The organism is Hymenobacter sp. UYP22 (assembly GCF_040547285.1).
Classification (GTDB): Bacteria; Bacteroidota; Bacteroidia; order Cytophagales; family Hymenobacteraceae; genus Hymenobacter.
The window spans coordinates 57672-108087 of record NZ_JBEPPK010000019.1; the positions used below are offsets into that span (position 1 = coordinate 57672).

General features: G+C 55.6%; 45 protein-coding genes (1 of these 45 running past the window's edge). 25 read left to right on the top strand and 20 right to left on the bottom strand.

Annotated features, from left to right (window positions below; translation table 11 throughout):
- The 3 genes from ABIB60_RS21050 to nth form a co-directional block, all read left to right on the top strand.
- Window positions 1–227, top strand: the final stretch of a protein-coding gene (locus ABIB60_RS21050; RefSeq protein WP_354582341.1) for an RNA polymerase sigma factor. Its footprint begins 409 nt before the window's first position; only the last 227 of its 636 coding nucleotides appear in the window; its start codon lies off the left edge, out of view; the stop codon is at window positions 225–227.
- Window positions 166–396 (top strand): anti-sigma factor, encoded by a 231-nt coding sequence (locus ABIB60_RS21055; RefSeq protein ID WP_354582342.1) that lies wholly within the window; start codon window positions 166–168, stop codon window positions 394–396. Before ABIB60_RS21050 ends, ABIB60_RS21055 begins: the two co-directional genes overlap by 62 nt.
- Window positions 397–503: 107 nt before the next feature.
- Window positions 504–1223, top strand: a complete 720-nt coding sequence (gene nth, locus ABIB60_RS21060) for an endonuclease III (protein ID WP_354582343.1) — start codon at window positions 504–506, stop codon at window positions 1221–1223.
- 33 nt (window positions 1224–1256) lie between these two features.
- Here the strand turns inward: nth and ABIB60_RS21065 are convergent, their stop codons facing one another.
- Both ABIB60_RS21065 and gldB read right to left on the bottom strand, forming a co-directional pair.
- A complete protein-coding gene (locus tag ABIB60_RS21065; RefSeq protein ID WP_354582344.1) occupies window positions 1257–2480 on the bottom strand; it encodes a glycosyltransferase family 4 protein in 1224 nt (407 codons plus the stop codon).
- Between the two features lie 72 nt (window positions 2481–2552).
- Complete coding sequence (gene gldB / locus ABIB60_RS21070; RefSeq protein WP_354582345.1) at window positions 2553–3560, bottom strand: gliding motility lipoprotein GldB; 1008 nt, start codon at window positions 3558–3560, stop codon at window positions 2553–2555.
- Between the two features lie 109 nt (window positions 3561–3669).
- Here gldB and ABIB60_RS21075 point away from each other — a divergent pair, with 109 nt between their 5' ends.
- Both ABIB60_RS21075 and ABIB60_RS21080 read left to right on the top strand, forming a co-directional pair.
- Complete coding sequence (locus ABIB60_RS21075) at window positions 3670–4341, top strand: porin family protein (RefSeq protein WP_354582346.1); 672 nt, start codon at window positions 3670–3672, stop codon at window positions 4339–4341.
- 567 nt (window positions 4342–4908) lie between these two features.
- Window positions 4909–5631: a LytR/AlgR family response regulator transcription factor gene (locus tag ABIB60_RS21080; RefSeq protein WP_354582347.1), complete on the top strand. Its 723-nt coding sequence runs from the start codon at window positions 4909–4911 to the stop codon at window positions 5629–5631.
- Window positions 5632–5652: 21 nt separating this feature from the next.
- Here the strand turns inward: ABIB60_RS21080 and ABIB60_RS21085 are convergent, their stop codons facing one another.
- The 4 genes from ABIB60_RS21085 to ABIB60_RS21100 form a co-directional block, all read right to left on the bottom strand.
- Entirely contained in the window at window positions 5653–7977 is a 2325-nt protein-coding gene (locus ABIB60_RS21085) for an ATP-binding protein (RefSeq protein ID WP_354582348.1), read from the bottom strand.
- A 229-nt stretch (window positions 7978–8206) separates the two neighbouring features.
- Window positions 8207–9814, bottom strand: a complete 1608-nt coding sequence (locus ABIB60_RS21090) for an Rne/Rng family ribonuclease (RefSeq protein ID WP_354582349.1) — start codon at window positions 9812–9814, stop codon at window positions 8207–8209.
- A 413-nt stretch (window positions 9815–10227) separates the two neighbouring features.
- The gene (locus ABIB60_RS21095) at window positions 10228–11148 is read right to left on the bottom strand and encodes a tetratricopeptide repeat protein (protein WP_354582350.1); all 921 of its coding nucleotides are present in this window, start codon (window positions 11146–11148) and stop codon (window positions 10228–10230) included.
- Window positions 11149–11232: 84 nt separating this feature from the next.
- Window positions 11233–11535 (bottom strand): HU family DNA-binding protein, encoded by a 303-nt coding sequence (locus ABIB60_RS21100; protein ID WP_110979047.1) that lies wholly within the window; start codon window positions 11533–11535, stop codon window positions 11233–11235.
- A gap of 200 nt (window positions 11536–11735) precedes the next feature.
- On the opposite strand from ABIB60_RS21100, the gene mutY reads away from it, so the two are divergent.
- The 4 genes from mutY to recG all read left to right on the top strand — a co-directional run bounded on the left by mutY (window position 11736) and on the right by recG (window position 16249).
- The gene (gene mutY / locus ABIB60_RS21105; protein ID WP_354582351.1) at window positions 11736–12827 is read left to right on the top strand and encodes an A/G-specific adenine glycosylase; all 1092 of its coding nucleotides are present in this window, start codon (window positions 11736–11738) and stop codon (window positions 12825–12827) included.
- An 89-nt stretch (window positions 12828–12916) separates the two neighbouring features.
- Window positions 12917–13336 carry a single-stranded DNA-binding protein gene (locus tag ABIB60_RS21110; protein WP_354582352.1) on the top strand — a complete coding sequence of 140 codons (420 nt, stop codon included), beginning with the start codon at window positions 12917–12919 and terminating at the stop codon, window positions 13334–13336.
- A gap of 126 nt (window positions 13337–13462) precedes the next feature.
- On the top strand, window positions 13463–14059 hold the full coding sequence (gene gldD, locus ABIB60_RS21115; RefSeq protein ID WP_354582353.1) for a gliding motility lipoprotein GldD: 597 nt from the start codon (window positions 13463–13465) through the stop codon (window positions 14057–14059).
- Between the two features lie 90 nt (window positions 14060–14149).
- Window positions 14150–16249, top strand: a complete 2100-nt coding sequence (gene recG, locus ABIB60_RS21120; protein WP_354582354.1) for an ATP-dependent DNA helicase RecG — start codon at window positions 14150–14152, stop codon at window positions 16247–16249.
- Window positions 16250–16389: 140 nt separating this feature from the next.
- On the opposite strand, the gene ABIB60_RS21125 is transcribed toward recG, so the two are convergent.
- The gene (locus ABIB60_RS21125) at window positions 16390–16629 is read right to left on the bottom strand and encodes a hypothetical protein (RefSeq protein ID WP_354582355.1); all 240 of its coding nucleotides are present in this window, start codon (window positions 16627–16629) and stop codon (window positions 16390–16392) included.
- Between the two features lie 424 nt (window positions 16630–17053).
- Between ABIB60_RS21125 and ABIB60_RS21130 the strand changes: the two genes are divergently transcribed.
- Window positions 17054–18502 carry a TolB-like translocation protein gene (locus ABIB60_RS21130; RefSeq protein WP_354582356.1) on the top strand — a complete coding sequence of 483 codons (1449 nt, stop codon included), beginning with the start codon at window positions 17054–17056 and terminating at the stop codon, window positions 18500–18502.
- Between the two features lie 109 nt (window positions 18503–18611).
- Here the strand turns inward: ABIB60_RS21130 and ABIB60_RS21135 are convergent, their stop codons facing one another.
- The 6 genes from ABIB60_RS21135 to ABIB60_RS21160 all read right to left on the bottom strand — a co-directional run bounded on the left by ABIB60_RS21135 (window position 18612) and on the right by ABIB60_RS21160 (window position 29175).
- Window positions 18612–20036 (bottom strand): Glu/Leu/Phe/Val family dehydrogenase, encoded by a 1425-nt coding sequence (locus ABIB60_RS21135; RefSeq protein ID WP_354582357.1) that lies wholly within the window; start codon window positions 20034–20036, stop codon window positions 18612–18614.
- A gap of 365 nt (window positions 20037–20401) precedes the next feature.
- Window positions 20402–22189 carry an acyl-CoA dehydrogenase FadE gene (locus tag ABIB60_RS21140; RefSeq protein WP_354582358.1) on the bottom strand — a complete coding sequence of 596 codons (1788 nt, stop codon included), beginning with the start codon at window positions 22187–22189 and terminating at the stop codon, window positions 20402–20404.
- A 630-nt stretch (window positions 22190–22819) separates the two neighbouring features.
- A complete protein-coding gene (locus tag ABIB60_RS21145) occupies window positions 22820–23998 on the bottom strand; it encodes an acetyl-CoA C-acyltransferase (RefSeq protein WP_354582359.1) in 1179 nt (392 codons plus the stop codon).
- 156 nt (window positions 23999–24154) lie between these two features.
- Window positions 24155–26563 carry a 3-hydroxyacyl-CoA dehydrogenase/enoyl-CoA hydratase family protein gene (locus ABIB60_RS21150; protein ID WP_354582360.1) on the bottom strand — a complete coding sequence of 803 codons (2409 nt, stop codon included), beginning with the start codon at window positions 26561–26563 and terminating at the stop codon, window positions 24155–24157.
- Between the two features lie 155 nt (window positions 26564–26718).
- Complete coding sequence (locus ABIB60_RS21155; protein ID WP_354582361.1) at window positions 26719–27195, bottom strand: MarR family winged helix-turn-helix transcriptional regulator; 477 nt, start codon at window positions 27193–27195, stop codon at window positions 26719–26721.
- 183 nt (window positions 27196–27378) lie between these two features.
- Entirely contained in the window at window positions 27379–29175 is a 1797-nt protein-coding gene (locus ABIB60_RS21160; protein ID WP_354582362.1) for an AMP-dependent synthetase/ligase, read from the bottom strand.
- A 191-nt stretch (window positions 29176–29366) separates the two neighbouring features.
- On the opposite strand from ABIB60_RS21160, the gene ABIB60_RS21165 reads away from it, so the two are divergent.
- The 4 genes from ABIB60_RS21165 (at window position 29367) to ABIB60_RS21180 (ending at window position 32427) form a co-directional block, all read left to right on the top strand.
- On the top strand, window positions 29367–30551 hold the full coding sequence (locus ABIB60_RS21165) for a formimidoylglutamase (protein ID WP_354582363.1): 1185 nt from the start codon (window positions 29367–29369) through the stop codon (window positions 30549–30551).
- 47 nt (window positions 30552–30598) lie between these two features.
- A complete protein-coding gene (locus ABIB60_RS21170; RefSeq protein ID WP_354582364.1) occupies window positions 30599–30883 on the top strand; it encodes a cytochrome b5 domain-containing protein in 285 nt (94 codons plus the stop codon).
- Window positions 30884–30910: 27 nt separating this feature from the next.
- On the top strand, window positions 30911–31714 hold the full coding sequence (gene murQ, locus ABIB60_RS21175; RefSeq protein WP_354582365.1) for an N-acetylmuramic acid 6-phosphate etherase: 804 nt from the start codon (window positions 30911–30913) through the stop codon (window positions 31712–31714).
- Between the two features lie 146 nt (window positions 31715–31860).
- On the top strand, window positions 31861–32427 hold the full coding sequence (locus ABIB60_RS21180; protein WP_354582366.1) for a hypothetical protein: 567 nt from the start codon (window positions 31861–31863) through the stop codon (window positions 32425–32427).
- Between the two features lie 135 nt (window positions 32428–32562).
- Here ABIB60_RS21180 and ABIB60_RS21185 read toward each other — a convergent pair whose 3' ends face one another.
- The 3 genes from ABIB60_RS21185 to era form a co-directional block, all read right to left on the bottom strand.
- Window positions 32563–32799, bottom strand: a complete 237-nt coding sequence (locus tag ABIB60_RS21185) for a hypothetical protein (protein WP_354582367.1) — start codon at window positions 32797–32799, stop codon at window positions 32563–32565.
- 154 nt (window positions 32800–32953) lie between these two features.
- Entirely contained in the window at window positions 32954–34276 is a 1323-nt protein-coding gene (gene der, locus ABIB60_RS21190; protein ID WP_354582368.1) for a ribosome biogenesis GTPase Der, read from the bottom strand.
- Between the two features lie 167 nt (window positions 34277–34443).
- Complete coding sequence (era, locus tag ABIB60_RS21195; RefSeq protein WP_354582369.1) at window positions 34444–35343, bottom strand: GTPase Era; 900 nt, start codon at window positions 35341–35343, stop codon at window positions 34444–34446.
- Between the two features lie 230 nt (window positions 35344–35573).
- Between era and hemH the strand changes: the two genes are divergently transcribed.
- Window positions 35574–36623 (top strand): ferrochelatase, encoded by a 1050-nt coding sequence (hemH, locus tag ABIB60_RS21200; protein WP_354582370.1) that lies wholly within the window; start codon window positions 35574–35576, stop codon window positions 36621–36623.
- A 76-nt stretch (window positions 36624–36699) separates the two neighbouring features.
- On the opposite strand, the gene ABIB60_RS21205 is transcribed toward hemH, so the two are convergent.
- Both ABIB60_RS21205 and ABIB60_RS21210 read right to left on the bottom strand, forming a co-directional pair.
- The gene (locus ABIB60_RS21205) at window positions 36700–37185 is read right to left on the bottom strand and encodes a PRC-barrel domain-containing protein (protein WP_354582371.1); all 486 of its coding nucleotides are present in this window, start codon (window positions 37183–37185) and stop codon (window positions 36700–36702) included.
- A gap of 48 nt (window positions 37186–37233) precedes the next feature.
- Window positions 37234–37887: a hypothetical protein gene (locus tag ABIB60_RS21210; RefSeq protein ID WP_354582372.1), complete on the bottom strand. Its 654-nt coding sequence runs from the start codon at window positions 37885–37887 to the stop codon at window positions 37234–37236.
- Window positions 37888–38251: 364 nt separating this feature from the next.
- On the opposite strand from ABIB60_RS21210, the gene ABIB60_RS21215 reads away from it, so the two are divergent.
- Entirely contained in the window at window positions 38252–39181 is a 930-nt protein-coding gene (locus tag ABIB60_RS21215; protein WP_354582373.1) for a DUF389 domain-containing protein, read from the top strand.
- A gap of 58 nt (window positions 39182–39239) precedes the next feature.
- Here ABIB60_RS21215 and ABIB60_RS21220 read toward each other — a convergent pair whose 3' ends face one another.
- Together ABIB60_RS21220 and glmM are read right to left on the bottom strand one after the other, a co-directional pair.
- Window positions 39240–40388: a cysteine desulfurase family protein gene (locus ABIB60_RS21220; RefSeq protein ID WP_354582374.1), complete on the bottom strand. Its 1149-nt coding sequence runs from the start codon at window positions 40386–40388 to the stop codon at window positions 39240–39242.
- Window positions 40389–40562: 174 nt separating this feature from the next.
- Window positions 40563–41951, bottom strand: coding sequence for a phosphoglucosamine mutase (gene glmM / locus ABIB60_RS21225; protein ID WP_354582375.1), 1389 nt, complete (start codon window positions 41949–41951; stop codon window positions 40563–40565).
- A gap of 163 nt (window positions 41952–42114) precedes the next feature.
- Here glmM and mazG point away from each other — a divergent pair, with 163 nt between their 5' ends.
- From mazG to ABIB60_RS21270, 9 genes are all read left to right on the top strand, one after another.
- The gene (gene mazG, locus ABIB60_RS21230) at window positions 42115–42954 is read left to right on the top strand and encodes a nucleoside triphosphate pyrophosphohydrolase (RefSeq protein ID WP_354582376.1); all 840 of its coding nucleotides are present in this window, start codon (window positions 42115–42117) and stop codon (window positions 42952–42954) included.
- Window positions 42955–43235: 281 nt separating this feature from the next.
- Window positions 43236–44099, top strand: a complete 864-nt coding sequence (locus tag ABIB60_RS21235) for a MotA/TolQ/ExbB proton channel family protein (protein WP_502915148.1) — start codon at window positions 43236–43238, stop codon at window positions 44097–44099.
- A gap of 70 nt (window positions 44100–44169) precedes the next feature.
- Window positions 44170–44799: an ExbD/TolR family protein gene (locus ABIB60_RS21240; RefSeq protein WP_315998373.1), complete on the top strand. Its 630-nt coding sequence runs from the start codon at window positions 44170–44172 to the stop codon at window positions 44797–44799.
- Window positions 44800–44810: 11 nt separating this feature from the next.
- On the top strand, window positions 44811–45332 hold the full coding sequence (locus tag ABIB60_RS21245; RefSeq protein ID WP_354582378.1) for an ExbD/TolR family protein: 522 nt from the start codon (window positions 44811–44813) through the stop codon (window positions 45330–45332).
- Window positions 45329–46159, top strand: coding sequence for an energy transducer TonB (locus ABIB60_RS21250; RefSeq protein ID WP_354582379.1), 831 nt, complete (start codon window positions 45329–45331; stop codon window positions 46157–46159). The genes ABIB60_RS21245 and ABIB60_RS21250 overlap by 4 nt, the downstream gene beginning before the upstream one ends.
- A gap of 238 nt (window positions 46160–46397) precedes the next feature.
- Window positions 46398–47213, top strand: a complete 816-nt coding sequence (locus ABIB60_RS21255) for an energy transducer TonB (RefSeq protein ID WP_354582380.1) — start codon at window positions 46398–46400, stop codon at window positions 47211–47213.
- A 186-nt stretch (window positions 47214–47399) separates the two neighbouring features.
- Window positions 47400–47654 carry a hypothetical protein gene (locus tag ABIB60_RS21260; RefSeq protein ID WP_354582381.1) on the top strand — a complete coding sequence of 85 codons (255 nt, stop codon included), beginning with the start codon at window positions 47400–47402 and terminating at the stop codon, window positions 47652–47654.
- Between the two features lie 28 nt (window positions 47655–47682).
- A complete protein-coding gene (locus ABIB60_RS21265) occupies window positions 47683–48603 on the top strand; it encodes a PstS family phosphate ABC transporter substrate-binding protein (protein WP_354582382.1) in 921 nt (306 codons plus the stop codon).
- 48 nt (window positions 48604–48651) lie between these two features.
- Window positions 48652–50265: a tetratricopeptide repeat protein gene (locus ABIB60_RS21270; RefSeq protein ID WP_354582383.1), complete on the top strand. Its 1614-nt coding sequence runs from the start codon at window positions 48652–48654 to the stop codon at window positions 50263–50265.
- Window positions 50266–50416: the final 151 nt, after the last annotated feature.

Here is a 50416-nt window from a genome sequence, read left to right on the forward strand (position 1 = left end):
AGCTGCCCGCGGCGCAGAAGGAGGTCCTGATCATGCGCCATTACGGCGACATGAGCTTTCAGGAAATTGCCGATGCAACGGGGGTCAGCATCAATACCGCGCTGGGGCGTATGCGCTATGCGCTGATCAACCTGCGGAAAAAGATGGCCGCACAACCCGTTTTCTATGATCAAAACCTTTACCCACGAGACGCTGCTCCGGTACGTGTACAACGAATTGCCAGCTAAGGAGCACCAACAAGTAGAACATGCCCTCTTGCACGATGCCGAATTAGCGGCCTCCTGCGCCGATTTGCTGCTGGCTCAGCGCGCCCTCAACGACTTGCGCCGCGCCCCCACCCAGCGCACCACTGACTCCATCCTGCAGTATTCCCGCACCTTCCTGCGGAAGGAGTAAGCCCGGTTTCCAGCTGAAATTTACAGCGCCGCGAAGTTACCAAGTAGGTAACTTCGCGGCGCTGTGCTTATAGGCACTGCCACAGTTGCCGTTAGTTGCCGTTAGCCATGCGCAAGCCCGAGCGTTACCGCCATTTCATCGAGTACTTCACCACGCACTTTCCGGAGCCCGAAACAGAGCTGCACTACGCCAACCCCTACGAGCTGATTGTGGCCGTAGTGCTCAGCGCCCAGTGCACCGATAAACGTGTGAACCAGGTGATGCCTGCCTTGGTGCAGCAGTTTCCTACACCCGAGCACCTGGCCGCCGCCTCTGCCGAGGATATTTTCCCTTTTATCCGTAGCGTATCTTATCCCAACAACAAAGCCAAGCACCTGGCCGGCCTGGGCCGGATGCTGGTGCAGGATTTCGGGGGTGAGGTGCCTAGCTCTATTGAGGAGTTACAACGCTTGCCCGGCGTCGGCCGCAAAACGGCCAACGTGGTGGTGTCGGTCATTTACAACCAACCAGCCATGGCCGTGGATACCCATGTATTCCGGGTGTCGCATAGGCTAGGGCTGGTGAGCAAAACGGCTACTACCCCTCTGGCCGTGGAAAAGGAGCTGGTTCGCTACACCCCTACTGATCTAATTCCGAAAGCGCACCACTGGCTAATCCTGCACGGGCGCTACATCTGCCAGGCGCGTACGCCGAAATGTATGGTGTGCCCCCTTACCAGTTGGTGCAAATACTACGCAGAGGTAGTAAGCAAAAACTCTTTGAAGGCAGCAAAACCTGCCAAAACATCCTCAATACCAGGCAATAAGAATGCAAGTAGTACAACTTAGTATAAAAGTGGTACTCCTGAGCTCATAAGTTCCCTACCTCCTTTCGGCTGCACTCTGCAAGATTTGCTGCATACGGGCTCCTATCAGTTGCCGGTCAAATTCTTGCCGGGCTACTGTTTTTCCTTGCTCCCCGGCAGCCAGCACTTGGGCAGAGTTTGCCAACACCTGCGCCAGTAGCTGGGCCAGCGCAGGCGCATCACTGGCAGGAGAGTACCAGCCGCAGCGGTGTTGCTCAACAAAGCGCTTCGTCCAGCCCGGGTTGGTTACCACTACCGGCGTACCAACTACTAGGCTGTCGTAGAATTTGGCGGGGGAATTGGCGTCCAGCACGGGCAGGCCCAGGAAAGGCGCTACTGATATAATGGCTAACCGGAACCAGGAGAATACCGCGTGACGCGGTTGCGGAGGTACTACCCGAATGTATGGGTGACGGGCAGCTGCTTGTGCCAATTGGGCATCGAAGTAGCCGTGGCCCATAAATACCCATACTACATTAGGGCAGGTTGGGGCCAGCAGCACGGCCGCCTCCAGTAACAGCGGAATATCGTTGGCCCGCCCAAAGGTGCCGGCATACAGTACTACCCGCTTGCCCTGGAGTTGCCACTCCCGGCGCAAGGCCTCCACGGTTTCATTTGTAGCCCGGGCCGCCAACTCCAAATCGGTGCCGTTGAGGAGGGTATATACCTTTTGAGACCCGAAAGATCGGGGTGACTTTTTGCCCACGGCCTGCACATATTCCGTCATATCGGGCGAGAGAGTGACAATAGCCGTTGCCTGCTGATACAGCTGGGCCTCCATACGGAACAGTTGCTGCCGGGCCAGGCGGTTGGGCACGGCCCCCATGGCAATAGGGAAAGAGGGCCACAAGTCCTGCACTTCAAATACCCAAGGCACCCGCCGCCAGCGGGCTACCTGGGCAGCAGCCCAGGCGGCTGTGAGCGGGGTGCTGATGCCCCATATTACGTCGGGCCGGGCAATGCGTAGGCCTTGGTGCACGGCATAAGCGGCGTACTGGGCGAAGGCCAGGCCCCGCCGGGCTACGCCCATGCGGTTTTCGTAGGGTACATCGGCCGCGTGCAACTCCACCCCCTCGGGCACCCAGGCAAACTCCTGGGTAAGTCGCTGCCGCTCCCATGTGCGGGTGGTGATGAGCGTTACGCGGTGGTGCCGAGCCAGCTGCGCCAACAATGAATAGTGCCGGCTGGTAGCCGGGCAATCGGGGTTGGTGTGGTACTGGCTAAAGACGGCTATGTGCATCTGGTTACGTTAAAAATCACCGCCCGAACTTCCACCACGCTCCGAACTGCCCCGCGACCCTTCCCTCACTCTCTAGCTCACCCGGCCCCGATTTACCTTGGGGCGGTAGCGCGACTCATTGAGGATACGCTGGGTGTTTTTCTCGGCCATCAGCTGTTTCAGCGTCACGTTGGGGTGCTCCTTCATGTACTTGCGCACAATCTGCCAGCCCACCCAGGCCCCTACCCGGCCGGGGCAGGTTTTGTCGATTTCCGGGATATTAGGCCGCTCCCCAATATATTTCTGGATGGTAAAGGGAGCAGTAGTATAAAGCAGCTTTTTCTCGATGAAATGCGCCCAGATCTTGCCCTCGTTGAAATAGACTCCCGCCATTTCCTTGTCAGAATAGCCCATCAGCAGGGAGTCGGCGGTGCAGGGCAGTACTTTTTCGGCGAAGTATAGCGCCTTACCAAACTGCACCATTTCGCCGAGCATGGTTTGGTTGGTGAGTTGTTTCTGGTTGTATTTGCTGCTAATGGCCAGGGCCACCGTGGGTACCAGGTGCTCGGGCGTATAGCGCCGCAAAATATAGCCCGGCACATTAGGCCTGTACGCGGCTTCGGGTCCCACGAAGAAGTCGGTGCTCAGCACCATCAGGCTGTCGTTTACAAACACATCCTGGCTGAGTCCGCTCACGAATGTTTTAACGGGCGGCACCCGAAAATCGGGAAAATTGTACCGGATATACTGAAACATAGGCTTCAGTTGTTTTTCCAGCGCCGGTGTAGTGAAGGTACTATCGGCCTGAGCGCCGAGTTTTTGCAGGCCCTTATTGGTAGCAAGGCGCGCCAGCGTGGTAGCCAGCACCGGAGGCGGATACTGCCCGCTTTGCAAAAAATGCCGGGCAAACAAACCGTGATGCCGCACAAACTGCCCCGCATCGGCCGGGGATTTAATCTGGAAAAAGGGCTTTTCCAGGCGCTCCAGCTGCACCGGCGCGGTCACCTTGGCCACGTCGGGGTTCATTTCGCAGCTTTCCTGGCCTTGGCTGCAGGCCAGCAGGGTGATGGAGGCTACCACCAAGGCTGCCAGGGTACGCAAACGGACAGGAATATGCATCACGCTTCTATCTTTGGGGCGAAATTAGCCAAAACCAAACGGCCAGCGGCCGTAGCTTCGTGTTTCTCATCACCGTAATTCTGCAGCTGTTATGAAAAAAGCCCTGCTTGCCCTCGTTTTCAGCGCTGCTACCATTGGGGCGGTATCGGCGCAGGTTGAAATCGGTCTGAAGGTTTCGCCCTCTGTTACCCACCTGCGCACCGATTCGCCCAGTGCGTACGGTTTCGAAAACCAGCAGTCCAAGGTGGGCATTGGGGGTGGTATTATCGTCGATTATTTTTTTGGCCAGAACTACGCCTTTGGCACCGGCCTGGAGCTGACGGGTAAAGGCGGCACCATCAGCTACTTCGACCCAGCCCGCAATGCCCGCATCGAGCAGAAAATCGGTCTGCAGTACTTGCAGGTGCCACTTACGGTAAAGCTGTTCACCAACGATATTGCCACCGATACCAAGCTGTATTTCCAGCTGGGCGGCACCCTGAATGCTGCCATTGCCGGCCGCATCAACGGCGAAAAACGCTACGTTGACCCCGCTACTACCCAGGAAACCAAGGCGGCCAAGCACGTAATCATTCCGGATGCGGGCCTGCGTGGGGCTTTTGGGGTAGAGTACCAGTTGGGCCAGAGCACGAAGGTACTGGTAGGGCTGAGCTACAACCGGGGCCTGTTCAACATCGACAATTACTTCGAGGATGAGCGCGGCTTCAAAGACGTTGAATTGAAGAACAGCGAGTTTGCGCTGGATTTGGGGCTCAAATTCTAGTAACCCTACTTTGCAAACGGCCTACTGGCTCGCATCACCTTCTGGTGGCGCGGGCCAGTGGGCCGTTTCTTTATTCGCGGTTGTTAGTAAGCTGGGCAACCGTGCCAGTAGCCTGACATCATCTGCGGAAGGTGGCTGTGGCTTAAGCAGGTGCGGCGCCGTAGCGCGGGCCAGAAATAAAAGGCAGCCACCTTCCGCAGTATCATAAGACACCCCATGAGAAGCAGGGTAACAAGCTTGTTCACAGAAGTGAATATCAAGCGCAGTGCTTAACCCCACTCCATGCTTCCACTGGTAGCACTTGGGGGTAGGTAAGCGCCACTGAATTCTTTCTCAATTAGGGATTGTGGTACCGGCACAGATGTAGTGGATATCCCAATCCAGTTGGAATAGCTATTTCGTACAACCAACTGGCTGCCTAATTGGGCGAGTCCTAGATGGGGTTCAACGGGCTTTGAGATTAGAGAAGCGGGTACTTTGCCCGCTCGCTCCTACCTTGCAAGGCCTGAGCTTCCGTGTTTCCCACTTTGAAACGAGTTGCCGTATCCTACGTTAACTTTTTCCGCTATGCCTGCTGCATTAACCTGCGTTATCGTGGATGATAACGAAATCAACCGCCTGACGCTGGAGCACATGGTGGAACTCACGCCAGACCTTACCCTGGTTGCCTCTCTGGCTGGCAGCTTGGAGGCGCTGCAATACTTCCGCCAAGGAGGCCAGGCCGATTTGCTGCTATTGGATATTGAAATGCCCCACCTGACTGGTTTGGAGCTGGCCCGGTTACTGCCGCAGCCGGCCCCAACGGTTATCATGGTCACTACGCACCGGGATTTTGCCGTGGATGCTTTTGAGCTGCAAGTCCTCGACTACCTGGTGAAACCAGTCGATTTACCTCGGTTTACGCAGGCCATTACCAAAGTTATAAACCGCCGTCAGCTGCAACTGGCAGCTACCTCCCCGGCCCCAACGGAGGTGCAGAGCTCTGAGCTTTTTATCAAAGTAGGCACAAAGATGCTTCGCCTCAATTTTGACGAGGTTTTGTTTATTGAGGCCTTGTCTACCTATTCTATCCTGGTTACTAGCACGCAGAAGCACATTGTGTATCTGACCCTGAAGGCCCTGGCCGACCGGTTACCCTTCGCGCATTTTGTGCGGGCCCATCGTAGCTACATCGTCAATACCCAGCGCATTGATGCTATTGAGGATAACATGCTGCAGCTAGGCAAGTACGAAGTACCCATCGGCAAATCCTACCAGGAGGAGTTCTACCGCCAGATACGCGGTTTGTAGAGCCCAGCCCTAGAAAGAAGCTTACTCCTGGGGTAATTCGCGCGGCAGCTCTTCCAAGGTTCGTTTCACCTGGGCAATTAGCCGGGCCACTGCTTCATGCGCGGGCACCTGCTCCGTGCCGGCTACCAAAGCCGGCTGCTCCAGCTGTTGCAGGGCCCCAGCCACCTCCCGCACTCCCAGCGACTCAATTCCGGGCTTAATGTGATGAATAATAGCTGCTACCTGCTGCCAGTCGCCAGTGGTAGCAGCAGCTTCCAGCTGCGTCAGGCTGTCGGGCACGTTGCTCAGAAAGGAGCGTATTATTTTCAGCACAAAGGCTTCCCGTCCGTGCGATAAGGCCCGCAGCTTGGTTAAGTCGTAGCTACTGGGAACGGGAGCAGCCGCCGGAATGAGTTTTTCCAGGGCGCTGTACAGCTCCGCTTCCTCAAAAGGTTTGGTCAGACAGTCGTTCATGCCGGCGGCCAGGTATTTAGCACTGTCGGCCCGGAAAGCATTGGCAGTAAGGGCCAGAATGGGCACTTGCGCTTTTGCAGGGTCAGGCAGTTGTCGGATCAGAGCTGTTGCCTCCAGGCCGCTCATTTCCGGCATTTGAATGTCCATTAGCACCGCATCATAGGCCTGCTGCTGGTACATGGTTACACCCTGGGCCCCGTTTTCAGCCTCGTCTACCACTACGCCCCACTCTTCCAGTAGCATACGGGCCACGTCACGGTTCACCTCGTTATCCTCCACTAGCAGTACGCGCCGCCCCTGTAACGCCCCGTTATCAAAAGCTGAAACCGCCGGTGGGGCGCTAACCGGAATGCTGCGCGGCAGCGTCAGCTGAAACCGGAAGGTACTACCCTGGCCCGGCTCACTTTCTACCAGCAAATTACCGCCCAACTGCTCCACAATAGCCCGGGAGATACTCAGGCCCAGGCCCGTACCACCAAACCGTCGGGTTGTATCGGCGTAGGCTTGGGTGAAGCCCTCGAAAATGAGCTGCTGCTGCTCCAGCGGAATTCCAATGCCGGTGTCGGCCACTGAAAACTCCACCGTCAGGGTTTCGGGCGTTTCGGCCAGCTGCTGCCCTACCACGGCAATGTGCCCTCCTTTGGCCGTAAATTTCACCGCGTTGGCCATCAGGTTGATGAGTACCTGGTTAAGACGGTAAGGGTCACCGAGTACCCAAGGCAACGGGCAGGAGTCTTTCAACGGCACGCCCGTCACCGTAATACCCTTCTCAATGGCTTGATGCACTAGCGGCTTAATAGCCGCCGCCATTGAGTCGCAGAGGTTGAAGGGGGTTTGCTCGAACTCCAGCTTACCGGAGGTAATCTTCGCCATGTCCAGCACATCATTGATGATGCTAAGCAAATGCTGACCGGAAGTGCGAATAACGCGCAAGAACTCCTGTTGGCGCGCATCCAAGCGGGTTTTATTGAGTTGCGCAGCCATACCCAATACTCCGTTCATGGGCGTGCGAATCTCATGGCTCATGTTCGCCAGAAAGTTCTCCCGCGCCCGCACGGCAGCTACGGCCTCATCTTTGGCGTGGTTTAACTCCTGCTCGGCCAGTACCCGCTTGGTAACATTGACAAGGTACAGGTTTACGTAGCCCTCCCGAGGGAAAGGCACCACAAATACCGCGTAAAAGCTGTTGCCCACCGAAATGTCTACCTGCCAGGGAGTGTCTTGCGCCAGAGCAGCGGCAGCCAGCCGTTGGGCCTTGGCCAACAGACGGTTCTGGTCGGTTTCGTTAAGGCTGGCGTGCAAGGCACTGGCCGAAGCGTTGTTGTACAGGACCTGCCCATCAATATCAATCCGCAGAATGGGATTGGGGTTCTGGCCTGGTATACTGGCAGCTGTGCGCAACTGCTCGGCCGCGCGGTAGTACTCCGTAACATCCCGAAACCGAATCATGGTGCGGGCCCGTAGTCCATCAATATCCTGCACCGGCACAAAATCCCGCTCCAGCACCCGCCCGTCACTCAGTTCCAGTTGCTCACTGTACACCGGCTCCCTATTGGCCCGCAGCGCATGCACCCGCTGTTCAAATCCTGGCTTATCGGCAACCAGCGTAATCATGGCCGCCGCTATTTCCTGCCAAGAGCGGCCAAGCCAATAACTGGCGGGTTCCGTAATGTCCCATAAAGCACAGTACCGCTCATTCACCAGTGCAATACGGCCTTCGGCATCAATGAGCAGCACGCCATCCTGTGCCTGCCCAATGAGGTGCTGCAGCCGTATTTCCGCCGTGCGCGCTGTTTCTTTTACCTGCCGCAACTCCTGCTCTAGCTCCTGAATCCGCTGGCTGGCTTGCGCAGCATCGGAAAGGTCAGGGGAAACGGGGACGGAATTAGTCATAGCGAGAGGAGAACAGCGTGCTTGTCCGCAAGTACGGATACCCTCGCCGAATCATTCATGATTCTGGCTGAATGGCCGCTTTTGCCTGACTAATCACCGTTTCCAGTAGCCGAGCACGTGCGCTAAAGTGCTGCCAAGCATTGCCTCTACAACAGAAAAAAGCCCGCCTTGCTAGCAGCAACGCGGGCTTTTCTTCTATCAGGAGGAGTTTTCTCGCAGAAAAAATCCGTCAGTCAGTTATTTCCAATTCCCGGTCCTGCAACCGGCTCATGGCCGCCGCGGCCGAGTGCAGCTCGATTTCCTCGCCGTGCTCGTCCTCAATGCGGTACTCAGTGAGGCCCAGACTGGTGTCCTTCATCACTTTTACCCACTTGTAATACTTCAGGTACCATTTCATCTGCCGGCTTACCAACCCTTTGGTATAGTAGGCATGCAAGAAAGGATGCACCGAAAGCGTAATGCCCGACTGGTTTTGGGCTACCAGCAGGTCGTCAATGCTGTTGTCGATTTCGTCCGTCACGAGGATGGAAGCGGAAATCTTGCCCGTACCGCCGCAGGTGGGGCATACCTCGCCGGTCACAATGGCTTCGGCCGGCCGCACGCGCTGCCGGGTAATCTGAAGCAGGCCAAACTTGGTGATGGGCAGAATGGTGTACCGGGCCTTATCATGTTTCATGATGCTGTGCACGGTGTCCTCTACCTTCTTGCGGCTCTCGCCCGACTTCATATCAATGAAATCGACGACGATGATGCCGCCCATGTCGCGCAGCCGGAGCTGGCGGGCTACTTCCTTGGCGGCCGCGAGGTTCACGTGCAGGGCCGTGGCCTCTTGGTCGCCTTCCTGGTTGCTCTTGTTACCCGAGTTTACGTCGATAACGTGCAGAGCTTCCGTGTGTTCTACCACCAGGTAACCGCCGCCGGGCACCGTTACGGTCTTGCCAAACAGCGTTTTCAGCTGTTTTTCAATACCGTGCTGCTCGAACACTTTCACCTTGCCGGTATGCAGCTTCAGTAAGCCCAGCTTGTCGGGCGCAATCTGCTGCAAATAGCTGCGCATTTCCTCGTACATCGGCGCCGAGTCCACGGTAATGGCATCGAACGACTCGTTGAGCATGTCGCGCAGCATGGAGGAGGTGCGGCCCAGCTCGCCCAGAATCTTGTCGTTGGGTTTCCCCGCCTTCAGGTTCTGAAACAGCATGTTCCACTTCTCCACCATATTGGTCATATCCTTATCGAGCTCAGCCACCTCGCGACCCTCGGCCACGGTGCGGATAATCACGCCAAAGTTGTCGGGCTTGATGGAGGCAATGAGCCGCTTGAGCCGCTCCCGCTCCGTCTTGCTGACAATCTTCTTGGATACGCTGATGGTGTTGGAAAACGGCACCAGCACCAGGTAACGGCCGGCCATGGAAATATCCATAGACAGGCGCGGCCCCTTGGTGGAAATCGGCTCCTTGATGATTTGCACCAGCAGCTGCTGGCCCTTTTTCAAGGCATTGTCAATTTTACCGACTTTGTCGAGCGTCCCGTCAAACTGAAATGTTTTCAGGGGCCCAACGGTAATTTTCTGCGATTGAACGCCTTTGCCCCACTTCACCAAGGAAGGAAAGTTTTCCCCCAGGTCGCCGTAGTGCAGAAAGGCATCTTTTTGGTACCCGATATCAATGAACGCGGCGTTCAGACCGGGCATAACTTTCTTGACCGTACCCAGGAAAATGTCACCAACCGAGTAGGCGGTGTCGTTGCGGTCGAAATGATATTCGATGAGCCGCTTGTCCTGTAGCAGGGCAATCCGTTCTCCGTCCTGAGTAGAATTAATGATTAATTCGTTACTCAATGGATTAAGCGGTTAGGGTAGAATCTCTGGCGGAGCTGGCTATTGAGCCTGCCTGCCCCTTGAAACCCGTAAAGGGAAGCCAGTGCACCATAGGCACTAGCTTCCCTTTCAAGCCACGGGGAAAGCAAACTTATGGCCACTCTCAGAGAACCTAAGTGAAAGATAGACGGGCCATTTTCTGGTAGAAAAAGTCCGCCAGCAAACCCCGGGAGGGCTTACTTCTTCTTGTGACGGTTCTTGCGCAGACGCTTCTTCCGCTTGTGAGTGGCAATCTTATGACGCTTTCTCTTTTTACCGCAGGGCATGTTGATGTGGGTTAAGTGGTTGAATGATTTGTTTTTGGTTATTGGTTGCCGGTTTTTGGTTTCTGGCGGAGTAATCACCAGCTAAAAACCAATTACCATAAACCAACGCTATTGTAGCTTTTTCAGCTCATCATCCACCGAAGTAGCCAAGGCTGGGTCGGGGCTGATGCTTTTGGCTTTCAGGAAGGCTTTGCGGGCCTCGGCCTTCGCGCCGGTTTTGGCTAATGAGACGCCAAGATAAAACTGTCCGTTGATGTTTTCGGGGTTTACTTTCGCCAACTCCTGAAAACGCTCCACAGCTTTATCAAACTGCCCGCTCTGAATGGCCAGAAAACCAAGGTTATACAGAGCCTTTTCGTTGCGCGGATCAGCTGCCAATACCTCCCGAATTAACGTAATACCCTGCACCGGGTTGGAGCTGGACATGTACGCCATACCTAAGTTGGTCTTGGCATCAAGGTTGTCGGGATTGTTTTTCAGCACTTTCTGATATAGCTCCTGGCACTTGGCACCCAGCAGCTTTTGACGCTCCTCGGTAGTGGCAAAGCTATAAGCCTCAAAGTACTGATCAGCCGCACGTTTCCAGGCTTGTTCGCCAGGACGAACCACGGCCACCTGCTCCAGGTAATACCCGGCGCTGTCGAAGCGCTCCACAGCCTTGTACTTCTCAGCTAGTTGCTGGGCCAACCGCAGCTTGGCGGTTTGGTCAGCCTCGCTGGAAAACTTGCGTACCAGCGCGGTAATTTCGCCGCGTTGAGCCGCCGGTACGGTCATGTGGGGTTGCTCGGCGGTTGGCTCGTCGTGACTGCCAATTGGGTGACCGTGCTCATCCAGGCCGGTAGCGCCGGTGGACGGAGCGGCCGCGCCTTGGTCACGGTTGGCGGTGCGGGCAGCAGTTTGCGTCAATGACTCTTTGCCCTCCTTGGGCTTCACAATTACCTTCGGCAACAAAAACAAACCGGCCACCAGCGCAAATGCCAGGGCCAGAACAAGAAGTTGATGCTTGGAAGATGCAGTAATGGATGCCATCAGCACGGGAAAAAAGCCGGCCGCCGGGTCCCCATGTCTGGGCAAGCCCGGCGGCGCAGCCGGCAAACGAACAGAACAGGTTGCCTAAGCAGCCAGTTCCTTGATTTTTTTGCTGTTTTTGATCTTACCAATGAAGGTCTTTGACGGCTTGAAGCTCGGAATGAAATGCTCGTCGATGATAATCGACGTGTTTTTCGAGATGTTACGGGCTACTTTTTTCGCGCGCTTTTTGTTCACGAAAGAGCCGAATCCACGCACGTAGATGTTGTTGCCTTCAGCCATGGAATCCTTCACGACTTTGAAGAAGGCTTCTACGGTAGCCGAAACGTCTGCTTTCTCGATGCCGGTCTTGTCGGCAATTTCGGCAATTACTTCTGCTTTAGTCACGCTGGTAAGTGTACTAGGGAGTGAAAAATATTCTGACTGGCAAAAAGATGCCACTCCTCAAAACGTAAGCACTTGCCCGGTAAGAGTTTGCCTGCGTTTTGAGGGGCACAAAGGTAGTCCCCTTTTTTGGTTTTACAAACCGTTTTCCTGCAATCTGCCCGGGCGTCATGGTTGCATCCAACTTATTCTTTCTCAAAACATTGAGCTTCTCTTCAACCGACTCATCCCGCTCTTGGTTTTCGACTGCCTTACTGAATTGGTACCCGCGCCATCGCCGCGACCTGCCCTGGCGCCATACCCGTGACTCGTACGCCATCTGGCTGTCGGAGGTGATTTTGCAGCAAACCCGCGTGAAACAGGGCCTTCCCTACTACTTGGATTTCATCACGACTTACCCCACGGTGCAAAACTTGGCGGCGGCCCCGCAGGACGAGGTACTGCGCCATTGGCAGGGGCTGGGCTACTACTCCCGAGCCCGCAACATGCACCACACGGCTCAGCAGGTAGTGCAGGACTATGGCGGGCAGTTTCCCGGTTCCTATACCGAGCTGCTGCAACTGCGGGGGGTGGGCCAGTACACGGCGGCGGCCATTGCTTCCTTTGCCTATGATGAGCAGGTGGCCGTGCTGGATGGCAATGTGTTTCGGGTGCTGGCGCGGGTGTTTGGCCTCAGCCAGGATATTGCCGTGCCTGCCAGCCGCAAGGTGTTTCAGCAACTGGCCGACACGCTGATTCCGGCCGAGCAACCGGCGGAGTTCAATCAGGCCATCATGGAGTTTGGGGCCATCCAGTGTACCCCCCAAAAACCCGATTGCCTGTTCTGCCCCTTACAGCAGCAGTGCTTTGCCTTTCAGCGGGGCTTGGTGCAGGAGTTGCCGGTTAAGAGCAAGGCCAAGGCCGCCCGCACCCGCTACTTCCACTACCTGGTGTTGCGCTACGCCGATACGGTGTATATGCGCAAACGAGGCCCCAAGGACATCTGGGAAGGCCTGTACGACTTTGCTCTGCAGGAAACCGATGTGGCCGACCTCCCAGCCGTAGCCGTGGTAGAAGCTGTGGAAAACATGGGGGGGCGTATGCTAACTAATCGGGTTGAAGAGCCGGTGGCCGCCCTACGGCACGTGCTGAGTCATCAGAAAGTAGAGGCTAAGTTTCACCCGATCTGGTTGGAAGCGCCGTTAGCGGCTGAAGTACTGGAGCGCACGGGCCTCGCCCCTTATCGGGCCGCAGCCATTGAGGAATTACCGAAGTCGATTTTGGTTACTAATTATATTAGCAATATTAGCATTTAATCAGCTAATATATTTGGTATTTAGTGGTAAATTAATTATCTTTATAGAGTTGAATATTTCCCTATTCACTTACTTTCACGAACACTCTTATGGCAAGCGTAAACAAGGTTATCCTGATTGGGCATTTGGGAAAAGACCCCGAGGTGCGGCATTTGGAGGGTGGTAACACAGTAGCCAATTTTACCATGGCCACCAATGAATACTACAAAGACAAGCAGGGCACCCGCGTGGAGCGCACCGAGTGGCATACCATTGCTGCTTGGCGCAACCTGGCGGAACTAGCCGAAAAGTACCTGCGCAAGGGTCAGCAGGTGTATGTGGAGGGCCGCATCCGGACCCGGCAGTACCAGGACAAGGACAACCAGACGCGCTACGTCACGGAAATTGTGGCCGAGGAAATTTCCTTGCTGAGCAGCCGCCCGGCGGCCGAAGCCGGGCAGCCGGCCCCGGCCGCCGAAGCGCCAACTACTTTCCGCCAGGAGCCGGAGCTAGACCAGCTCCCGTTCTAGCCCCGCCTGTAGCCCAACCTAAAAGCCCCGGCCCAGCTGGGGCTTTTTGCGTAACCGGCGGAACGTAGGCGGGCGCGGCGCTGGTTTCTTGGCTACCTTTACCTGCTCATCCGACCCCGCTGCTGCATGGCCGTTTCTTCCTTTTTGCGCGCTGCCGGCGCGGTGTGCTCCCTGCTCGTTCTGGCCACCGGCTGCACCTCCGCGCCCGACTACACGCCCAAACCCAAGGGCTACAATCGTATTGACCTGCCCGCTCACGCCTATCAATCGTTGGGCGCGGGCCATCCGTACACGTTCGAGTACTCGCGCTACGCCAAAATTCTGCGCGACTCGTCCTACCTAGCCCAGCCACACTGGATTAACGTGTACTACCCCAAACTGCAGGCCAACGTGCAGATAACGTACTCTGATTTGAAGGGCCAGCCCAAGCTTTTCAACCGGATGCTGGAAGATGCCCGCAAGCTCACCAGCAAGCACGAAATTAAGGCCACCGCCATCGACGAATCGGTGATGAAAACCCCCAATGGCATGCGGGTAGCCGTGTTTGAGCTCCAGGGCGAAGTACCTAGTCAGTTTCAGTTCTACACCACCGACAGCACCCGCCACTTCTTTCGGGGGGCTCTGTACTTCCGTACGGCCACGGCCAACGACTCGCTGGCCCCCGTGATTGAATACGTGAAACAGGATGTGGTGCGGCTGCTGAACACGCTGAAATATCAATGATTTTTGAAGCTATTGGCCGGTGGCTGATAGCTTTATCGTAGCGCTTTCAAAAAAGCTACCAGCTATCAGCCAATAGCGAACAGCTAGTAAATGAGTAATTTCTTTCAAACCAAGCTAGAATACCTGCGGGGCGTGGGCCTGCAACGGGCTCAGCTGCTGCAAAAGGAACTGAACCTGTTTACCTACGGTGACCTGATTCAGCGCTACCCGTTCCGCTACCTCGACCGCACTCAGTTCTACAACGTCTGCGACCTGCACGACGACCTGCCGTTTGTGCAAGTAAAGGGCATACTGCGCAACCGTGAGGTGGTGGGCGAAGGGCCCAAGAAGCGCATGGTAGCCAAGGTGGCCGACGCCAGCGGAGAACTGGATTTGGTGTGGTTCAAGGGCGTGAATTACTTGGAGAAGGTGATTAAAAACCACCAGGAGTACATCGTATTCGGCAAGCCCACGATGTTCAACGGCCGCCCCCAGATGGCCCACCCGGAAATGGAGGAGGTGACCGAGCAGAAAGTTGGCCAGAGCTACCTGCAGCCAGTATATAACACCTCCGAGAAGCTCAAAAACTACCACCGCGTAGATAGCAAGGCCATTGCGCGCATGGTGGCCGACTTGCTGAAGATTGCCCTGCCCCAGGTGCAGGAAACTCTGTCGCCGGCCCTTATTCAGCAGTATGCGCTGATGGACAAGGCCACTGCCATTCAGCAGATTCACTTTCCCCAGAGTACCGAGCAACTGCAAACGGCGCGTTTTCGGCTGAAATTCGAGGAGTTGTTTTACGTGCAGCTCAAGCTGCTGCGCCAGCGCGACCAACGGAAAGTTACGCTGGCTGGCCAGGTATTCAAGGAAGTGCCCACGCTCGTGCATTTCTACAAGAACGTCATGCCTTTTGACCTCACTGGGGCCCAAAAGCGCGTTATCCATGACATCTACAAGGACTTCTGCGCAGGCCAGCAAATGAACCGGTTGCTGCAAGGCGACGTAGGCTCGGGCAAGACGATTGTAGCTTTCATCAGCATGCTCATGGCCGCCGACAACGGTGCCCAAAGCTGCCTGATGGCTCCTACCGAAATTCTGGCTGACCAGCACTACGTAGGCCTCAAGGGCTTTGCAGATTTGCTGGGCCTGAAGATTGGCAAGCTCACAGGCAGCACCCGCACGGCCGAACGGCGGGTGCTGCACGAGCAGCTCCGGAGCGGGGAAATGCACATGCTGGTGGGTACGCACGCGCTACTGGAAGACGTGGTGCAATTCCGTAACCTGGGACTTACCATCATGGATGAGCAGCACCGCTTTGGGGTGGCCCAGCGTTCCAAGCTCTGGCAGAAAAATCCGCACGTTATTCCCCATGTTTTGGTAATGACGGCCACGCCCATCCCGCGCACCCTGGCCATGACGCTCTACGGTGACCTGGATGTATCGGTGATTGACGAGCTGCCGGCCGGCCGCAAGCCCATTGTTACCGTGCACCGCTTCGATTCTAACCGCCTTAAAGTATTTGGCTTCCTGCGCGACCAGATCCGGTTGGGGCGGCAGGTGTACATTGTGTATCCGCTGATTGAGGAAAGCGAGACAATGGCCGATTATAAGGACCTGATGGATGGCTACGAGAGCGTAGCCCGCGCTTTTCCGGAGTTCCAAATCAGCATCGTGCACGGGCGCATGTCGGCCGCCGAGAAAGACGCCGAAATGCAGCGGTTTGTCAAGAATGAAACCCAGATTATGGTGGCTACCACCGTAATTGAGGTGGGCGTAAACGTGCCCAACGCCTCGGTAATGGTCATTGAAAGTACTGAGCGGTTCGGCCTTTCTCAGCTGCACCAGTTGCGGGGACGCGTGGGCCGGGGCGCCGAGCAGAGCTACTGCATTCTGATGAGCGGCTACAAACTCAGCAAAGACTCGCGCACCCGTATCGAAACGATGGTGCGTACCAACAACGGCTTTGAAATTGCTGACATCGACCTGAAGCTGCGCGGCCCCGGTGACCTGATGGGCACTCAACAAAGCGGCGTCCTTGACCTACTTATTGCTGATTTAGCCAAAGACGGCCGTATTTTGAGCGAAAGCCGCGCCGCCGCCCAAGCTATTCTGGCCGAAGACCCAGACTTAAAGCAGCCCGAAAATCAGGCCATCCGCCGCCACATTGAGAGCTTGCCAGCCACGGCCGTGAACTGGAGCCGCATCAGCTGATTTCCTTATACTTTTTACTGTCGGTTCAGTAACATGGCACTGCCTGATTTGCTTTCCCAGGCGGGGGAGCAAATCAGGCAGTGCCATGTTACTGAACCGACAGTAAAAAGACGACCTAAAGGAGGTCGTCTGGAGCAGGATTACTCGATGTTAGCAGTTGAAACAGAGGCCGGAGCGGTAGCCTGCCAAAAGCTAGAGCTATTGCCACTAATCTTTCGCTTGACGGCTGGAGCAGTATGAAAGAAAGAAGCGGCACTAACCGGGAGATGCCACCCGGCTTGGGTTGGTTTAGCAGCCGTACCAGGTGTCAATACCTGCTGGTTGAGCTTGCCCAGTACAATCAGCGAAATCATTAAGGAAAAACGTAATAAAGATTTCATAGAGTACAATCAGGTTGAGTAAATGCGGGCTGCAAATTTCGGACCATCAGGTCGTAAATCCTACAGATCCCCAGAAAAACTACAGAAAATTCAAGGTAAAGTCTCCACAACTGTTGTGAATACTTACTCTTTAACTGGCTTCAGGCGACCTTTTTTATATAGGAAAATATTATTTTCTATATAAAACGCTGTCCACAGCCCTACGTCTTATTGCAGCATTCTTTGCAGTCTTGTTATTGCAAGGAATAACCGTAATGCTTGTCATTGGCACCTCTTTTGGCATCATTGAAGCACGCAATATCGATTTGGTAGAGCCTTACCGGTTGCAAAGCGGGGGGTGTACGGAGTCCGCGGGAAGTTGGATACCTTTGGAGAGTGCATTTTTCTCGTACTCTACTATTCTTTTACGTAACTGTCTTTGCCTGTGCGTTTTTCTTTTTTGCTGCATACCGGTATTTCAGCCGCTCTGCTACTGACCAGCTTGCCCATGGCCTCAGCTCAACGGGTAAAATCAGCGGCCTTTAGCTACTTGCCCGAGCAAACGGATGACCGGTATAACCAGCGAGTACCCAGCAAGACGCTGCCCTTGCCGGCCGGTGGATTTATTGTGCTGGCGCATACCTCGGCCACCGAGTATGCCGTGGAACGGTACGATGCTGAACTGAAGCGGCAGTGGAGCACGGTTCTGCCCTTGACGGCCGGCGAAGCAGTGGATGGCTTTGCGCGCAGTAGCAGCCACGCACTAGTGGTTGTGCATCAGGGTGGCTCATCCCAGCAGCTGACCGCGTATTCCCTGGACCTGAGCAATGGTCAGAAATTACCGGCTAAAAAACTGTTGGATGCTTCCTCCCGTGACCGTCGCCCTGGCGTAGCCTTTTCCCCCGATGGTAGTAAGCTGGTGGTATGGCGCTACCTCACGCAAGGGGCCCAAATTAAAGCCATTAGTGCCAGCGTGTACGACGGAAAGCTTACCAAGCTCAAGGACCGCACCTACGATTTCCACGACCAGGGCGGCTTTTTTTCGACGACCGTGCATGTGGGCAACGACGGCTCCCAGCTGGTGACACTGGTAGGTGACGAGATGAAAAAGCTGACCGTACGCCGTTACCGCAACGATTCGCCCGATGTGAAGGTGATGTCGGTGTCGGTGGGCGGTACGTTTGGGGGCAAGGTGGTAAATGTGTTCGATTCGCGCTTCCGCCTGCTGCCCGACAACGTGTTGTACGCCGCCGCCATTTGTAACGAGCGGGAAACCGGTCTGTATCACAGTTTGAAAGTGGTGAAGTTCGACTTCTCGGCCGAAGGCGATATGAAGTTTGCTCCCGAAGTCAAATTCACGCCTGAGTACCTGGCCGAAGCTAACAAAGCCACCGGCAGCGCCGCCAAGCGCCTCGAAGATGTGTACCTCACTGACCTGCTGCTCACCGACGACAAGCAACTGGTAGTTGCGGCCGAGAAGAAGTACGAAGAAGGCGGTGATGACTCACCCGGCCACACCCGTGAGCTGCACTTATTCGGCTACAACGAGTTTCAGACGCCTACCTGGCATAGCATTATTGGGAAGGACCAAGCGGCGCCGGCCACCGAAGGCTACAGCAGCATCGGCTACCGGGCAGCCGTGTTTGGCCCCGAAGTACAGGTAGTTACCTGGGAGAAGCTCAAAAACAAGTCGGACCTGTATTTACGCCGCTTAAACATACAGACGGGTGTGGTATCGGAACCGAAAGGCCTGGGGCTGAACGTAGCCGCCGACCAGAACCCTTCCTATGTGAAGGATTTTACGGCCTGGCTAGATGCCAAAACCCTTATCGGCGTGAGTCGGCCCAGCAAGAAATCGGCAGCCCTCATGCTGAATAAGATTGTGGTTAAATAAATCACGGATTTATCCGGATTTATCAGATTACACGGATTCGTTCTGATGCCAAAAAGCCGCTTCTGAGGAATCAGAAGCGGCTTTTTTGTGTGCGGATATCCGCCTCGGCTTATGGGAAGATGCCGAGGGACTGGTAGCTGACGCCGATTTTCTCGATGGCGCTGTAGAAGGCGGCCGTGCGTAGGTCAGTAATGCCGGGCACGTCATCCATCACCTTGCGGATAGACTGATAAGCAGTAATCATGGTGTCCTCGAGGCCAGAGTGCACCAAGTCAATTTCATCGGCACCATGCACGATGAGTTGCCGTTCCTGCTCAGTAATGGTTTTACCAGTAGTACGCTCGATGGTAGCTACCAACCGGCGCATAGCCCCTTCCTCGGCCCGTTTGCCCATGCGCCCGAAGCGCACGTTGGACAGGTTTTTCAGCCACTCGAAGTACGATACCGTCACGCCGCCGGCATTCAGGTACAGATCGGGCAGAATGATAACGCCCTTGGCCAGCAGAATTTTCTCGGCGGCCTGGGTAGTCGGGCCATTGGCACCCTCAGCAATAATTTTGGCTTTAATCCGGTCAGCGTTGCCTTCGTGGATCTGGTTTTCCAGCGCAGCCGGAATCAGCACGTCGCATTCCCGTTCCAGCAAATCCAATGACTCAGCCACGTCCTCGGCTCCCGCAAAGCCCAGCAAGGAACCACCGTTTTGCCGGTGTAGAAACACCGACTCCACATCAAGACCCGCCTTGTTGTAAATGCCACCCTCCCGCTCAGCAATACCGATGATGAGGGCGCCGGCCTCCTGGCAAAACTTGGCCGCGTAGTAGCCCACGTTGCCCAAGCCCTGCACGATAATGTGCTTGCCCGCAATACCACTGCTCAGGCCCGCTTTGGCCAACATCGGCTCATCCAGCAGCAGCTCGCGCAGACCATAAAACACGCCCAGGCCAGTAGCTTCCGTCCGGCCCCGAATACCACCCTGCCCTACTGGCTTGCCCGTCACGCAGCCCAGCGCGTTGGTATCACCATATTTGAAAGTCTGGTAGGTATCAGCAATCCAGGCCATTTCGCGGCTGCCGGTGCCATAGTCGGGAGCGGGCACGTCCATGCCGGGACCGATGAGGTTCTTCTTGATCAGTTCGGTGGCGTAACGCCGCGTCACGCGCTCCAGGATGTTCACGGGCGTAGTGCGCGGATTGATTTTCACCCCGCCTTTAGCGCCGCCGAATGGTACGTCCACCAAGGCGCACTTGAAGGTCATCAACGTGGCCAGAGCCATTACCTCCTCTTCATCCACGTACACGCTGTATCGGATGCCCCCCTTGCTGGGTAGCTTATGGTGGCTGTGCTGCACCCGGATACCCTCGAACACCTGCACGTGGCCGTCGACTTCCACCGGGAAATTCACTTTGTAGATGCTGTTGCAGGCCCGGATCTGGGCGATAATGCCGGGGTCGAGCTTGGAGAAGCTGGCCGCGTGGTCGTAAAACCGCAGCACGCTCTCGTAGAAGTCTTTACCCTGTACCTGTTCGTTGGCCATAGCTGGAGGGAGTTGAAGGTGGAGTATGCCTCTGCAAACGGCAGCCCGGCCGTTGGCGTTGTGCTGAGTGGTGTTTTTCAGGCCACCAAAACGGTGTAGAGACGCGACACTTCACGTCTCGGCGTTGAACAATCGGAATCCTGCCATCAAGCAGCGGCCATAACAACCTCACCAACAAAGAGACGCGAAGTGTCGCGTCTCTACATCGTGCAATACCCTCAACCCAAAAAACACAGCAAGCCGCCCCGAAACGGGAGCGGCTTGCTGTTTCCTCTATTCTCATCGGTTTCACGACCCACAGAAAGCGCCTGCCAGCACCATCCACGAAATCCGCGAAATCCGATGAATCCGGCTAAATCCGTGATTTAGTAGGTGTACTCGTTGGCGGCAATGAGGTGGTCGGCAATGCGACGACGGGCCTCCTTGGCGTTGTAGAGGTCGGCTTTAGTGAAGCGCTTCAGGCCCATGGCCAGCAGGCGCTGCTCGTCACCCTCGGTCATGGTGCCGATGGCGTCTTTGCCGAACTTGTTCACTTGGTCCACGGTGTCGTAGAGATACACGCGGGCAATGTCGATTTGCGTCGAAACGGCCTCCTCGCCTTTGGTGGCGGCTTCCTTCTCTACGCGCAGCAGCGTGCTTTCGGCGGTGTACACCTTGATGGCCATGTCAGCAATGTTCATCAGTACTTCCTGCTCTTTGGCGAGCGAGTTCATGTACTTCTGCACAGCCGTACCGGCTACCATGAGGATGGCCTTTTTCAGCTTGGCAATGGTCTTTTTCTCGGCAGCGAACAGGCCGGTTTCTTCTTCCAGGTTGAAGTCCGGAATTGCCATCAGCTCCTGCTGCACGGCCTGGGCCGGGCCCATCAGATCCAACTCACCTTTCATGGCCTTCTTCAGGATCATGTCGACGGCCAGCATGCGGTTGATTTCGTTCGTGCCTTCGAAGATGCGGTTGATGCGCGAATCCCGGTAAGCACGGTCCATGGGGTAGTCGGCCGAGAAGCCGTAGCCACCGTAGATCTGCACGCCTTCATCCACCACGTAATCCAGCACTTCCGAGCCTTCCACTTTCAGGATAGCGCACTCCACGGCAAACTCGCGGGCAGCGCCTAGCAGAGCTTCATTGTGGCTCTGGCCTTTGCTGAGTAGCTCCTGCTCCATACGGAAGATGTCCATGCCAGCGCGGTAAATAGCCGATTCCACGGCGTAGATACGCACGGCCTGCTGGGCCAGCTTGTACTTGATAGCGCCGAACTTGCTGATGGGCAGCTTGAACTGCACCCGCTCATTGGCGTATTTCACGCTCAGTGTGGCCGCCATTTTGGTAGCACCCAAGCAGGCGGCGGCCAGCTTGATGCGGCCGATGTTCAGAATGTTGAAAGCAATGAGGTGGCCTTTGCCAATCTCGCCCAGCACCGCCGATTTCGGCACTTTCACGTCGGACAGGAACACCTGACGGGTCGAGGAACCCTTAATACCCATCTTGTGCTCCTCGTTGCCGAGGCTCAGACCGGGCGTGTTTTTCTCCACGATGAAGCCGGTGAACTTGTCACCATCCACCTGGGCAAACACAATGAATACGTCGGCGAAGCCACCGTTCGTAATCCACATTTTCTGGCCGTTGAGCACGTAATGCTCGCCGTCCTCAGTGGGCATGGCTTTGGTTTTGGCGCCCAGGGCGTCGGAACCGGAGCCGGGCTCGGTGAGGCAGTAGGCACCCATCAACTCACCGTTGGTGAGGCCGGGCAGGTACTTGGCTTTCTGCTCCTCGTTGCCGAAGTACAGAATGGGCAGCATGGCAATGCCAGTGTGGGCCGCAAAAGCCACCGGGAACGAGTGACCACCACCCACACCCTCGGTCACGCGCAACGACGTGGGGAAGTCCATGTCCAACCCGCCGTACTGCTCGGGAATGCTCACGCCAAACAGGCCCAGCTCGCCGGCCTTTTCCATCAGGCTGCGCATGAGGCCTTCCTCGTGGTTATCGAGGCGCTCCAGCAGCGGCGTCACCTCCTTCTCCACAAAGTCGAGAGCGGTCTGGTGCATCATGTTCTGCTCCTCCGAAAAATCGGCGGGCGTGAATACGTCCTGGGCGTCGGTTTCCTTGATGATAAACTCGCCGCCTTTCACAAGTTGGTTGGTTACTTCCATGACCGGGTGAGGGTTGATGTGGGAAAATTCGAAGTCAAAAAGAAGAGAAACTACTCGGCTTACCTACTATTTACCGGCAAGTAAGCCTCGTTGTTTTGTCGTACCGAAAGATACAAAAATTTGTTATGCTTGCCGACTAGTTCACGAAAAGAAAACCCCGGATCAGCGGGGAAACTCTCTTCATGCGCGAGTCATATTATTTCCGTTGGGGTAGCGGTGGCATATAAGGATCATCATCTAGACTTCCCAGCCTACAGTCAAGCAACTGTACCGTTCCTTGATTTTTCAGCCATTCGGTAAGTGCAAGCTGATCTGACACCTGCATATCACTAGCACTCTCTCTGAATACCTTCAACCAATGAGTACCACAAAAGCCCCCTCCTTTCATTCCTGAGTCCTTACCCAAGGGGGCTTCAGCCATAAACTTTTTGAAGAAGTGAGATGGTTCGCTTGAGGGCCTGTCGAATCTGATTAATAAATGAATTACAACTCGATCTAGCATACCGGATAAGCTCTGCTAAAAGCATTTAGGGTTTTGTAGCTTCTGCTTGTGCCGTGAGCGGCTGAGTTTTCCGTCCGAAGCTGGGCTTCGGGCCGCCCACGGCACAAGCTAAAGCGTATGCTGCACTGCTACTTCAGCAACTCGTAGATGCCGGCTACGCCTTGGCCGCCGCCTACGCAGGCGGTTACCATGCCGTACTTCTGGCCCTGGGCGCGCAGCTCGTGGAACAACTGGATGCTGAGCTTGGCACCGGAGCAGCCCAGCGGGTGGCCGAGGGCAATGGCGCCGCCGTTCACGTTCACTTTGCTCTGGTCCATGTCCAGCTCGCGCATCACGGCCAGGCTCTGGGAGGCGAAGGCCTCGTTCAGCTCAAACAGGTCGATATCCTGGAGCTTCATGCCGGCCTGGCGCAGCGCCTTCGGCACGGCTTTGATAGGACCCATGCCCATGATGCGCGGGTCGATGCCTTCGGTAGCGTAGGTCACCATGCGGGCAATCGGCTCCAGGTTCAACTCCTTCACCATGCGCTCCGACATCACAATGACGAAAGCGGCACCGTCGGAAGTCTGGGACGAGTTACCGGCCGTTACCGAGCCGTTGGCGGCAAACACGGGGCGCAGCTTGCCCAGGGCCTCCATCGATGTATCGGCGCGGGGGCCTTCGTCGGTATCCACCACGAACGAGCGGTTTTTCTTTTTGCCGGTGGCTTGGTCGAGGTAGGTTTCCTCCACGGTTACGGGCACAATCTGCTCTTTGAACTTGCCTTCCTGAATGGCTTTAATGGCCTTCTGGTGCGAGTTGTAGGCAAACTGGTCTTGGTCTTCGCGGGTGATGCCGTAATCCTGGGCCACGGCTTCGGCGGTGAGGCCCATGCCGAGGTAGTAATCAGGGTGCTGCTGGGCGAGCTTGTAGTTGGGCACGGTTTTCCAGCCCACGGTGGGCACCAGGCTCATGCTTTCGGTACCACCGGCCACGATGCAGTCGGCCATACCGGCGGCAATTTTACCGGCAGCCATGGCAATGGTTTCCACGCCGGAGCCGCAGTAGCGGTTCACGATGAGGCCCGACACATTCATGGGCAGCGCCAGCAGCGAAATCAGGCGGCCCATCTGCAAGCCCTGCTCGGCCTCCGGTACGGCGTTGCCCACAATCACATCGTCAATGCGGGTGGGGTCCAGCTGGGGCACCGAGGCCACCAAGTGCTTGATGACGTCGGCGGCGAGGTCATCGGGACGGGTGAAGCGGAAACCGCCACGGTTGGCTTTGCCAACGGCCGTACGGTAACCGGCTACGATATATGCATTCATTGTAGTGAGTCTTGAAGAAAGTAGTGGGATAACTAAAACCGTTTGTCATGCTGAGCGCAGCCGAAGCATCTCGCTCGTAGGTAATCAAATTACTTTGGCAACATCAGCACGCGAGATGCTTCGGCTGCGCTCAGCATGACAACGACATTTTAGCTACTAGTTCCGCAGCGGTTTGCCAGTGGTCAGGATGCTTTGAATCCGCTCCAGCGTTTTCCGTTCGCCGGTGAGGCTGAGGAAGGCTTCGCGCTCCAGGTCCAGCAGGTACTGCTCCGATACCTCGGTGGGGCTGCTCAGGTCGCCGCCGCACATGATGTAGGCCAGCTTGTTGGCAATTTTCACGTCGTGGTCGGAGATGTAGCGGCCTTCCTTCATGGCGTGCACGCCGGTCAGGAACATGCCCAGAGCGCCTTTGCCCTGCACCTTGATGTTGGTTTTCTGCACCGGCTGGGTGTAGCCGTCCTCGGCCAGCTCAATGGCAGCGGCTTTGGCCTGGGCCAGCACGCGGTTGGAGTTTACCACCACTTCGTCGCCGCGGCGCAGGAAGCCCAGGTCGAAGGCTTCGTGGGCCGAGGTGGATACCTTGGCGGTGCTCACCGTCATGAAGGCGTTGCGCAGCAGGTTGTACTCAGGCTCACCTTCCTCATATTTGAGGGCGGTGCGCAGAGTCATTTCCTTGGTACCGCCGCCGCCCGGAATCAGGCCGACGCCGAATTCCACGAGGCCCATGTAGGTTTCGGCCGCTGCTACCACCCGGTCGCAGTGCAGGTTCAGCTCGCAGCCGCCGCCTAAAGCCAGGCCGTGGGGCGCGCCCACCACCGGAATGCTGCTATAGCGCATCCGCATCATGGCCTGCTGGAACTGGGCAATCATCAGGTTCAGCTCGTCGTACTCCTGGTCCAGCGCGAACATGTACACGAGGCCCAGGTTGGCACCAGCCGAGAAGTTCGGCGCGTCGTTGCCCACTACGAGGCCGCGGAAGTCCTTTTCAGCCAGCTCCACGCCTTTCAGCAGGCCCTGGATTACGTCGGAGCCCAGCGCGTTCATCTTCGAGTGGAACTCCACGTTGAGGATACCGTCGCCCATGTCGAGTACCGAGGCCCCGGCGTTTTTCCACAGCACTTTGCCCGTGGCGCGCAGGTTATCCAGAATGATGAAGTTCTCCATGCCCGGAATGGCCTGGTAGCTCTTCGACTCGATGTCGTAGAACTGCTTCACGCCCGCTTCGCTCACTTTGTAGAAGGCGGTGTGGCCAGCGGCTACCATCTCCTCTACCCACGGCGCTACGGTTTTGCCTTCAGCCTTGGCCAGCTCCAGACCCTTCTGCACGCCCATGGCATCCCAGGTTTCGAAGGGGCCCAGGTCCCAGCCGAAGCCGGCGCGCAAAGCGTCGTCAATCTTGTAGAGCGAGTCGGTGATTTCCGGAATCCGGTTGCTCACGTAGGCAAACAGGCCCGCGAAGGTCTTGCGGTAGAAGTCCCCGGCCTTGTCTTTGCCGGCGGCCAGCACCTTGAAGCGGTCCGCCAGCTTTTCAATCGGCTTGGTGGCTTCCAGGGTGGCGAATTTCACCTTGGCGCTGGGCTTGTATTCCAGCGTGTTCAGGTCGAGGGCCTGAATTTCCGACTTACCGCCGGCGCCCTTCACTTTCTTGTAGAAGCCCTGGGCGGTTTTGTCGCCCAGCCACTTGTTCTCGGCCATCTTCTTGATGAAGTCGGGCAGCTGGAACACGTGCTTTGCTTCGTCGTTGGGCAGGTTCTGGGCGAGGCCGTTGGCCACGTTGATCATCGTATCCAGACCTACCACATCAGAGGTGCGGAACGTGGCCGACTTAGCGTGGCCGATAACCGGCCCGGTCAGCTTGTCCACTTCCTCCACCGTCAGGCCCAGCTCGCTCATCACCTGCACCACGTCCATGATGGCGAAAACGCCCACGCGGTTGGCAATGAAAGCGGGCGTGTCTTTAGCGAGTACGGTGGTTTTGCCCAGGTACAGGTCGCCGTAGTGCATCAGGAAATCCACCACCGACTTGTCGGTTTCCGGCGTCGGAATGATTTCGAGCAGCTTCAGGTAGCGGGGCGGGTTGAAGAAGTGCGTGCCGCAGAAGTGCTTGCGGAAGTCGTCGGAACGACCTTCCGTCATCATGTGAATCGGAATGCCCGAGGTGTTGGAGGTGATGAGCGTACCGGGCTTGCGGTACTGCTCCACGCGCTCAAACAGGCTCTTTTTGATATCGAGACGCTCCACTACCACCTCAATCGTCCAGTCGCAGCCGGCAATGTCCTTGAGGTTATCGTCGAAGTTGCCGGTTTTGATGCGCGCGGCATCAGCCTTGCGGTACAGCGGCGACGGATTGGCCGCTACGGCCGCCTGCAGCGAGGCATTCACGATGCGGTTCTTCACGGCCGGATTGTCCAGCTTCAGGCCTTTGGCCTCCTCGGCGGGCAGCAGCTCCTTGGGCGCAATGTCGAGCAGCAACACTTGCACACCGATGTTGGCGAAGTGGCACGCAATGCGCGAGCCCATCACCCCGGAGCCCAATACGGCTACTTTTTTGATGGTACGGTTCATTCGTGGGGAGGAATGAGGTGGGAAAATGAATAGTTAGTTGTCAGTTACCAGTTGTCAGCCGAAGGACTGAACTAGTCGTCATGCCGAGTTTTTAAGCAAGCAAACTTCCACTCTTAGCTGGAAGCAAGCCCGTAAAAAAACTCCGCGCCGCCCGGCTAAGCCGGCGACTCGGAGCGCAAGGGTTTCGGTTTGAAGTCGTCGTAAAGAGTTTTGCCCTCAATCATGCCGGTAATCTGGCCGACTACCTTAAAGAACACGTTTAGCTCACTCTGCGGGATTTTCTCGCGCACTTTCTGATTGAAGTGGCGCACCGTCTGGCGGGAAATTTCCTTACCGCGCAGGCCTTCCTCGGTCAGGAAGATGCGCACCGAGCGTTTGTCCTGGGTGTCAGCCTGCTTGTAGATAAGCCCCTTTTCCTCCATGGAGCGCAGAATACGCGTGAGGGAGCGGGTTTCGAGGCCCAGTAAAGGTGCTATCTTGGTGGCCGGGGTACCGTTCTCCTGGTCGATGTTCAGCAGCACGAAGCCGATGCTGGTGGTAATGTCGTGCTTGGCGGCCTGCGTATTGTACATGCGCGAAATGGCGTGCCACGCTACTTTGATATTATAATCGACGGTTTCTTCGGGAGTCATGGGTAGGTACTGCAAGTCCGGTAAACATACAGAAAACTGTTATGCTTGCATACTAAGTTAACCAAAAAAAGTTTGGCCCGCGCCGCTGGTCCGCGTGTTCCCGCAAGCACAGTATCCTATTCTCCCCAACCGTCCTTGAAACAGAAACGGCGCTACTGCTGATGCAGTAGCGCCGTTTTCCGCTTACCGATGGCCGTCCTGATTGTAGAGGCTTTCGATAATGTCCTTGTTGTTTTCGGTGATGACTTTGCGCTTAACCTTCATGGTGGGGGTCATTTCGCCGGTTTCTACGGTCCAGTGAGTGGGCAGCAACGCAATTTTCTTGACCTGCTCCCACTGCGCAAACCCGCTGTTGTACTTGTGCACGAGGTCTTCGTACATTTTCACCACTTTCTCGTCTTTCACCAGCTCCTCATTGGAGCAATTGCAGTTCACGTTGTTACGCTTGCACCAGCCTTTGAGGTCGTCGAAAGAGGGAATGACCAGTGCAGAAGGAAATTTCTGCCCGTCGCCGACCACCATGCACTGCTCTACCAGCGGCGACTCTTTGAGTTTACCTTCAATGACCTGCGGGGCAATGTACTTGCCGCCGGAGGTTTTGAACATTTCCTTTTTGCGGTCGGTGATTTTGAGGAATTTGCCATCTACAATCTCGCCGATGTCGCCGGTGTGGAACCAGCCTTCCTCGTCGAATTCCTTAGCCGTTAGCTCGGGCTTGTTGTAGTAGCCCTTCATTACCGACTCCGATTTGGTGAGAATTTCGCCATCCTGGGCAATTTTTACCTCGGTGTTGTCGATGATGGGGCCCACGGTGCCAATCATGTTGTTTTCGGGCTCGTAGCCACCTACGGCAATTACCGGGGAGGTTTCGGTGAGGCCGTAGCCCTCCATTACCCGGATACCGCCGGCCCAGAACACGCGGGCGAGGCGGGGCTGCAAAGCGCCGCCACCGCTCACAATGCAGCGTAGGTTGCCACCCAGTGCCTCGCGCCACTTACTGAAGATGAGCTTGTTGGCGAGGGCCAGCTGGGTGTTATAGAAGAAGCCGTTATCCTTCTGGTTATCGTATTTGAGGCCCAGGTCCAAAGCCCAGAAGAACAGGCTTTTCTTAACGCCGGTTTGCTCGTGGCCCTTGGCTACAATCTTGTCATACACCTTTTCCAGCAGGCGCGGCACGGTAGTGAAGATTTCGGGTTTCACCTCGCGCAGGTTGTCGGCAATGGTTTCCATGCTTTCAGCGTAGTAGATGCTCACGCCGTTGATGAGGTAGAGGTGGGTTACCATGCGCTCAAAAATGTGGCAGAGCGGCAGGAAGCTCAGGGCTTTGTCATCCTTAGTGACGGGCACGAAGCGCTGAGCATTGCGGCAGTTGCTGAGCAGGTTGTTGTGGGTGAGCATCACGCCCTTGGGCTGGCCGGTGGTACCCGAGGTGTAAATCAGCGTGAGCAAATCGTCGGGCTGCACGGCGGATTTCAGCGGCTCAAGCTCTTGGGCATTGCCTTTTTTGCCTAGCTCCAGCAGCTCTTCAAAGTGACGCGCACCCTCAATCTTATCAAAGGTGAAAACGTTTTGCTGGGGAATATCGAGGCCCTGAGTAGCTTCCCGTACTTTGTCGAACAGCTTTTTATCCGATACAAAAACGGCCTTTACACCGGCATCCGTGAAGATATACTTGTAATCCTCTACTGTGATGCTGGGGTACATGGGCACGCTGGTAGCGCCCAACTGGGCAATGCCAAAATCCGCAAACATCCACTCCGGGCGGTTCATGGAAATGATGGCCACTTTATCGTCCTTACCGATGCCCAAGCTGCGTAAACCCAGACTCACTTGGTTTACTTTCTCGACCACCGTATCGGTATTAATAGGCGTGTACTGGCCGTTGAGTTTGGCGGCGAAGCAGTCGGGCTTATTGTACTTCTGCTGCAGGTGGGGCAGAATGTCGAACGTACGGCGGATATCCATGGTGGAGCGGGGCACTTGGTGGGGTTGGGACCAGAGAGAAGACGGTATTAGCAGTCCTGATACGGTAAAGCAAGCTGAGCCGTAACGGGAATGGCAGCTTAAATAACTATTTTTTTCGCGGGAAAGCGCTATACGCTCATGAAAAGCCCCTAGGGCAGTGCCGGGCTTTTGCGTAGCTTTGTCGGAGTCCGCACCCGCCGCGCACGATGAATCTGGCTATCTTTTTTGACCCGCTCACTGAGGAGCTGGTTTCCGCTGCATCCGCCCCCACCACCCTGGCAAGCTACGTTACGCCCTTTCTGGACACGTTTCCGGACTGGCGCGCGGCTGATTTGGCGGTTATCGGCCTGGATGAGTGGCGGGGCAGCGCCGACGGGCCACCCTGCGGGCACGGAGCCGATGCCGTACGCAAATGCCTGTATCAGCTGCAAAAAGGCTCCGGGCCCTGCCGGCTGGTAGACCTGGGTAACCTGCGCCCCGGCCTCACGCTGGAGGACACCTACCAGCGGCTGCGCGAAATTATTGCGGCCCTGCTGGAGAACAATACGGTTCCGCTGCTACTGGGCGGCTCCCACGACCTGGACTACGGGCAGTTTCTGGCCTACGAAACCTTGGAGCGGCCTATCAGCTTTGCCGCCATTGATGCCCGCGTGGACATGGCCGAGCCTGAGGGTGCTGTGCCCGCAGACAGCCACCTGCGGCGTATGCTCCTGCACGAGCCTTCCTTTCTGTTCAACTTTGCGCAGCTGGCTCATCAGCAGTATCTGGTGGCCCCCGATGTACTGGCGGCGCTGGAAAAACTGCACTTTGAAACCCTGCGCGTAGGCCAGGTGCGCGACGACATTCGGCAGGCCGAGCCTTTACTGCGTCAGGCCGATTTTGTAAGCGTGGATATTGCCGCCCTGCGCTGGAACGATGCGCCTGGTTACTATCCGGCTAACCCCTTTGGCCTCACCAATGAGGAAGCCGCTAAGCTGGCCTGGTACGCGGGCTGCAACGACCAGCTTACTTCGTTCGGCCTTTATGGCTACCGCCCTGATTACGATGCACATGGCCTGGCTGCTATGGTGTTGGCTACCATGCTCTGGTACTTTGTGGAAGGCTACTATCACCGCCGTCGCGAAACTGATTTCCGGGGGCCCAGCTTTGTGCGCTACGCCGCCGGTTTGCACGGCCCACCCGACTACAGCCCCTTGGAAGAATATGCCGAGGAAGGCCCCGACCGGATTGTGTTCTATAAGTCACAGCAAACCGACCGGTGGTGGATGGAGGTAGTAAACCTGGCGGGCAATGCCAAACGTATTGTGCCCTGTAGCTACCAAGATTACCTGCACGCCGCCCAGGGGGATGTACCGCACCGCTGGATTCTGACCCAGGCCCTGTTGGGGTAACCTTGTTTTGTTGTTTGCTGTTTGCTACTAGCTGTTGTTTTCGCTGTATGTCTGATTTACTGCCTCTCTCGAACGACAACCAAGCAGCTAGCAGTACACTTTTACCAACGTATACCCGCAGCCAGCTAGCTCTGCGCAACGGTCAAGATCGGGACGAAATTTGGGTGGCCTACCGGGGCTTGGTGTACGATGTAACCCGTTCCCGCCTCTGGAAGCGGGGTAACCACTACGAGCACTGGGCCGGCCAGGACCTCACCAAGGAGTTGGATCAGGATGCGCCGCACACGCCCAACGTTTTCGACAAGTTCCCGGTAATTGGCCATCTGGCCTAGTTCTTCCCTGCCCTCTTCCCTTTGCCCATGAGCACCACCGAAAGTCCCTCCGAATTTAACCACCTTGAAACCTTATCCACGCAGGCGCTGCTGGCGGGCATTAATAGTGTGGATCAAACCGTTCCGCTGGCTGTGGCCAAAGCGCTACCACAGATTGAAGCTCTGGTAGATGTCACGGTAGCGCGACTGGGCCAGGGCGGGCGGCTATTTTACATCGGTGCGGGTACTAGTGGGCGGCTGGGTATTCTGGATGCCTCTGAATGCCCGCCCACGTTTGGCGTGCCGCACGGCGTAGTTATTGGCCTGATTGCGGGCGGTGACACGGCCATTCGGAAGGCCGTGGAAAACGCGGAGGATGACGCCGAACAGGCCTGGAAGGATTTGCAGACCCACGATATCAATGAGCGGGATATTGTGGTAGGTATTGCTGCTTCCGGCCGTACGCCTTACGTAATTGGGGGGCTGGAGCGGGCCCGGCAGCTGGGGGTAGCTACGGGTTGTATTGTATGCAACGCGGGCTCTAAGGTGGCTGCCGCAGCCGAGTTTCCTGTGGAAGTAGTAACGGGGCCCGAGTTTGTAACCGGCAGCACCCGCCTAAAAGCCGGTACTGCCCAAAAACTAGTGCTGAATATGCTCACTACGGCCACATTTATCCGGTTGGGCCGCGTGAAAGGCAATAAGATGGTGGATATGCAGCTTAGCAACGCCAAGTTGGTAGACCGGGGCGAGAAGATGCTGATGGATGAGTTGCACATCGGGCAGGCAGCAGCAGCCACGCTGCTCCGCCAACACGGCTCGGTGCGGGCGGCACTAGCGGCTTATCAGGCGTAGGCAATCAACTCGGGAACAGCAGAACGAACGGGGGTTTCCGCAGCCAACTTTTGGGTAGCTGCGGAAACCCCGTTTGCTTGTTCACAGTTAGTCAAGAAAACTGTACGCTCAGACTCCGGTGTGAGTATCTCCTTTCCGCCACTGCTATGCACACCATTGAGCCGCACTACGCCTGGCTCGACCAGTACCAGGCCAACGAAGACCCCAGCTCCCCCCTATTTGAGGCCGAAAACAGCCTGGACAGCTACACCAATACCATCTACGGCTACTACATCCATCCCCAGTGGGACAGCTTGGGCTCTGACACGCTGTACCTGAAAATCCTGTTTGTGGATTACGAGGCGGGCGCAGCCATTATTGAATTTATTGGGGAGTGGAATGACGCCATTGAAAACGATGTGATGCTGCTGAAGCGTAACATCATCGACCTGATGACACACGAGGGTATTCGCAAATTCGTGCTCATCGGCGAAAACGTCTTCAATTTCCACGGCTCCGACGACTCCTATTATGAGGAATGGTTTGAGGACGTGGAGGATGGCTGGATTGCCGGCGTGAACTTTCAGGAGCACGTTGTTCGCGAAATGCGCCAATACAACGTCGATTCGTACGTGAACTTTGGGGGCCAGCTGGATGAGCTGCCGTGGCGCACATATCAACCCCGTAAGCTTTTTGAGGTAGTGGATAGCCTGCTGCAGCGCCGCCTGGGTTAGCTACTGGAGGTGAGTACGTTCTCCGGCCTACAAGACACTCGCAACCAGTCTTCCATTTTCACGCCACAAAGTCAATAAAAAAAGGGCCGCCCCGAAAGGAGCGGCCCTTTTTAAAGCGCCGAGAGGCGCATCAGCTTACTTAGCGTCTTGTGCGTCAGCAGCGTTTTCCATAGCGTCAGCTTTGGCTTCGGTAGAAGCTTCTACCGAGTCAGCACCGGCTTCGTTGCCAGCAGCCTCCATAGCGTCAGCTTTGGCTTCGCCAGCATCTTCTACCTGCTCAGCCTGAGCTTCTTGAGCGTTTTCGGTTTTGCTGTCGCAAGAAGCGAAAGAGAACGAAGCAGCAGCCAGGGCGAGGAACAATACCTTTTTCATGATGGGGATGAGTAAGAGAGTGAAATTTTTCAACAGACAATGATTGTCGTGCTTGCGCCGATAATCAGGGCTTTATATCGACTTAGCCAGAAGGTAACCCAGCCGTTGGAAAAAAATTTTCTTTCGTTTATCCGCACCACTATATAGCAGCACCCTATTTTTTTCGGAACACGATGCCGATGGGTACGCCGGTGAAGTTGAAGTTCTCCCGCAGGCGGTTTTCCAGGTAGCGCGTGTAGCTTTCCTTTACGTACTGGGGCAGGTTGCAGAAGAAGGCAAACACGGGATTGTGCGTGGGCAACTGTGTGGCGTACTTGATACGCACCATTTTGCCCTTTTGAATGGGCGGCGGGTATTTCTCAATTTCCTTCAGCATCACCTCATTCAGCTCCGAGGTCGGGATTTTGCGGCGCTTATTTTCGTACACTTCAATGGCCGTTTCAATGGCCTTATGCACGCGCTGCTTGGTAAGTACCGACACGAAAATCACGGGCGGATATGCAATGGGCGCAATCTTCTCCATGATTTTGGCCTCGAACTCCTTGGCCGTGTTGGTTTCCTTGTTCTCGATGAGGTCCCACTTGTTCACCAGAATCACAATGCCCTTGCGGTTCTTATCGGCCAGGCCGATGATGTTCACGTCCTGGGCTTCAATGCCGCGGGTAGCGTCCAGCATCACCACGCACACATCGGCTTCTTCCAGGGCCCGGATGGAGCGCAGCACGGAGTAGAACTCCACGTCTTCGTGCACCTTGGTTTTGCGGCGCAAACCGGCCGTATCTACCAGCATAAACTCCTTGCCGAAAGCGTTGTAGCGAGCCTGGATAGAGTCGCGGGTGGTGCCGGCAATATCAGTCACGATGCTCCGGTCGGTGCCCAGCAGCAGGTTCACGAACGAGGACTTGCCTACGTTCGGGCGGCCTACTACGGCAATTTTGGGAATACCCAGGTCGGGTTCCTCCACGCCTTCTTCTTCGAAGTGACTGATAACAGCATCCAGCAAATCACCGGTGCCCGAGCCACTCTGGGAGCTGATGGGGTAAATTTCACCATCACCGACGCCGAGCGTGTAGAACTCGCCGGCGGCGTGGGCCCGGGCGTTGGTATCGGCCTTATTGGCTACAATGTAGATGGGCTTTTTGCCCTGGTAGCGGCGCAGCACGTTGGCAAACTCCTCATCAAGGTGATGCACACCAGCGTCCACATCTACCATGAACAGCACCACATCGGCCTCGTCAATAGCCAGCTTTACCTGCTTGTTGATTTCACCCTCAAAGATGTCGTCGGAGTTGTGCACGTACCCGCCCGTATCAATAACGGTAAAGTACTTGCCGGTCCAGTCGCCGTAGCCGTAGTGCCGGTCACGGGTTACGCCGCTCTCATTGTCCATGATGGCTTTGCGCTGGCCCACGAGGCGGTTGAACAGGGTGGATTTGCCCACGTTGGGGCGGCCCACAATTGCAATGGTATTCTTCATGCGTCTGACTCCAGCCGCCGGCCCGACCAAGTTCGGCAGTGCCCGGAGTAGTTAAGTGAATGTGAGGTCGGAAATGGTGAATTGGTGAGGTGGTGAAATAGTGAGTTAATGTTCGAACGGTCATAGATGCTCCAGATGAACGTCAACTCACCATTTCACCACCTCACCTATTGGCTGTACCCGAAGCGGTTGAGGGCTTTCGGGTCGGTGCGCCAGTTTTCGTTGACTTTGACGTGGATTTCGAGGAACACTTTTTTCTGGAAGAATTTCTCCATCTCCTCCCGGGCCCAGGTGCCCACTTTTTTCAGGGCCGCGCCCTGCTGGCCGATGATGATGCCTTTCTGACTGGCGCGCTCCACGAAGATGATGGCCCGCATCCGGATAATGTCTTCGTCCTCTTTGAACTCCTCAATGCCTACCTCGCAGCTGTAGGGCACTTCTTTCTTATAGAGCTTGAAGATTTTCTCCCGGATCATTTCGGCGGCGAAAAAACGCTCCGGCTTGTCGGTTAGTTCATCTTTGGGGTAATACGGCGGGTGAACGGGCAGGTAGCTCAGCACCAAGTCCAGCAGTTCGCCGGTGCCAAATTTTTCCAGGGCCGAAATGGGCAGCACCCGGGCCGCGTTGGGCAGGTGACTGCGCCAGTATTCCACTTTGGCTTCCACCTCGGCCTGGTCGGCCTGGTCGATTTTGTTTACCAGCAGCAGAATGGGCGTGTCCACCATTTTGCGCAGACGCTCGACTACCGGCTCCTCATCGTGCTTTTCATAGATATCCGTCACGAACAGCACCACATCGGCATCTTCAAGGGAAGAGTACACGAACGACATCATGGCGTTGTGCAGCTCGTACTTGGGCTGGATGATGCCGGGCGTATCGGAGTATACCAGCTGAAAATCGTCGCCGTTGAGAATGCCCAGAATGCGGTGGCGCGTGGTCTGGGCCTTGCTGGTGACGATGCTGAGCCGCTCACCCATCAGGGCATTCATGAGCGTGGACTTGCCGACGTTGGGCTTGCCAATGATGCTCACGAAGCCGGCGCGGTGCGGAGTTGGTTCGGTATTCACTTCAGATTCTGGATTTTGGGCTGCAAAGGTACGGGTTTTTAGCGGCCTTCGGGCGGCTGGTCAGAACATTGGCCGCGGGAAGTTTGTCTTGGCTGCAACAGAAAAGCTGATGGAAGTCAGTTTTTCTTCGGCGGCGGATGTGCCACCTTTGCACTTCTCCGCGTACAAGGCGGCCCTGGCGGCTTTCTTGTACGAGTTGTCAGCCGTTTGGGCCACCGTATTAATAGTTTATGCCTTCTCCTTCAGCATCTTCCAAGGGCCGCATCGGCGTTCTACTCGTGAATTTGGGCACACCCGATTCGCCGAGCACGCCCGATGTGCGCCGCTACCTCAATGAGTTCCTCACCGATGCCCGCGTGATTGACATGCCGGCGGCCGTACGCTACCCCCTTTTCCGGGGTTTGATTGTACCGCTGCGGGCACCTAAGTCGGCGAAAATCTACCAGCAACTCTGGGATACGGAACGAGGCTCTCCTCTGCTCTATCACGGCCTGGATTTGCAGAAGCTGGTGCAGGAGAAGCTGGGTAAAGACTATCTGGTGGCCTTTGGCATGCGTTACCAAAACCCCAGCATTGACAGCGCCCTGCAGCAGCTGCGCGACGCGGCCGTGGACCGGATTATTGTGCTGCCGCTGTTTCCGCAGTACGCGGCGGCCAGCACGGGCTCAGTGCAGGAGAAGGTGATGGAACTGGTGAGCAAGTGGTGGGTGGTACCGAGCATCAGCTTCATTAGCACGTTCGTGGATGACCCTGGCTTTATCAATAGCTTTGCCGCGCTGGGCAAGGCCGAGCTGGCCAAGCGCGACTACGACCACATCGTATTCAGCTACCACGGCATTCCGGAGCGGCACGTATTGAAAGGCAGCCACAAAGGGTACTGTAAGCTGGGCTCCTGCTGCAACAGCTACAACAAGAATAACCGCTACTGCTACCGGGCGCAGTGCTTTGAAACCTCACGGCAGCTGGGGGCCGCCCTGGGCCTTAGCCCCGAGCAGTACACCACCTCCTTCCAGAGCCGCCTGCAAAGCCGCCTCCGCGACCCGTGGCTGCAGCCCTATACCGATGAGGCCCTCAAGGAAATGCCCGCCAAAGGCATCAAAAACGTCTTGGCCTTTTCCCCCGCCTTCGTGGCCGACTGCCTGGAAACCACCATTGAGGTGGGCGAGGAGTTTAAGGAAATGTTTGAGGAAGCCGGTGGCCAGCACTGGCAGCTAGTACCCAGCCTCAACTCCACCCCCCTCTGGGTAGAGGCCGTAACAGATATGATTCGGCGAAATTAGCACCGTCATTACCCCAAGCAAAGATGGCCCCGTAGCAAGCTGCTACGGGGCCATCTTTGCTTGTACGTACTACCTGTTACCCCAGCTTGCGCCGCTGGTAGAAGGTAGAGCCATCATACCCAGACTGGCCGTAGAAACCCTGTTCGTTGGGAGATAAAAGCGGCAGGTTCAGGGCCCGCAACATAGCCTCCTCATACTGGCGGGTAATCTGGATTTCGACGTAGGGCGGGTACTCCAGCACAGTTTGGGCAGTAAGAGAGGGCACAAATACGTTATCAGCTTCCTCATCCAAGGCGGCCACCCCTATGGGGAGTAGAATATGCCGGTCCCGCTCATTAATCTGCAGGTGGTCATTCAGCTCGATATCCAAATAGCGCACTTTCAGGGCTTCTACGTCCACAATCAGCTCAAATACCTGCCCAAACTGCCGGCCATCGGCACCGCGTACCGGCCAGCCCCGCACATCGGGGTTGCCATCGGCTACTTCAAACTCAGTCAGATCATGTAAACGACGCAGGTGCATACCTTCCGCCGAGGGGATGGGCTCAGAAGTGGTTTCCATACTAGAAGGCTAAATAATAAAGCCCAGTTACGTGCGGTGAAATGAGAATTAACGGGCTGGCTCGCTTAGGGCCTGCACCAGTTGAGCGGCCTGCTGAAAGTAAGCTTTAACCTGCTCCTGCTCTTGGGGAGTGGCATTGCGGCCGCTAAGGTTATCGGCCAGGGCGGTGAGCTGACGAGCCGCCGTTTCCTGCTCCGGATATGCCTTCTGCTGAATAGCCAGCATCAGGTAAGCTGCCGCCACGTAGCCAGGCCGCAGACTGGCATCTGCCTCGCCCAACCGGTTGGTGGCACTGGTCAGGTCGTCGCGGCGGGTCTGGATGGCTGGGTCGCGCAAGTCGTCCCGATCTACCAAATCAACCAGCGTTGAGGTCAGTAGCCGCAGCCCTTCCTGTCCGTAAGTGGGGCGAGAAGCATCTCCCTGGGCAAAAGCGGCTAGTACGGCCGGGGTTGCTGGAGCAGTGCTTTCAGCGGCCATGTCGCCGACGGCATCAACTGCCGGAGCCGGACCGGTTTCGGCGCCAGTGGTGCTGTCCGGCGGAGCCGGAATACCAGAGCCCGCCGGGGGCCGTTCATCGACGGGGGGCGCCGTTTCGGCCCGGAACAGGAAATACGCTCCTATACCTACTACTGCCAGCACGACCAGCAATAACAGCCAGGGGCTCGGGGTATTTTTTTTGCGCTGAATATTAATATCCGCCATACAATCCGGAAAAGGGTGCGTGCGGCTTACGCATTTTGGCTGAAATATGATTCGGTTACGCTGTGTGCACGACCTACCTCTGACTGGCAGAGGATTACCGCAGCATTAGCAGCGGAGCACAACCGACTGAATCAGCTTTCCTGAGTAGTTGGCGGCCTTGAACGATGCGTGGAATACTCTTCAGTAGCGGCCGTATAGGGTACTGCTGTCGGGTTTTGACCGCATATGGCAATGCTTATTTGCAGCACAACAGTAAAAGAAACTAATTGCTCTGAGCAGCCCTCATATACTCGGAACAACTGCCTGAAAAGTGGCTACTTTCTCCGTTGCCCCGTAGGTAAGGTACTGTACATACATTGATTCTATGCACCGTAGCCTCGAACTCACTGTTCCGCCCACCGTTACCGAAGACCTTTGCCAGCAACTGGTTGCTCTTGATGAGGTAGTAAGCTTAAGCGTACAAAAAGGAATTTCCCGCAAGCCCGCCGGCGACGTAATCAGCGTGCAAGTGCTCAACCGTGGGGCCGATGATGTGCTGCGTCTGGCAGGTAAAGCCGTAGCCCGGCCCGAGGATTTATCGGTGGCCACTGCGGAATTGAGTAGCATAATTGCTCCCGCAGAAGGCGAAAAAATCCTCAACGACAAGGATGAGGCTATTTGGGAAGAGGTAGAGGCTGGGCTGCGCCACCAGGGTCGGCCCACCCCTAATTATCTGGCGCTGATGGGGCTTGGCGGCATTATGGCTGCGGTGGGTCTGGTTTCGGAACCGGTGCCCCAGGCCGTGGCCTTTATTGCCTCCAGCATCATTGCACCGGGTTTTGAGCCTGTAGCGGCTATTCCTATGGGCGTGGTGCTGGGCCGCTGGCAGGTAGTAGCCCGGGGCTTGCGTTCCACCGTTATCGGCTACTCATTGTTCATGCTGATGGCGGGCCTGACGATGCTGTTACTGGTGCAGGTGGGTGAAAGCTCGGCCACGGAGCTTGCCAACAACCCGGAGGTGCGTAGCATGGCGCAGCCCACGCTCAAAACAATATTAGTTTCGGCCTGCGGGGCGGCGGCGGGTATTGTGATTATTGCGGCTTACCGGCGCAGCGTTATTGCCGGGGCCCTAATTGCACTCATTCTGATGCCGGCCGCCGCGCTGGTAGGCTGCGGGTTGGCCGTAGGCCGTTCGAATCTGGCCTCCGAAGGCCTCACCCGTTTCCTGATTGATGTGGGGTTTGTATTAGGCCTCGGGCTACTCATCTTTTACTGCAAACAACGTTTCCAGCACCAACGCCGTCCGCTGGAATAAAACAAAAGGCCTTCTACTGCTTAGTAGAAGGCCTTTTGTTTTGGGGAGCTACCAGCCGCTATACCTTCAAGGGCTGCTGACGGTACATTTTGGCCAGTTGATCCACGGCATAATCGACTTCCTCAGCGGTATTGTACTTGCTCATGGAGAAGCGGATGGTTCCCCGGCTAGGGTCGCAGTTCAGGGCATTGAGTACGTGGGAGCCCGCATTGGCTCCACTGGTACAGGCTGAGCCCCCCGAACAGGATATGTGGTTTATATCCAGGTTGAACAGCAACATCTCGTTCATATCCGAGGCAGGCAGACTTACGCTCAGCACCGTGTACAGGCTCTGGTCGGCCTCCGCCGAGGTACCATTGAACTCTACTCCGTCAATTTCAGTGCGCAGCTTGGCAACAAACCGGTCTTTCAAGCCTTGGATGTGGTGCTGATGGGTGGCCATATCACGATAGGCTATTTCCAAGGCTTTGGCCAGCCCGATGATGCCGTACACGTTTTCGGTGCCAGCACGCTGGTTGCGCTCCTGGGAGCCGCCATGAATCAGCGCATCAACCAGCAGCCCCGACCGGCGGTACAGGAAGCCGGCGCCCTTGGGCCCGTGGAATTTGTGTGCCGAGCCTACCAGGAAATGGGCTTTCAACTGCTGCACATCGTGGCGGTAATGCCCCATCGTCTGCACCGTATCCGTATGAAACACGGCATCGTAGCGGGCGCAGATTTCCCCAATAGCAGCAATATCGTTGAGGTTGCCGATTTCGTTGTTAGCGTGCATCAGGCTCACAAACGTGCGCGGGTGCGTCGACAATAACTCTTCCAGGTGCTCCAAATCGAGGCGGCCTTGCGCATCATGGCGCAAGTAGCTCAGTACCATGGTGCCGGCCTTTTCCAAGGCCTCCATCGTGTGCAGCACGGCATGATGCTCCAGCTTGGAAGTAATGCCGTGTTTCAGCCCCAGGGTCCGGACGCTGCCGAAAGCGGCATAGTTGTCGGCCTCAGTACCACAGGAGGTAAATACGATTTCGGCTGGTGCCGCATTAATTAGATGGGCAATGGTCTTGCGGGCGTTTTCGACGGCGGCGCGCACCTGGCGGCCATGACTATGAATGCTGCTGGGGTTACCAAAATGATTCTGCAGAAACGGCAGCATGGCGTCCAACACTTCGGGGTCCAGCGGCGTGGTGGCAGCATTATCGAAATACACGTTCATAAGCAAGACAAAAGCAAGTGGAAACGCAGGAAAGGAAAACGCCCACAAAAATAGGGGTTTCTGCTGGGCTGTGTTACCCGCGCCTCTTTCACAACAGCAAGGAGCCCCCAACCTCCGACGGTTGCCGTCGGAGGTTGGGGGCTCCTTGCTGTTGTGCTTACAGGTAGTTACTGGCTACTTGCTGATGATTTCTTTGATGTCACCGATAATTTTATTGGCCAAGTGGTCGGCCGTAGCATTGGAGTCCGACTCGGCGTAAATCCGGATGATGGGCTCCGTATTGGACTTGCGCAGGTGCACCCATTCCTTGTCAAACTCAATTTTTACGCCGTCAATAGTATTTACGGGCTGCTTGGCGTAGCGCTTTTCCATTTCCACCAGCACCTCATCGGTGTTGATTTCGGGCGTCAGCTCAATCTTGTTCTTCGAGATAAAGTAGTTCGGGTAGGAAGCCCGCAGCCGAGTCATGGTCAGACCGGTTTTGGCCAGATGGCTCAAAAACAAGGCAATACCCACCAAGGAGTCGCGGCCGTAGTGCAACTCGGGGTAGATGATGCCCCCGTTGCCCTCACCGCCAATGATGGCATTGGTTTCCTTCATCTTGTTTACCACGTTCACCTCCCCCACGGCGGCGGCGGCGTACTGCCCACCGTGCTTCTCGGTTACGTCGCGCAGGGCACGGGTGCTGCTGAGGTTGCTCACGGTATTGCCGCCCCCATTCTGCTGCAGCACGTAGTCGGCCACGGCTACCAGCGTGTATTCCTCCCCGAACATGGTCCCGTCTTCATTTACCAGAGCCAGGCGGTCCACATCGGGGTCGACTACAATGCCCAGGTCGAAAGACCCTTTCTCCATGGTCTTGGCAATTTCGCGCAGGTTTTCGGGCAGCGGCTCGGGGTTGTGGGCAAAGTCGCCGGTGGGCTCACAAAACAGCTTTTCAATCACCTCCACGCCCAACTGTTCCAGCAGCATCGGCACGGCAAAGCCCCCGCAGGAGTTCACCGCATCCACCACTACCCGAAAATTCTTGGCTTTGATGGCTGCTTTGTCGACCAGGGGCAGTGCCAGAATGGTGTTAATGTGCTCCTGCAGAAACGTGTCGTCGGTGGTGTAGCTGCCCAGCTTGGTTACGGGCGCGAAATCAAACGCTTCTGAGTCGCCCAGAGCTAGTACCAGCTTACCATCGGCATCCGAAATAAACTCGCCCTTACCATTTAGCAGCTTCAAGGCATTCCACTGCTTGGGGTTGTGCGAAGCCGTCAGAATAATGCCCCCACCCGCGTTTTTAGCCGGCACGGCCATTTCTACGGTAGGCGTGGTGCTCAAGCCCAAGTCAATTACATGGATGCCCAGCCCTTGCAGTGTGGCCGCCACCAGCCGGCTCACCATATCACCGGAGAGGCGGGCATCACGCCCGATAACAATGGTATTGTTATCGGTTTGCTGTAGCACCCAGGTACCAAAGGCAGCCGCGTATTTTACCACGTCAATCGGCGTGAGTCCGTCGCCGGCTGCACCGCCAATGGTGCCGCGAATGCCCGAAATAGATTTAATCAGTGCCACTGTATGTTGCTATGATGAAGTACAAGAGTGCGGAGAAATGAGGCTGCAAAAGTAGCCAACTACGCCTGCTTTCCCTACGAAAGAATATGTGCATCCGGCTGAAGAAGGCTTGTATCCTATACCGCCCATCCGAAAAGCCGGCAGCGGTTGTATATTTGGCTTAATGGAATACACTACTTCTGCCCGTCGGCCTCAACAGTTGGAAGCCTTCGGCCGGCTGCTCGACGTACTGGACCGCCTTCGTGCCGAGTGCCCCTGGGACCGGAAGCAAACCCTGGAAAGTCTGCGCCACCTCACTATCGAGGAAACCTACGAGCTAAGCGACGCCATTATCCGCCATGACTTGCCCGACCTGAAAAAGGAGCTTGGCGACGTGATGCTGCACCTGACCTTTTACGCTAAAATAGCCAGTGAGCAAGGCGCTTTCGATATTGCCGATGTGCTAAACGCCCAGTGTGAGAAGCTGATTTTTCGGCACCCGCACATTTACGGCAACGTGCGGGCGGATGACGAAGAAACCGTAAAGCGCAACTGGGAACAGCTGAAGCTCCAAGAAAAAGGCAACTCATCGGTACTAGGTGGCGTACCCTCGTCGTTACCAGCCTTGGTGAAGGCCATGCGTATTCAGGAAAAAGCGCGTGGTGCGGGCTTCGACTGGGACAAACCCGAGCAGGTTTGGGAGAAAGTGCAGGAAGAGCTAGCAGAGTTCAAGGCTGAGTTTGGGGGTGAGCAACCCCAGGAAACGCCCTCAGAACAAGCCGCCGCCGAGTTTGGTGACTTGCTCTTCTCCCTTATCAACTTTGCCCGACACGCCGGCATCAACCCGGAGGAGGCACTGGAGCGCACAAACCGTAAGTTCATTCGGCGCTTTCAGTACTTAGAGACTCAATCGGCTCAGGATGGGCACCAACTGCGTGATTTAACCTTGGCTCAGATGGACGTTTATTGGAACCAAGCAAAACAGTTAGCTGCCGATAATCCCAAAGAAGTACCCTCGAAATAGCCTTTTTTTGAGGCACACATGGTTTTAAAGCGTTTAAACGCATTTTTCATTTGGCAGCACTCAGGTTTTTTATTTAGGTTTGCCAAGGCTAGTTCTGTTTTTGAGACGGGCTCCGCGCACGAGCAGACCCATACCCGGCCGGGCTTCCGGTCACCAGTATGCGGGTGCGTGGTGTTCCAGACCAGAATTCAACTAGCCGCTGTTTTTTCTTTTTTTACACGTACGTCAACCTTTCACCAACAACCCACTAATTCTCCGGAACAATGGAACAAAAGAATGCCATGAACAAGCCCGCGGCTCGGCCCGCCGCTGCTGCTGCGCCTAAGGGCGAGTCCAAGGGTGGTGGTTCATCCTCATTTGCCGTTATCGCCATCCTGGTGGCATTTGTTGTCAGCGTGCTGATTTACATCTTCATCCTCGGCGACGGTAGTCACTTTCAAGGTGGCAGCAACGAAAACAACCCTCTTTCGGGTGACTACTTTGGCGTAGTGTACAAAGGTGGTCCCGTAGTACCCGTACTGATGACCATGTTCCTCTGCGTGTTCATCTTCTCTATTGAGCGTGCCCTGACCATTGGTCGTGCTAAAGGTTCGAAAAGCATCGAAACTTTCGTTCGCACCATCCGTCAGAAACTGAACGTGAACGACATCACCGGTGCCATTGCCGCCTGCGACCAGCAGAAAGGTTCGGTAGCTAACGTAGTACGTGCCGGCCTGATGAAGTACCAGGAAATGTCGCGCGAGCGTAACATGGAGAAAGACCAGAAAATCCTGGCTATCCAGAAGGAAATCGAAGAATCGACGGCTCTGGAGCTGCCCATGCTGGAGAAAAACCTGGTTATCATCTCGACCCTCGCTTCGGTAGCTACCCTGACTGGTCTGATTGGTACGGTACTAGGTATGATCAAGGCCTTCTCGGCTCTGGCCCAAGGTGGTGCTCCTGACGCAGTAGGTCTGGCTAACGGTATCTCGGAAGCTCTGATCAACACGGCTCTGGGTATTGGTACCTCGGCTCTGGCCATCGTAGCCTACAACTTCTTCACCAGCAAGATTGACGAGCTGACTTACAGCATCGACGAAGCTGGTTTCAGCATCATTCAGACTTACGCTGCTCAGCACGGCGAAACCGACCACCACGTTGCTTAATTTTTAGTGCCCTACGCACTAAAGCACAGGTTCTTTCGTTTCTGAATTACGCTATTAACCGACACCAGCAATGCCCAAAGTAAAGCCTCATAGAACCTCCCCGTCGTTGGATATGACTCCAATGGTGGACTTGGCCTTCCTGCTGGTGACTTTCTTCATGCTCACCACCAAGTTTGCCCCGGAAGAGGCCGTGGTGGTGGATACGCCTTCCTCTACCTCTGAAATCCGTCTGCCAGAGTCACACGTAATTACTATTGCGGTTGACGACCAGAAGCGTGTATTCTTCGGGGTAGATGATGACGCTATCAAGTCCGATTTGCTGACGCAGGTGGGAGCCAAGTACGGGGTGAGCTTTACGCCCTCCCAGATCCAGGCTTTCAAAGGCGTAGCCTCGAGCTTCGGTACTCCAATCGAAAAATTGCCCGCCCTGCTCAGCCTCGACAGCGAGCAGCGCAAGCTGGTGAAGCAGGAAGGTATTCCGGCTGACTCCACTAACAACCAGTTTATCGAGTGGGTACAGACAGCTCAGCAGCTTAGCCGCAAATCAGCCTACGGCAAACCCGCTTACGTGGCCATCAAGGGCGACGGTAAGACGGATGTGCCCACGGTGAGGAAAGTCATCAAGCTGATGCAGGAGAAGAACATTAACCGGTTCAACCTCATTACCGACCTGGAAACCAAACCAGTAGCCGGTAAGTAACCCGCACAGACATGGCAGAAATTCAACAATCCGGCGACTCCGGTAAAGGTGGGAAGAAGCGGGCCAAGAAAATGTCGACCAAAATCGACATGACCCCCATGGTAGACTTGGCCTTTCTCCTGCTCACCTTCTTCATGCTCACGACTACTTTCAGCAAGCCTACCGTAATGGAAGTGGCTATGCCGGTGAAGCCGAAAGCTGATGACCCGGAGCCCCCGGCAATCAAAGAATCCAACGCTCTGACGCTTCTGTTAGGCGAAAACAACAAGCTGTACTATTACGACGGTCTGTTGAGCGCCAGCCAGAAGCCGGAACTGAAGCTCACCAACTACGGTGCCGATGGTATCCGCAAGGTGTTGCTCCAGCGGAACAGCAACCCCGACCTCGTGGTGCTGATCAAACCCGACGACAAATCGGCTTACAAGAATATGGTTGATATTCTTGATGAGATGAACATCACGGCTACTAAAAAGTATGCCTTGGTGGACATTGCGAAGCCCGACCAGGAACTGATTAAAACTTCTGGATTATGATGGACAACATGCAGTTGGCCAAAGCAAGCCTCGACGACATCGTCTTCGAGGGGCGCAATAAGGCTTATGGAGCCTACGTAATCCGGCGGGTATATGGCAAGCACGTAACCCGGGCTGTTCTCCTCGCCATTGCTGTCTTTTCTTTGCTCATCGCCTTCCCTTTGGTAGCGCGTATGATGAAAAAAGATGATGTGGTGGCTGAAGAGAAGATGCTGAAGGTGAACACGCTGGAAGCGCCGCCGCTGGATGCTACGAAGCCGCCACCCCCACCGCCGCCGCCACCAGACGCGCCGCCACCACCGCCACCCAAACTCACAACGGTAAAGTTTGTGCCCCCGGTTATCAAGAAGGATAACGAGGTGCAGAAGCAGGAAGAAATTCCGGACCAGGAGGAGCTGAAGGACAAGGTGGTAGCCAACGAAACCGTGAAAGGCAACACCGATAACCCCGCCGACCTGGCTGGTCTGGAGCCCGGTGAAGGTACTAAAGCGGTAGAGGAAGTAGTGGAAACCAAGCCCTACACTTACGTTGAGCAAATGCCGGTTTTCCCCGGCGGGCAGGAAGCCCTGTTGCAGTACATTGCTAAGAACATTAAGTATCCGGCAATGGCACTGCGCAATCAGGTGGAAGGCCGTGTGTTCATCAAGTTCGTAGTAGGTCCTGATGGATCGGTTACGAATGCGGAAGTGCAGAAGGGTATTGGTGCCGGTTGCGACGAAGAGTCGCTGCGGGTTATCAAAAACTTGCCCCGCTTCACCCCTGGTAAGCAAAATGGTCGCGCTGTATCGGTGTACTACACTGTACCAGTAACCTTTGCTATCAAATAAGGACAGTTGTTGTCGGTAGCTCCGGCAACGCACTTAATCCCAAGTCGGACTCAGGTCTGGCTTGGGATTTTTGTTTTTCTATACTTCAATAAAAAAATATAGTAGGCGGGCATACTACCTAACAGAGAGCAGGCGTTGAGTAGTTGAAAGCCAAGGGGTAAGCAAGTGTGGGCAGTACAAAACGGCTTGGGAGTATTGGTCTGTATTCTTTCATTCACTCACCTTAACTACCCATACCATGACCACAGCCGCGCACACCTCCCCCTCCCTTGATGACATAGTATTTGAGGGCCGTAACAAAACGTATGGTGCGTATGTGCTCCGGAAGGAGTACGGGCATCATATCCGTAAAGCCACCGTTATTGGAGTTGGCTTATCTGCCTTGCTTTTAGCTGTTCCAATAGCCATTCAACGCATTTGGCCGGCCGCGCCTTTAAAAGTTGAGATTCCTATTGTTCCGCCGGTGGTGACCATTCTGGATCGGGTGACAATAGAGCCTACCAACCCTCCGGCAGCAGATGTTCGTCCTACAGTTGTTGTAACGCCCCCACGGACGTTCCCCACTCGGGTCGTCCCGGATGAGCAAGTTCCGACTACTCAGCCGGAGAATCAGATTACGGCTCCTGCTATTGACGGGCCGGTTGCAGTTGGCACCATACCCCAAGAGGGCACCGGTGCCACTACCGGAGTAGGCACTGGGAATGATACTGCCGCTAAAATAGCGGAGCCAGCCGTCACGAAACCTTTTGTTCACGTTGAGGAAATGCCAGAATTTGCCGGCGGTCAAGCTGCTTTAATGAAGTATCTGCAGCGCCAGCTCCGCTACCCAGCGTCAGCATTGCGGGCTGGAGTTGAAGGCAAGGTCTTTATTTCCTTTACGGTGAATACGGATGGGTCTATCCAAGATGTAACTGTACTCAAAGGGTTAGGCTACGGTACCGATGAAGAAGCCAGCCGAGTGATTCGGCAGATGCCAGCCTGGAAACCCGGTTATCAGAATCATCGGGCTGTGCCAGTACGCTATTCACTGCCCATCACCTTCAAGTATGAATAGCAGTAAGTCAGCATATAGAGTAACTTAAATTGTTTTTTCGGAAGTCCGGAAACAGCTGGTTTGCCAAAAGCCAGCTGTTTCTTGGCTTTTTTTGCGTAGGCTAAGCCAAACAGCCTGGGTACCTGCTGAACAAAACGGTTACTTTTTTTCGTTTACAGAATACACCTACCTGCTCTTTTCTTTCTCATGTCTGATTTACCTCCCACCCACGAGCGGCTTGGCACCCGCCGCCAGTCGTCAGTGGTCCGCTACTTTACGCTCATCATGTCAGTGGTTTATGCGCTGGTGGGAGTTGCCTTGTTATTGGCACCGTCCGGCACGCTCAACCTGCCAAACATGCCGCGGTACCTACTGGCGGGCGTCTTTGTATTTTACGGAATCATTAGATTTGTCCGCACCTATCAGCAACATTTCACAAAAAACCGGGATGACGCACGCTAAACTTGTAGTAGTAGGCACTTGCCTGGCCATGACAACTTGGCTAACGGGTTGCGGTAGCGGTTCATCTTCAGGCAGTTCCCAGGAACTCGACACGCCTACCAGCGGTACTATTCGCATTGGGGTAGATGAGACGTTTGAGCCTATTTTGAAGTCACAGGTAGACACGTTTCAGAAGTTATACCCAGGTGCGCACTTGCAAACTTCCTACTCGCCGGAGCTGGATGTGATGCAGGCCTTTATGGCCGATAGTATTCGGTTGGCAATAGTAGCCCGATCGTTATCTGCTGACGAGAAGGAGCGGTTTCAACAGTTGAAAATTGAGCCGCGTGCTATCCGTATCGGGGTTGATGGAGTAGCCATCATTGTACACCCAAGCAACGCCGACTCTCTACTGACGATGGCCCAGCTGAAAGGCATCTTTACGGGCCAAGTGACGCAGTGGAGCCAACTCAGCGCCAAAAACAAGCTAGGGGCTATTACGGCGGTGTTTGACAACAACAATTCCAGCACGGCCCGCTTCGTGCAGGACTCCGTAACACGCGGTGTAGCCCTTACAAAAGGAGTTTATGCCTCTAAATCGAACCCGGCGCTGCTTGATTACGTTGCTACTCATCCAAACGCTATTGGCGTCATTGGAGTAAACTGGATTAGTGACCGGGACGATGCCGCCGTGCAGAAATTCCTAAAGCGGGTGCGGGTAGTGGCAGTAAGTCCGAAAGCTGCCGGCTCTGCTCCCGCCGATTATATCCAGCCGTACCAAGGTTACTTGGCCCAGAAAACGTATCCTCTGCGCCGGGAGCTATATGTTATCAGTCGGGAGGCTCGGGCCGGACTTGGCACCGGTTTTGCATCCTTCCTGGCAGGTAACAAAGGGCAGCTCATCATGCTGAAATCGGGTTTGATGCCGGCTACCGGCCAAGTCCGTATGATTGAGGTAAAGCCTAACTAAAAAACGCTCTTCTCCCTTTCCTTCGAATTTTCACTTAACCTTTTGCTCATGAACCTCAAGCCCTGGAAGCTCACGCTCCTCGCCGCTTTGTCCGTTACCGGTTCGGCCGCTCTTGCTCAGACCAGCCCTCAAAAAGCTCTTGAGCTGGAACGCTACAGCGAGGCCCGTGCTGCTCTGCTGCGTGCTCCGCAGTCCAATGAAACGAATTATGAATTGGGTCGCCTTTATCAAATGCGCGAAATGCCCGATTCAGCTGCTTACTATTTCAACCGGGTTTCGCTGAACCAGAAAGACCCGATGACTCTGGTAGCGGCCGGCCGCGCTGCGCTGGCTCAAGGCAAGACTGCTGAAGCTGAAATTCAGTTTGACAATGCAGTGAAGGCCTCTAAAGGCAAAGATCAGAAGGTGTACACGATGATTGCGCAGGCCTATGCCGAATCAAACATCAAAGACACTGGCAAGGCTCTTTCTTACGTAAGCGCCGGTGAGAAGCTGAACAAGGGCGGTAAAGACGACCCGGCCCTGATGATTGCCCGTGGTGACATCTACCTCAAAGGCGAGACGGGTGGTGGCGAGGCGATGAACAGCTATGAGCGGGCTTCTTTGGCCGACCCTAACAACGTACAAGCCTACGTACGCAAGGGCCAGTTGAACATGCGCGCCCGTACCTACAACGAAGCCAAGACCAACTTCGACAAGGCCATCAGCATCGACCCGAATTACGCTCCGGCTTATAATGCACTGGCCGAAACGTACTACTTCGCTGGTCGTTATGATGACGCGCTAGCCCAGTTCCAGAAGTATTCTTCTTTGGCTGAGAAGTCGTCGAACACGGATGCCAAGTACGCCTCTTTCCTGTACCTGACCAAGAAATATCCTGAGGCGCTGGTAGAGGTAGACAAGGTGCTGGCTAAAGACCCTAATAACCTCACTATGAACCGTCTGCGGGCTTATAGCCTGTACGAAACCGGTAAAAATGATGAGGCGCTGGCAGCTATGCAGAAGTATCTGCAGGTAGCTCAGGCTGGCAACAAGGTCATCACCGAAGACAACGTGTACTACGGCAAAATGCTGATTAAAGGTGGCAAAACCAGCGAAGGCGCTGCCATCATTAAGAAGGCCATTGACGCTGACCCCAAGAAGGCGGCTGAACTCCAGAACGAACTGGCACAAGCTTATTTGGCGGCCAAGGACTACCCCAATGCCATCAGTACCTTGAAATCCCGGATGGCTGCTACCAAAGGTGGTGAGCTGACGGACAAGGTGTATCTGGGCCGTGCTTACGAGATGAACGGTCAGTATGTACAGGCTGATAGCCTCTACGGTGTGGTACTGACGGAACGCCCGAATTACATTCCGGGCTACCAGATGCGGGCTCGTGCCAACGCTAACCAGGATAAAGACTCGAAGCAGGGCTTGGCTAAGCCTTACTACGAGCAGTATATCAAGGTGGCGGGTGCCGCTGAAGACGCCAGCAAGTACAAAACTGGTCTGATTGAGGCCAACAAGTACCTTGGCTACTACTACTATCAGAAGGGCGACAAAACGGCTGCCCTGCCCTACTGGCAGCAAGCTCTGGCCCTGGATCCTAACGACCAGCAAGCCAAGACTGCCGTAGCTGACATCACCAAACCTGCTAAAGCCCCAGTGAAGCGCAAGTAATTGCGCCGAAATTAAAAAAGGCCCGCTACTGAAGTAGCGGGCCTTTTTTATGCACTTGTCCCGTCCGGGTATGTGTTGACACTTTCCCCAGAAATGTCATGCAAAACCCGAAAGAGCCGCGTGTGCGGCGTAGTCAGCGCGACTACAGTTT

Coding starts and splice junctions, on each gene's coding strand:
- ABIB60_RS21055 (WP_354582342.1), top strand. CDS start 166: ATGATCAAAACCTTTACCCACGAGACGCTGCTCCGGTACGTGTACAAC.
- nth (WP_354582343.1), top strand. CDS start 504: ATGCGCAAGCCCGAGCGTTACCGCCATTTCATCGAGTACTTCACCACG.
- ABIB60_RS21065 (WP_354582344.1), bottom strand. CDS start 2,480: ATGCACATAGCCGTCTTTAGCCAGTACCACACCAACCCCGATTGCCCG.
- ABIB60_RS21075 (WP_354582346.1), top strand. CDS start 3,670: ATGAAAAAAGCCCTGCTTGCCCTCGTTTTCAGCGCTGCTACCATTGGG.
- ABIB60_RS21080 (WP_354582347.1), top strand. CDS start 4,909: ATGCCTGCTGCATTAACCTGCGTTATCGTGGATGATAACGAAATCAAC.
- ABIB60_RS21085 (WP_354582348.1), bottom strand. CDS start 7,977: ATGACTAATTCCGTCCCCGTTTCCCCTGACCTTTCCGATGCTGCGCAA.
- ABIB60_RS21095 (WP_354582350.1), bottom strand. CDS start 11,148: ATGGCATCCATTACTGCATCTTCCAAGCATCAACTTCTTGTTCTGGCC.
- ABIB60_RS21110 (WP_354582352.1), top strand. CDS start 12,917: ATGGCAAGCGTAAACAAGGTTATCCTGATTGGGCATTTGGGAAAAGAC.
- gldD (WP_354582353.1), top strand. CDS start 13,463: ATGGCCGTTTCTTCCTTTTTGCGCGCTGCCGGCGCGGTGTGCTCCCTG.
- recG (WP_354582354.1), top strand. CDS start 14,150: ATGAGTAATTTCTTTCAAACCAAGCTAGAATACCTGCGGGGCGTGGGC.
- ABIB60_RS21125 (WP_354582355.1), bottom strand. CDS start 16,629: ATGAAATCTTTATTACGTTTTTCCTTAATGATTTCGCTGATTGTACTG.
- ABIB60_RS21135 (WP_354582357.1), bottom strand. CDS start 20,036: ATGGCCAACGAACAGGTACAGGGTAAAGACTTCTACGAGAGCGTGCTG.
- ABIB60_RS21140 (WP_354582358.1), bottom strand. CDS start 22,189: ATGGAAGTAACCAACCAACTTGTGAAAGGCGGCGAGTTTATCATCAAG.
- ABIB60_RS21145 (WP_354582359.1), bottom strand. CDS start 23,998: ATGAATGCATATATCGTAGCCGGTTACCGTACGGCCGTTGGCAAAGCC.
- ABIB60_RS21150 (WP_354582360.1), bottom strand. CDS start 26,563: ATGAACCGTACCATCAAAAAAGTAGCCGTATTGGGCTCCGGGGTGATG.
- ABIB60_RS21155 (WP_354582361.1), bottom strand. CDS start 27,195: ATGACTCCCGAAGAAACCGTCGATTATAATATCAAAGTAGCGTGGCAC.
- ABIB60_RS21165 (WP_354582363.1), top strand. CDS start 29,367: ATGAATCTGGCTATCTTTTTTGACCCGCTCACTGAGGAGCTGGTTTCC.
- ABIB60_RS21170 (WP_354582364.1), top strand. CDS start 30,599: ATGTCTGATTTACTGCCTCTCTCGAACGACAACCAAGCAGCTAGCAGT.
- murQ (WP_354582365.1), top strand. CDS start 30,911: ATGAGCACCACCGAAAGTCCCTCCGAATTTAACCACCTTGAAACCTTA.
- ABIB60_RS21180 (WP_354582366.1), top strand. CDS start 31,861: ATGCACACCATTGAGCCGCACTACGCCTGGCTCGACCAGTACCAGGCC.
- ABIB60_RS21185 (WP_354582367.1), bottom strand. CDS start 32,799: ATGAAAAAGGTATTGTTCCTCGCCCTGGCTGCTGCTTCGTTCTCTTTC.
- der (WP_354582368.1), bottom strand. CDS start 34,276: ATGAAGAATACCATTGCAATTGTGGGCCGCCCCAACGTGGGCAAATCC.
- hemH (WP_354582370.1), top strand. CDS start 35,574: ATGCCTTCTCCTTCAGCATCTTCCAAGGGCCGCATCGGCGTTCTACTC.
- ABIB60_RS21205 (WP_354582371.1), bottom strand. CDS start 37,185: ATGGAAACCACTTCTGAGCCCATCCCCTCGGCGGAAGGTATGCACCTG.
- ABIB60_RS21210 (WP_354582372.1), bottom strand. CDS start 37,887: ATGGCGGATATTAATATTCAGCGCAAAAAAAATACCCCGAGCCCCTGG.
- ABIB60_RS21215 (WP_354582373.1), top strand. CDS start 38,252: ATGCACCGTAGCCTCGAACTCACTGTTCCGCCCACCGTTACCGAAGAC.
- ABIB60_RS21220 (WP_354582374.1), bottom strand. CDS start 40,388: ATGAACGTGTATTTCGATAATGCTGCCACCACGCCGCTGGACCCCGAA.
- mazG (WP_354582376.1), top strand. CDS start 42,115: ATGGAATACACTACTTCTGCCCGTCGGCCTCAACAGTTGGAAGCCTTC.
- ABIB60_RS21235 (WP_502915148.1), top strand. CDS start 43,236: ATGAACAAGCCCGCGGCTCGGCCCGCCGCTGCTGCTGCGCCTAAGGGC.
- ABIB60_RS21240 (WP_315998373.1), top strand. CDS start 44,170: ATGCCCAAAGTAAAGCCTCATAGAACCTCCCCGTCGTTGGATATGACT.
- ABIB60_RS21245 (WP_354582378.1), top strand. CDS start 44,811: ATGGCAGAAATTCAACAATCCGGCGACTCCGGTAAAGGTGGGAAGAAG.
- ABIB60_RS21250 (WP_354582379.1), top strand. CDS start 45,329: ATGATGGACAACATGCAGTTGGCCAAAGCAAGCCTCGACGACATCGTC.
- ABIB60_RS21255 (WP_354582380.1), top strand. CDS start 46,398: ATGACCACAGCCGCGCACACCTCCCCCTCCCTTGATGACATAGTATTT.
- ABIB60_RS21260 (WP_354582381.1), top strand. CDS start 47,400: ATGTCTGATTTACCTCCCACCCACGAGCGGCTTGGCACCCGCCGCCAG.
- ABIB60_RS21265 (WP_354582382.1), top strand. CDS start 47,683: ATGACAACTTGGCTAACGGGTTGCGGTAGCGGTTCATCTTCAGGCAGT.
- ABIB60_RS21270 (WP_354582383.1), top strand. CDS start 48,652: ATGAACCTCAAGCCCTGGAAGCTCACGCTCCTCGCCGCTTTGTCCGTT.